This is a genomic window from Pseudomonas lurida, assembly GCF_013522705.1.
GTDB classification, from domain to species: Bacteria; Pseudomonadota; Gammaproteobacteria; order Pseudomonadales; family Pseudomonadaceae; genus Aquipseudomonas; species Aquipseudomonas quebecensis.
Genome location: NZ_JAAMRE010000019.1, coordinates 1 through 57,149, shown reverse-complemented (window position 1 = coordinate 57,149; position 57,149 = coordinate 1). Strand labels below are relative to the sequence as shown.

General features: G+C 61.8%; 54 protein-coding genes (1 of these 54 running past the window's edge). 27 read left to right on the top strand and 27 right to left on the bottom strand.

Translation table 11 applies throughout. The features are described 5' to 3' along the window. The 6 genes from pqqF to pqqE form a co-directional block, all read left to right on the top strand. Positions 1-347, top strand: the end of a protein-coding gene (gene pqqF, locus G7025_RS16520; protein ID WP_181080256.1) for a pyrroloquinoline quinone biosynthesis protein PqqF. Its footprint begins 2,026 nt before the window's first position; only the last 347 of its 2,373 coding nucleotides appear in the window; the start codon falls outside the window, past its left edge; the stop codon is at positions 345-347. Positions 348-506: 159 nt separating this feature from the next. After that, positions 507-581, top strand: a complete 75-nt coding sequence (pqqA, locus tag G7025_RS16515; RefSeq protein WP_003194766.1) for a pyrroloquinoline quinone precursor peptide PqqA — start codon at positions 507-509, stop codon at positions 579-581. A 71-nt stretch (positions 582-652) separates the two neighbouring features. Then, complete coding sequence (gene pqqB, locus G7025_RS16510; RefSeq protein ID WP_181080217.1) at positions 653-1,564, top strand: pyrroloquinoline quinone biosynthesis protein PqqB; 912 nt, start codon at positions 653-655, stop codon at positions 1,562-1,564. Between the two features lie 11 nt (positions 1,565-1,575). After that, positions 1,576-2,328, top strand: a complete 753-nt coding sequence (pqqC, locus tag G7025_RS16505; protein WP_181080216.1) for a pyrroloquinoline-quinone synthase PqqC — start codon at positions 1,576-1,578, stop codon at positions 2,326-2,328. Further along, complete coding sequence (gene pqqD / locus G7025_RS16500) at positions 2,325-2,600, top strand: pyrroloquinoline quinone biosynthesis peptide chaperone PqqD (RefSeq protein ID WP_027605935.1); 276 nt, start codon at positions 2,325-2,327, stop codon at positions 2,598-2,600. Before pqqC ends, pqqD begins: the two co-directional genes overlap by 4 nt. Beyond that, on the top strand, positions 2,593-3,723 hold the full coding sequence (gene pqqE, locus G7025_RS16495) for a pyrroloquinoline quinone biosynthesis protein PqqE (protein ID WP_181080215.1): 1,131 nt from the start codon (positions 2,593-2,595) through the stop codon (positions 3,721-3,723). The genes pqqD and pqqE overlap by 8 nt, the downstream gene beginning before the upstream one ends. 5 nt (positions 3,724-3,728) lie before the next feature. On the opposite strand, the gene G7025_RS16490 is transcribed toward pqqE, so the two are convergent. Together G7025_RS16490 and G7025_RS16485 are read right to left on the bottom strand one after the other, a co-directional pair. Then, complete coding sequence (locus G7025_RS16490; RefSeq protein WP_007904205.1) at positions 3,729-3,887, bottom strand: YqaE/Pmp3 family membrane protein; 159 nt, start codon at positions 3,885-3,887, stop codon at positions 3,729-3,731. A gap of 181 nt (positions 3,888-4,068) precedes the next feature. After that, positions 4,069-5,334: an aspartate aminotransferase family protein gene (locus G7025_RS16485; protein ID WP_181080214.1), complete on the bottom strand. Its 1,266-nt coding sequence runs from the start codon at positions 5,332-5,334 to the stop codon at positions 4,069-4,071. Between the two features lie 197 nt (positions 5,335-5,531). On the opposite strand from G7025_RS16485, the gene G7025_RS16480 reads away from it, so the two are divergent. Continuing rightward, positions 5,532-6,431, top strand: a complete 900-nt coding sequence (locus G7025_RS16480) for a LysR family transcriptional regulator (RefSeq protein WP_181080213.1) — start codon at positions 5,532-5,534, stop codon at positions 6,429-6,431. A 226-nt stretch (positions 6,432-6,657) separates the two neighbouring features. Here the strand turns inward: G7025_RS16480 and G7025_RS16475 are convergent, their stop codons facing one another. From G7025_RS16475 to bioB, 10 genes are all read right to left on the bottom strand, one after another. Then, on the bottom strand, positions 6,658-8,436 hold the full coding sequence (locus G7025_RS16475) for an acyl-CoA dehydrogenase C-terminal domain-containing protein (RefSeq protein ID WP_181080212.1): 1,779 nt from the start codon (positions 8,434-8,436) through the stop codon (positions 6,658-6,660). Between the two features lie 119 nt (positions 8,437-8,555). Next, a complete protein-coding gene (locus tag G7025_RS16470) occupies positions 8,556-10,328 on the bottom strand; it encodes an acyl-CoA dehydrogenase C-terminal domain-containing protein (protein WP_181080211.1) in 1,773 nt (590 codons plus the stop codon). Positions 10,329-10,418: 90 nt separating this feature from the next. Further along, complete coding sequence (locus G7025_RS16465) at positions 10,419-11,708, bottom strand: GGDEF domain-containing protein (protein ID WP_181080210.1); 1,290 nt, start codon at positions 11,706-11,708, stop codon at positions 10,419-10,421. Between the two features lie 205 nt (positions 11,709-11,913). Beyond that, complete coding sequence (locus tag G7025_RS16460) at positions 11,914-13,719, bottom strand: phenylacyl-CoA dehydrogenase (protein WP_181080209.1); 1,806 nt, start codon at positions 13,717-13,719, stop codon at positions 11,914-11,916. A gap of 315 nt (positions 13,720-14,034) precedes the next feature. Continuing rightward, positions 14,035-14,316 carry a pyrroloquinoline quinone biosynthesis protein PqqE gene (locus tag G7025_RS16455; RefSeq protein WP_181080208.1) on the bottom strand — a complete coding sequence of 94 codons (282 nt, stop codon included), beginning with the start codon at positions 14,314-14,316 and terminating at the stop codon, positions 14,035-14,037. Positions 14,317-14,422: 106 nt separating this feature from the next. Beyond that, positions 14,423-15,103 (bottom strand): dethiobiotin synthase, encoded by a 681-nt coding sequence (gene bioD / locus G7025_RS16450; RefSeq protein ID WP_181080207.1) that lies wholly within the window; start codon positions 15,101-15,103, stop codon positions 14,423-14,425. Further along, entirely contained in the window at positions 15,100-15,912 is an 813-nt protein-coding gene (gene bioC / locus G7025_RS16445; protein ID WP_181080206.1) for a malonyl-ACP O-methyltransferase BioC, read from the bottom strand. The genes bioD and bioC overlap by 4 nt, the downstream gene beginning before the upstream one ends. After that, positions 15,905-16,636, bottom strand: coding sequence for an alpha/beta fold hydrolase (locus tag G7025_RS16440; protein WP_181080205.1), 732 nt, complete (start codon positions 16,634-16,636; stop codon positions 15,905-15,907). Before G7025_RS16440 ends, bioC begins: the two co-directional genes overlap by 8 nt. Continuing rightward, positions 16,629-17,792: an 8-amino-7-oxononanoate synthase gene (gene bioF / locus G7025_RS16435; RefSeq protein ID WP_181080204.1), complete on the bottom strand. Its 1,164-nt coding sequence runs from the start codon at positions 17,790-17,792 to the stop codon at positions 16,629-16,631. Before bioF ends, G7025_RS16440 begins: the two co-directional genes overlap by 8 nt. Positions 17,793-17,932: 140 nt before the next feature. After that, positions 17,933-18,988, bottom strand: coding sequence for a biotin synthase BioB (gene bioB, locus G7025_RS16430; RefSeq protein WP_181080203.1), 1,056 nt, complete (start codon positions 18,986-18,988; stop codon positions 17,933-17,935). 91 nt (positions 18,989-19,079) lie between these two features. Between bioB and G7025_RS16425 the strand changes: the two genes are divergently transcribed. From G7025_RS16425 to rarD, 5 genes are all read left to right on the top strand, one after another. Continuing rightward, complete coding sequence (locus tag G7025_RS16425; RefSeq protein ID WP_181080202.1) at positions 19,080-19,817, top strand: ComF family protein; 738 nt, start codon at positions 19,080-19,082, stop codon at positions 19,815-19,817. A gap of 58 nt (positions 19,818-19,875) precedes the next feature. After that, on the top strand, positions 19,876-20,640 hold the full coding sequence (locus G7025_RS16420) for a TOBE domain-containing protein (protein WP_181080201.1): 765 nt from the start codon (positions 19,876-19,878) through the stop codon (positions 20,638-20,640). Positions 20,641-20,721: 81 nt separating this feature from the next. After that, positions 20,722-22,620 carry a PhoX family protein gene (locus G7025_RS16415; protein WP_181080200.1) on the top strand — a complete coding sequence of 633 codons (1,899 nt, stop codon included), beginning with the start codon at positions 20,722-20,724 and terminating at the stop codon, positions 22,618-22,620. A 167-nt stretch (positions 22,621-22,787) separates the two neighbouring features. Next, the gene (locus G7025_RS16410) at positions 22,788-23,762 is read left to right on the top strand and encodes a serine/threonine protein kinase (protein ID WP_057702225.1); all 975 of its coding nucleotides are present in this window, start codon (positions 22,788-22,790) and stop codon (positions 23,760-23,762) included. A 124-nt stretch (positions 23,763-23,886) separates the two neighbouring features. Beyond that, complete coding sequence (gene rarD, locus G7025_RS16405) at positions 23,887-24,771, top strand: EamA family transporter RarD (RefSeq protein ID WP_181080199.1); 885 nt, start codon at positions 23,887-23,889, stop codon at positions 24,769-24,771. A 218-nt stretch (positions 24,772-24,989) separates the two neighbouring features. On the opposite strand, the gene G7025_RS16400 is transcribed toward rarD, so the two are convergent. Continuing rightward, positions 24,990-25,502 carry a glycine cleavage system protein R gene (locus G7025_RS16400; protein ID WP_181080198.1) on the bottom strand — a complete coding sequence of 171 codons (513 nt, stop codon included), beginning with the start codon at positions 25,500-25,502 and terminating at the stop codon, positions 24,990-24,992. A 267-nt stretch (positions 25,503-25,769) separates the two neighbouring features. Between G7025_RS16400 and G7025_RS16395 the strand changes: the two genes are divergently transcribed. Beyond that, on the top strand, positions 25,770-27,947 hold the full coding sequence (locus tag G7025_RS16395; RefSeq protein ID WP_181080197.1) for a malate synthase G: 2,178 nt from the start codon (positions 25,770-25,772) through the stop codon (positions 27,945-27,947). Positions 27,948-28,086: 139 nt separating this feature from the next. On the opposite strand, the gene G7025_RS16390 is transcribed toward G7025_RS16395, so the two are convergent. Next, the gene (locus G7025_RS16390) at positions 28,087-28,533 is read right to left on the bottom strand and encodes a response regulator (protein ID WP_181080196.1); all 447 of its coding nucleotides are present in this window, start codon (positions 28,531-28,533) and stop codon (positions 28,087-28,089) included. A 243-nt stretch (positions 28,534-28,776) separates the two neighbouring features. On the opposite strand from G7025_RS16390, the gene G7025_RS16385 reads away from it, so the two are divergent. The 8 genes from G7025_RS16385 (at position 28,777) to G7025_RS16350 (ending at position 37,728) form a co-directional block, all read left to right on the top strand. Beyond that, positions 28,777-30,699: a putative nucleotidyltransferase substrate binding domain-containing protein gene (locus G7025_RS16385; protein WP_181080195.1), complete on the top strand. Its 1,923-nt coding sequence runs from the start codon at positions 28,777-28,779 to the stop codon at positions 30,697-30,699. Then, positions 30,696-31,403 (top strand): 3'-5' exonuclease, encoded by a 708-nt coding sequence (locus G7025_RS16380; RefSeq protein ID WP_181080194.1) that lies wholly within the window; start codon positions 30,696-30,698, stop codon positions 31,401-31,403. Before G7025_RS16385 ends, G7025_RS16380 begins: the two co-directional genes overlap by 4 nt. Before the next feature lie 100 nt (positions 31,404-31,503). After that, on the top strand, positions 31,504-32,022 hold the full coding sequence (locus tag G7025_RS16375) for an RNA polymerase sigma factor (RefSeq protein WP_181080193.1): 519 nt from the start codon (positions 31,504-31,506) through the stop codon (positions 32,020-32,022). After that, positions 32,019-32,987 (top strand): FecR domain-containing protein, encoded by a 969-nt coding sequence (locus tag G7025_RS16370; RefSeq protein WP_181080192.1) that lies wholly within the window; start codon positions 32,019-32,021, stop codon positions 32,985-32,987. Before G7025_RS16375 ends, G7025_RS16370 begins: the two co-directional genes overlap by 4 nt. 217 nt (positions 32,988-33,204) lie before the next feature. Beyond that, entirely contained in the window at positions 33,205-35,634 is a 2,430-nt protein-coding gene (locus G7025_RS16365; RefSeq protein WP_181080191.1) for a TonB-dependent siderophore receptor, read from the top strand. Between the two features lie 26 nt (positions 35,635-35,660). Then, positions 35,661-36,764 carry a PepSY-associated TM helix domain-containing protein gene (locus tag G7025_RS16360; RefSeq protein ID WP_181080190.1) on the top strand — a complete coding sequence of 368 codons (1,104 nt, stop codon included), beginning with the start codon at positions 35,661-35,663 and terminating at the stop codon, positions 36,762-36,764. Continuing rightward, the gene (locus G7025_RS16355) at positions 36,761-36,943 is read left to right on the top strand and encodes a hypothetical protein (RefSeq protein WP_181080189.1); all 183 of its coding nucleotides are present in this window, start codon (positions 36,761-36,763) and stop codon (positions 36,941-36,943) included. The genes G7025_RS16360 and G7025_RS16355 overlap by 4 nt, the downstream gene beginning before the upstream one ends. A 155-nt stretch (positions 36,944-37,098) precedes the next feature. After that, positions 37,099-37,728 (top strand): glutathione S-transferase N-terminal domain-containing protein, encoded by a 630-nt coding sequence (locus G7025_RS16350; RefSeq protein WP_181080188.1) that lies wholly within the window; start codon positions 37,099-37,101, stop codon positions 37,726-37,728. Positions 37,729-37,914: 186 nt separating this feature from the next. Here the strand turns inward: G7025_RS16350 and creD are convergent, their stop codons facing one another. Genes creD through rloA2 form a run of 4 tightly spaced genes read right to left on the bottom strand, consistent with a single transcriptional unit; the run spans position 37,915 to position 41,957 of the window. Continuing rightward, complete coding sequence (creD, locus tag G7025_RS16345) at positions 37,915-39,288, bottom strand: cell envelope integrity protein CreD (RefSeq protein WP_181080187.1); 1,374 nt, start codon at positions 39,286-39,288, stop codon at positions 37,915-37,917. Positions 39,289-39,339: 51 nt separating this feature from the next. Continuing rightward, complete coding sequence (gene creC, locus G7025_RS16340; protein ID WP_181080186.1) at positions 39,340-40,779, bottom strand: two-component system sensor histidine kinase CreC; 1,440 nt, start codon at positions 40,777-40,779, stop codon at positions 39,340-39,342. Further along, on the bottom strand, positions 40,779-41,447 hold the full coding sequence (gene creB / locus G7025_RS16335) for a two-component system response regulator CreB (protein ID WP_181080185.1): 669 nt from the start codon (positions 41,445-41,447) through the stop codon (positions 40,779-40,781). Before creB ends, creC begins: the two co-directional genes overlap by 1 nt. Before the next feature lie 9 nt (positions 41,448-41,456). Then, a complete protein-coding gene (gene rloA2 / locus G7025_RS16330; protein WP_181080184.1) occupies positions 41,457-41,957 on the bottom strand; it encodes a retropepsin-like aspartic peptidase RloA2 in 501 nt (166 codons plus the stop codon). A 140-nt stretch (positions 41,958-42,097) separates the two neighbouring features. Between rloA2 and G7025_RS16325 the strand changes: the two genes are divergently transcribed. Then, positions 42,098-42,982 (top strand): acyltransferase, encoded by an 885-nt coding sequence (locus G7025_RS16325; RefSeq protein WP_181080183.1) that lies wholly within the window; start codon positions 42,098-42,100, stop codon positions 42,980-42,982. Here the strand turns inward: G7025_RS16325 and G7025_RS16320 are convergent, their stop codons facing one another. Beyond that, positions 42,983-43,555, bottom strand: coding sequence for a DUF2780 domain-containing protein (locus G7025_RS16320; RefSeq protein ID WP_181080182.1), 573 nt, complete (start codon positions 43,553-43,555; stop codon positions 42,983-42,985). 136 nt (positions 43,556-43,691) lie between these two features. Here G7025_RS16320 and G7025_RS16315 point away from each other — a divergent pair, with 136 nt between their 5' ends. Together G7025_RS16315 and G7025_RS16310 are read left to right on the top strand one after the other, a co-directional pair. Continuing rightward, positions 43,692-44,150, top strand: coding sequence for an anti-sigma factor domain-containing protein (locus G7025_RS16315; protein ID WP_181080181.1), 459 nt, complete (start codon positions 43,692-43,694; stop codon positions 44,148-44,150). Positions 44,151-44,479: 329 nt separating this feature from the next. Beyond that, a complete protein-coding gene (locus G7025_RS16310; RefSeq protein ID WP_181080180.1) occupies positions 44,480-44,836 on the top strand; it encodes a hypothetical protein in 357 nt (118 codons plus the stop codon). A gap of 45 nt (positions 44,837-44,881) precedes the next feature. Here G7025_RS16310 and fdhA read toward each other — a convergent pair whose 3' ends face one another. The 8 genes from fdhA to G7025_RS16270 all read right to left on the bottom strand — a co-directional run bounded on the left by fdhA (position 44,882) and on the right by G7025_RS16270 (position 54,694). After that, on the bottom strand, positions 44,882-46,081 hold the full coding sequence (fdhA, locus tag G7025_RS16305) for a formaldehyde dehydrogenase, glutathione-independent (protein WP_005792122.1): 1,200 nt from the start codon (positions 46,079-46,081) through the stop codon (positions 44,882-44,884). 121 nt (positions 46,082-46,202) lie between these two features. Further along, a complete protein-coding gene (gene purU / locus G7025_RS16300) occupies positions 46,203-47,060 on the bottom strand; it encodes a formyltetrahydrofolate deformylase (RefSeq protein ID WP_181080179.1) in 858 nt (285 codons plus the stop codon). A gap of 126 nt (positions 47,061-47,186) precedes the next feature. After that, positions 47,187-47,819: a sarcosine oxidase subunit gamma gene (locus tag G7025_RS16295; protein WP_181080178.1), complete on the bottom strand. Its 633-nt coding sequence runs from the start codon at positions 47,817-47,819 to the stop codon at positions 47,187-47,189. 133 nt (positions 47,820-47,952) lie between these two features. After that, positions 47,953-50,970, bottom strand: coding sequence for a sarcosine oxidase subunit alpha (locus G7025_RS16290; RefSeq protein ID WP_181080177.1), 3,018 nt, complete (start codon positions 50,968-50,970; stop codon positions 47,953-47,955). Continuing rightward, positions 50,967-51,269: a sarcosine oxidase subunit delta gene (locus G7025_RS16285; RefSeq protein ID WP_065885450.1), complete on the bottom strand. Its 303-nt coding sequence runs from the start codon at positions 51,267-51,269 to the stop codon at positions 50,967-50,969. The genes G7025_RS16290 and G7025_RS16285 overlap by 4 nt, the downstream gene beginning before the upstream one ends. Before the next feature lie 15 nt (positions 51,270-51,284). Beyond that, positions 51,285-52,535 carry a sarcosine oxidase subunit beta gene (locus G7025_RS16280; RefSeq protein ID WP_010207084.1) on the bottom strand — a complete coding sequence of 417 codons (1,251 nt, stop codon included), beginning with the start codon at positions 52,533-52,535 and terminating at the stop codon, positions 51,285-51,287. A gap of 22 nt (positions 52,536-52,557) precedes the next feature. Further along, a complete protein-coding gene (gene glyA / locus G7025_RS16275; protein WP_181080176.1) occupies positions 52,558-53,811 on the bottom strand; it encodes a serine hydroxymethyltransferase in 1,254 nt (417 codons plus the stop codon). A gap of 154 nt (positions 53,812-53,965) precedes the next feature. Beyond that, positions 53,966-54,694 carry a TraX family protein gene (locus tag G7025_RS16270; protein ID WP_181080175.1) on the bottom strand — a complete coding sequence of 243 codons (729 nt, stop codon included), beginning with the start codon at positions 54,692-54,694 and terminating at the stop codon, positions 53,966-53,968. Between the two features lie 90 nt (positions 54,695-54,784). On the opposite strand from G7025_RS16270, the gene G7025_RS16265 reads away from it, so the two are divergent. The 3 genes from G7025_RS16265 to G7025_RS16255 all read left to right on the top strand — a co-directional run bounded on the left by G7025_RS16265 (position 54,785) and on the right by G7025_RS16255 (position 56,827). Continuing rightward, positions 54,785-55,825, top strand: coding sequence for a threonine aldolase family protein (locus G7025_RS16265; protein ID WP_181080174.1), 1,041 nt, complete (start codon positions 54,785-54,787; stop codon positions 55,823-55,825). Between the two features lie 182 nt (positions 55,826-56,007). After that, entirely contained in the window at positions 56,008-56,208 is a 201-nt protein-coding gene (locus G7025_RS16260; protein WP_181080173.1) for a hypothetical protein, read from the top strand. A gap of 85 nt (positions 56,209-56,293) precedes the next feature. Further along, positions 56,294-56,827, top strand: a complete 534-nt coding sequence (locus G7025_RS16255) for an REP-associated tyrosine transposase (RefSeq protein ID WP_181080172.1) — start codon at positions 56,294-56,296, stop codon at positions 56,825-56,827. Positions 56,828-57,149: the final 322 nt, after the last annotated feature.

Here is a 57,149-nt window from a genome sequence, read left to right as displayed (position 1 = left end):
GCGTGCAATCTCCGCACCTGTCTCTGGATGAAATTGTGCAGCACCTGCACCGCTTCCTGGCGCAAGTGCCTACGCTGATCGAGCGCGATACAGACTTGGGCAACACGGCCCTGGCGCAGCAATTCAACGTCGACACGCTGCCGACATCGCAAGCAGCCGAACTGCTGTGGCATGCGCACCTGGCGGGCCATCCGTCGGATTACCTGGAGCGCCTCCAGCAACATCTATATGCCTGCACCTACGCTAATTTGCAGCATGCCGCCCAGCACCTGAAGGACGCCGTCGGCGGCTGGCTCTGGGTCGCCAACGGCGCGCCTTCGACGGACCTCTGGAAGGTTAAAGGTTGATCATTGCCAACCCTGCAATAGCCTTTTTCCACCAAGACAGCGCTAACTTGAAAAGAATTGCGTAACATTCCCACGCACACATCTGAACATCTCCGACTGGAGGTGGACTATATGTATTACTTGGTAGTAAACGTCCCATCCCTTCGTAGGAGTAAGAATATGACCTGGTCCAAACCTGCTTACACTGATCTGCGCATCGGTTTCGAAGTCACCATGTACTTCGCCAGCCGTTAATCGGCTGGGTATGACAACGCCTCGGTTCGCCCGGGGCGTTTTTGTTTTGAGCTTTGCTTGATGGAGCGGCCATGTTTGTCCAGATTCTAGGTTCCGCCGCCGGCGGTGGTTTCCCGCAGTGGAACTGCAATTGCGTGAACTGCGCAGGTTTTCGTGATGGCAGCCTACGAGCCCACGCGCGCACCCAGTCGTCCATCGCAATCTCCGACGATGGCGTGAATTGGGTGCTGTGCAATGCCTCGCCGGATATTCGCGCGCAACTGCAAAGCTTCGCGCCGATGCAACCGGGCCGCGCCCTGCGTGACACCGGCATCAGCGCAATCATCCTGATGGACAGCCAGATCGACCACACCACCGGCCTGCTGAGCCTGCGCGAAGGCTGCCCGCATCAAGTCTGGTGCACCGACATGGTCCATGAAGACCTGAGCACCGGTTTTCCGCTGTTCACGATGCTGACCCATTGGAACGGCGGCCTGGCCTGGAACCGCATCGAACTGGACGCCGGCTTCACCATCCCGTCCTGCCCCAACCTGCGTTTCACCCCGCTGCCGTTGCGCAGCGCGGCACCGCCCTACTCGCCGCACCGCTTCGACCCGCACCCGGGCGACAACATCGGCCTGATCGTCGAAGACCTGCGCACCGGCGGCAAACTGTTCTACGCCCCAGGCCTGGGCAAGGTCGATGCGCCGTTGCTGGACATCATGGCCGGCAGCGATTGCCTGCTGGTGGACGGCACGATGTGGGACGACGACGAAATGCAGCGCCGGGGCGTCGGCACCCGCACCGGGCGCGAGATGGGCCACCTGGCACAGAACGGCCCCGGCGGTATGCTGGAAGTGCTTGAGCAGTTGCCAACGCAGCGCAAGGTACTTATCCACATCAACAACACCAACCCGATCCTCGACGAAGACTCCCCCGAGCGCGCCGAGCTGGTGCGACGCAATGTGGAAGTGGCTTACGACGGCATGAGCATTGAATTGTAGGAGCTAGCCAAATGACTGACATACCAATGACGCGCGACGCCTTCGAACAGGCCCTGCGGGCCAAGGGCGCCTTCTACCATATTCATCACCCCTACCATGTGGCGATGTATGAAGGCCGCGCCACCCGCGAGCAGATCCAGGGCTGGGTTGCCAACCGCTTCTATTACCAAGTGAATATTCCGCTGAAGGACGCCGCCATCCTGGCCAATTGCCCGGACCGTGAGATACGTCGCGAGTGGATCCAGCGCCTGCTCGACCACGACGGCGCACCAGGTGAAGACGGCGGCATCGAGGCCTGGCTGCGCCTGGGCCAGGCGGTGGGTCTGGACCCCGAGCAACTGCGCTCCCAGGAACTGGTCTTGCCCGGCGTGCGGTTTGCGGTAGACGCTTACGTCAACTTCGCCCGTCGCGCCAGTTGGCAGGAAGCCGCCAGCAGCTCGTTGACCGAACTGTTCGCGCCGCAGATCCACCAGTCACGCCTCGACAGTTGGCCGCAGCATTATCCGTGGATCGATCCGGCCGGTTACGAGTACTTTCGCACTCGCCTGGGCCAGGCCCGCCGCGATGTGGAACACGGCCTGGCAATCACCCTGCAGCACTACACCACCCGCGCAGGCCAGGAGCGCATGCTGGAAGTTCTCCAGTTCAAACTGGATATCCTATGGAGCATGCTGGACGCCATGAGCATGGCCTACGAACTGAACCGCCCGCCGTACCACAGCGTGACCGACCAGCGGGTGTGGCATAAAGGGATCACCCTATGAGCTTTGATCGCAGCAGAAAACCGACCTGGCGCCAGGGCTACCGCTACCAGTACGAGCCCGCGCAGAAAGGCCATGTGTTGCTCTACCCCGAAGGCATGATCAAGCTCAATGACAGCGCCGCGCTGATTGGTGGCTTGATCGACGGTGAGCGCGACGTGGCGGCGATCATTGCCGCGCTCGAAGAACAGTTCCCCGGCGTGCCTGAGCTGGGCGACGACATCGAGCAATTCATGGAGGTCGCCCGTGCAGAGCACTGGATTACCCTTGCCTGAAAAACCGCCGATTGGCCTGCCGCTTTGGCTATTGGCCGAACTGACCTACCGCTGCCCGCTGCAATGCCCGTACTGCTCCAACCCGCTGGACTTCGCCGAGCAGGGCAAAGAGCTGAGCACCGAGCAATGGTTCAAGGTGTTTCGCGAAGCCCGCGAGATGGGCGCCGCGCAACTGGGGTTTTCCGGCGGTGAACCGCTGGTGCGACAAGACCTTGCCGAGCTGATCGGCGAGGCGCGCAGGCTAGGCTTCTATACCAACCTGATCACCTCCGGCATCGGCCTGACCGAGCAGAAGATCAGCGACTTCAAGAAAGCCGGCCTGGACCATATCCAGATCAGCTTCCAGGCCAGCGACGAACAGGTGAACAACCTGCTGGCCGGCTCGAAAAAGGCCTTCACGCAAAAGCTGGAAATGGCCCGCGCGGTGAAAGCACACGGCTACCCGATGGTGCTCAACTTCGTCACCCATCGGCACAATATCGACAAGATCGACCGCATCATCGAGCTGTGCATCGCCCTGGAAGCGGACTTCGTCGAACTCGCCACCTGCCAGTTCTATGGCTGGGCGCAGCTCAATCGTGTGGGTCTGTTACCGACTCAGGAGCAACTGGTACGCGCCGAGCGCATCACCAATGAATACCGCGCCAGGCTCGAAGCCGAAGGCCACCCGTGCAAACTGATCTTCGTGACGCCGGATTACTACGAGGAACGCCCGAAGGCCTGCATGAATGGCTGGGGCAGTATCTTTCTGACGGTGACGCCGGACGGCACTGCCCTGCCGTGTCACGGCGCCCGACAAATGCCGGTGCAATTTCCCAATGTGCGCGACCACAGCATGCAGCACATCTGGTACGACTCGTTTGGCTTCAATCGCTTTCGCGGCTACGACTGGATGCCCGAGCCGTGCCGTTCATGTGACGAAAAAGAGAAGGACTTCGGCGGCTGCCGTTGCCAGGCCTTCATGCTCACGGGAGATGCCAGCAATGCCGACCCGGTGTGCAGCAAGTCCGAGCATCACGGCCTCATCCTCAAGGCGCGGGAAGAAGCCGAACACGCCACCCAGACCATCGAGCAACTGGCCTTTCGCAATGAGCGCAACTCACGCCTGATCGCGAAAGGCTGAGGGCCTTAACGCTTGGCGATGATGTACACCGCGTGGACGATGCCTGGGATGTAACCGCACAGGGTCAGCAGAATATTCAGCCAGAACGCGCCGGCGAAGCCCACTTGCAGAAACACCCCCAGTGGCGGCAGCAGAATGGCGATGATGATGCGAATGAAATCCATGGGTCAGCTCCAATCAATCGGCTCGTGTGAGCCGTGTAGCTAATCGACCTTGGGTGTTCGTGAGGGTTCAGTGGGATCTGGCACGGAGCTATGCGTTAACAATCAGGCAAAAAAACACCCCCAGCCAAAAAAATCAGGCTGGGGGTGCTGCGTATACCGCGAGACGGTTCAGGAAATCGGGTTAAACAGCGATGCCTTTGCGGCATTGCAATTGCGCGGTGCGCACGCGGGAGAAAGCGCGGGCCAGGCGCAGGAGCATTTCGTCGATGTTGCTTTTGCTCACGGTCAGCGCGGGGGTGAAGCGCAGGCAGTCGGGCTGCGGGGCGCTGAGGATCAGGCCTTCATGTAAAGCCGCATTGACCACCGCATCCGCGGATTCTTCCGACAACGTCAGCCCCCATAGAAGGCCCTGGCCGCGCGGTGCGCCATGGTCATAACGGTAAGCCAGGCGCGCCAGGCCCTCGCCCAGATAGAGGCCGGACTCACGCACGTGCTCAAGAAAACCATGCTCCAGCACGTTGTTGAGCACCGCGGCACCGGCCGACGCCATCAGCGCATTGCCATGATGGGTGCCTTCCAGCTCGCCCAGATCGAAGCAACAGGCGTTGCCCCGCGCCAGCAGCGCCGCCAACGGCACACCGCCGCCCAAGCCTTTGCCCAGGGTGATGATGTCGGCGCGCACCCCATAGTGCTGCTCGGCCAGTAACGTCCCGCAACGCCCCATGCCGGTTTGCACCTCGTCGAGGATCAGCAGAATCCCCAATTCCCGGCACAGCCGTTCGACGCCCTCAAGATAGTGCTCGGTCGCCGGCACCACCCCGGCACCCTGGATCGGCTCAAGCATGATGGCCACTGTCTGGGCGTCCACGGCGGCGTGCAGTGCTGGCAAGTCGTTGAAGGGTACGTGGCTGAAGCCGGGCAACTGCGGCTCGAAACGGTTTTCCTGGGCGCCGGTGGAGGCCGCGAGCGCCGCGAAGCTGCGACCGTGTCGCGCGTTGCTCGCACTGATGATGCGGTAAGCCCCACCGCGATGCAGTTGGCCCCATTTACGCGCCAGCTTGATCGCCGCCTCGCACGCCTCCGCGCCGCTGTTAAGCAGGTAAGCCTGGTCGCTGCCGGTGCGATGGCACAAGCGTTCGACCAGACTGAGTTGCGTACGGTTGTGCAGGGCCATGCCGGGGTTGATCAATGCCTGGGTCTGGTCGGCAAGCGCCTTGATCAGCACCTGTGGGCTGTGGCCGAGGCTATTGGCGGCATTGCCCTGGCTGAAATCGAGATAGGCGCGGTCGTCACTGTCCCATAACCAGGAACCCTGTCCGCGCACGAATACTTGCGGGGGCTTGGCGACGGTGGGCATCAGCGCATCACCGGACGGTTCACCGGGTGACACTTCGAGCACCAGGTCATCCAGGCTCGGCGCGGGACGGCGCAAGGTGAACAGATTCACACTTCACCTCCAGCGGCAAGTGAACCTTGCCCACCCACGGGCTGGAGGTTTTTTGAGTTGCCTATATAAACGCTATCAACGTGAACGCTGTTCATTGCTCGATTCGGCCCTGTAAGCCCTGCGAATAGGCGCTAGACTAGGCGTCTCGAGGGCCCTGGGCCATTTCGTTTTTCCAGCTTTTTCGATAAGCAAACCTTATGGATTTTAAGCAACTGCGTTATTTCGTCGCGGTGTATGAAGAAGGCCATGTGGGCCGGGCTGCAGAACGCCTGTCGATTTCCCAACCGGCGTTGTCACAGCAGATCCGTCATTTGGAGCAGCACCTGGACGTCAGCCTGTTCGAGCGCAGCAGCAAACGCCTGCTGCCAACCCTGGCTGCGCACACGCTCTACAACCATGCACTGCCGTTGATCGATGGCATGCAGCACGCCGTCGAAGCGTTGCGTCACTTCAAAGGCCAGGCGTTGCGCACGTTGGCCATCGGTGTGCTGCAGACCGTGCACACCAGCCTGGTGCCGCAGATGCTCGAACGGGTGCGCAAAGCCCAACCGCACCTGGTGGTGCAGATCTATGAATTGACCGGGCTGGAGATTGAACGGCGCCTGCTCAACGGCTCGCTGGACATCGGCATCAGCTACCTGCCGCCACGTCAGCCTGGGTTGCAAGGCGTGTTGCTGTACGAAGATGAGCTGAAAGTGGTCATCCCCGAGGACCATCCTTTGCGGGAATTCAAAAAGGTCTCGTTGAAGCAGGCGGCTGAGTTGCCGATGTTGCTGCTGGGGGAGGAGTTTCAGATTCGGCAGATCTGGCAAGGCCAGCTCGCCAACCTCGGACGGCGTCCGCAGGTGCAGGCCGAGCTCAATACCATGGTGGGGATTCTCGACAGCTTGCCTCATACGCGGCTGGCGACGGTGCTGCCGGGACGCTCCCAGGATGAGCACAACAGTCAGTCACTGCTATGGAAACCCTTGAGCGAACCACGGGTGCCGCTCAAAGTCGGGTTGGTGTGCCGTGATGTGCAGCGCCAGCAGGCAACGATGGCCTTGCTGCGCACCTTGCTCGAAGACGTGATGAACGCCCCGCAGACGCCGGCCTGACTTTTTCGCGGGCAAAAGAAAACCCCGCCGAAGCGGGGCTTTGCAGACTGTTTCCCTGACATCCATTTCACTCCGCCGTCCTGGCAGAATCCTACGTGTCCGTGTTGTTGCTTTGCGCTTCCTGCGCGACGTCCATGTGAAGTAGATTATCGATGGATCCAATGTGGCGATAGAGGACGATTAGCAGCACGTCATGTAAGAGATTGCTTACACGCCCTCCACGCCTTTAGAACTGGGCTTCATCCAGCAAAAACAGCGATTCGCTCCCGGCTTTTACCGACGCACTCAACGAGTGGATACGCGGCAACAGGCGCGCAAAGTAGAAGCGCGCGGTGCCCAATTTGCTGGCGTAGAAATCGTCTTCGCCCTCCTTGCCCCACGCGGCCTTGGCCATGCGCGCCCACATGTAGGCATACGCCATGTAACCAAACGCATGCAAATACTCCACCGACGCCGCGCCGATTTCGTTGGGGTTGGTCTTGGCGCGATCAAGCACCCAGGCGGTCAACTCATCCAGGTTATCCACCGCCGCATTCAGCGGGCGGATGAATTCGCCCAGCTCAGGCCCGGCGTTGGCGGTGAACTGGCGGATTTCGTCGGCAAACAAGCGATAGAACGCGCCGCCACTGCCGACGATCTTGCGTCCCATCAAGTCCAGGGCCTGGATGCCATTGGTGCCTTCGTAGATCTGCGTAATACGCACATCGCGCACCAGTTGCTCCTGGCCCCATTCGCGGATGTAACCGTGGCCACCAAACACCTGCTGGCCAAGCACGGTGGTTTCCAGGCCCAGGTCGCTGAGAAACGCCTTGGCCACCGGCGTGAGCAAAGCCACCAGGTTGTCGGCGCGCTCGCGGGCTGCGGCGTCGTCGCTGAACTTGGCGATATCCAGTTGAGTCGCCACGTAGGTGGAGAACGCACGACCACCTTCGTTCGACGCTTTCATGGTCAGCAGCATGCGACGCACGTCGGGGTGGACGATAATCGGATCAGCCACTTTGTCCTTGGCCTGGGCGCCGGTCGGCGCGCGGCTCTGCAAGCGGTCACGCGCGTACTCGATGGCGTTCTGGTAGGAACGCTCACCGGATGCCAGGCCTTGGATACCAACGCCCAGGCGCTCGTAGTTCATCATCGTGAACATCGCCGCCAAACCACGGTTAGGCTCGCCCACCAGGTAACCCACGGCTTCGTCGAAATTCATCACGCAGGTGGCGGAGGCCTGGATACCCATCTTGTGCTCGATGGAACCGCAGCTCACCGGGTTACGCGCACCCAGGCTGCCATCGGCATTGACCATGAACTTGGGCACCAGGAACAGCGAGATGCCCTTGGGCCCGGCCGGGGCGTCAGGCAACTTGGCCAGCACCAGGTGGATGATATTTTCGGTCAGATCGTGTTCACCGCCGGTGATAAAGATCTTGGTTCCGCTGACCTTGTAGGAACCGTCCGCCTGCGGCTCGGCTTTGGTACGAATAATCCCCAGGTCGGTGCCGGCGTGGGCTTCGGTGAGGCACATGGAACCGGCCCACTCGCCCGAATACATTTTCGGCAGGTAAGTGGCCTTGAGCGTTTCGGTGGCGTGAGTCGCAATCGACACGCAGGCGCCGGAGGTCAGCATCGGGTACAGGCCGAAGGCCAGGCTCGACGAGTTGATCATCTCTTCAACCTGGGCCGACACTGCCTTGGGCATGCCCATCCCGCCAAACGCAGGATCGCCGCCCACCCCCACCCAACCGCCTTCGGCGTAGGTTTTGTAGGCCTGTGGAAAACCATCCGGGGTGGACACCGCCGTGTCCGCCCAGCGGCAGCCCTGCTCATCGCCGCCGCGACTGAGCGGGGCGATGGATTTGGCAGTGACTTTGCCGGCTTCTTCGAGGATCGCCTCAACGGTTTCGGCGTCCACGCTGTCCGCCAATGCCGGCAGTTGGGCCCACGTGTCGGCAACCTCGAACACTTCGTTGAGGACGAAGCGCATATCCCGCAGCGGCGCTTTGTAATCAGCCATGGCAAACCTCGTTAGAACGTAAAAAGTGATTCGGTAGGATCGGTTTTACAGGCCCCGAGTGTAACCGAACAACTTTTGAGACACATAGGGTCCACTTGTGACTGATTGGTATTTTTAAGTCATCCAGGCAGAAATGCCTCCGCAGGCAGACTCATCAGGCAGTCACTGCCTGCTTCCACGGCCGCGCGATGGGTGGAGGTACGCGGCAACAGGCGTTTAAAGTAGAACTCGCAGGTGGCCAGCTTGGCCGTGGCGAACTCACCGTCGCTGTGGGCCTGCGCGGCAATGGCCATGCGCAACCACAGATAGGCGAGGATGATGTAGCCGCTGTACATCAAGTAATCCACAGCCGCCGCGCCCACTTCGTCCGGGTTCTTCATCGCGGCCATACCCACCTTGGTGGTCAGCTCGCCCCAGTCCTGGTTCAGGTGATTGAGCTGCGCCACATACGCGTTGAATTGCGGGTGCTCGGCATTCGCGGCGCAAAATTTATGCACCACTTTGGTAAACCCGCGCAGCAGCCTGCCTTGGCTGCCAAGCACCTTGCGGCCCAGCAGGTCGAGGGCCTGGATGCCGTTGGTGCCCTCATAGATCGGCGCGATGCGTGCATCCCGTGCCAGTTGCTCCATGCCCCATTCGCGAATGTAGCCGTGGCCGCCGAAGGTCTGCATGCCGAGGTTGGTCACCTCCAATCCGGTATCGGTCATGAAGGCCTTGCAGATCGGTGTCAGAAAGGCCAGCAGGTCTTCAGCTTCCTGGCGCTGGGCGGCATCGTCGCTCAGATGGGCGGTGTCCAGCAGCTGCGCGGTGAAATAGGCCAGTGCGCGATTGCCTTCGTTGAAGGCTTTCATGGTCAGCAGCATGCGTCGCACGTCGGCGTGCACGATGATCGGGTCGGCGGCTTTGTCCGGGGCTTTGGCGCCGGTCAGCGAGCGCATCTGCAGGCGGTCATTGGCGTACTTGATGGCGCCCTGGAAACTCGCCTCGCCGTTGCACAGGCCTTGCATGCCGGTGCCCAGTCGCGCGTGGTTCATCATGGTGAACATGCAGTTAAGGCCTTTGTTGGCCTCACCGATCAGGAAGCCTTTGGCGCCATCGAAGTTGAGCACGCACGTGGCCGATGCCTTGATGCCCATTTTGTGTTCGATGGAGCCGCAGTGCACCGCGTTGCGCTCGCCGGAATCGGCGTGGAACTTGGGCACGATAAACAACGAAATACCTTTGGTGCCCGCCGGCGCGTCCGGCAGCTTGGCCAGCACCAGATGGATGATATTGGCGCTCAGGTCGTGCTCGCCGGCCGAGATGAAGATTTTGCTGCCGGTGACGGCATAGCTGCCATCGGCCTGGGGCACGGCGCGGGTCTTGATCAGGCCCAGGTCGGTGCCGCAATGGGCCTCGGTCAGGCACATGGTGCCGGTCCATTCGCCGGCGGTGAGCTTGCTCAGGTAGGTGTCCTTCTGCTCGGCCGTGCCGTGGGCGTGAATCGCCGACATGGCGCCGTGGGTCAGGCCTGGGTACATGCCCCACGAGGTATTGCTGGAGCCGATCATCTCGCTGAGCACCAGGCCCAGGGACTGCGGCAAGCCCTGGCCGCCGTAGGCCGGGTCGGCCGCTACTCCGTGCCAGCCGCCTTCCACGTACTGGGCGAAGGCTTCCTTGAAGCCTTTGGGTGTGGTCACCACACCATTGTCGAAGTGGCAGCCCTCTTCATCGCCGCTGCGGTTGAGGGGCGACAGCACGTTCTCACAGAATTTCGCACCCTCTTCAAGGATTGCACTGACCATATCCGGGCTCGCGTCCGTCGCGCCCAATGCGGCGTAGTGGCCGTGGAAATCAAATACGTTGTCGATCAGAAAGCGCATGTCGCGCAGGGGAGCTTTGTACTCAGGCATGGCGATGTCTCCGGCGGCAGATGGCTCCAACCTACTGCCGGCCCGCGCGTCGTTCAATCACTGTAGGGCCGCTGAATACACCGCCATCAGTCAACCGGCAGCGCTCTGCATGCGCACCGCGCCACGACGGTTCTGCCCGGCCGCGACCACGCAGTTACGCCCCGCGCCCTTCGCTGCGTACAGTGCCTGGTCGGCGGATTTGAGCACCTCTTCGGGCGTACGCTGCTCCACCTGGCGCTCGGCGACGCCGATACTGACCGTCACCGAAACACTCGACGCCCCACTGCCCGCCCGGCGTTGGCGACCCTGCTGGTCATCCTGCGGGCGGTCCGAGTTGCGCAGCTTGATATCGTAGTTGGCGACGATCTCGCGGATCTCCTCCAGATGCGGCATGCATTCGTCCAGGGTTTTTCCGGCGAACACCACGGCAAACTCTTCGCCGCCGTAACGGTAAGCGCGCCCGCCACCATTGACCTTGGACAGCTTGCTCGCCACCAGGCGCAGCACCTGGTCGCCGACATCATGGCCGTGGGTGTCGTTGAACCGCTTGAAGTGATCGACATCGGTCATCGCCAGCACATAGTTGCGCCCCAGGCGCTGCATGCGCTCATTGAGGGCGCGTCGCCCCGGCAGACCGGTCAGTTCGTCACGGAATGCCATTTGATAGGCCTCATGGGCCACGCCGGCCGCAATCATCAGCATGACCTGGCTGCACATGATGTTCAGGGTGAACGGCAGGATGAAGGTTTGCGGCAGCATCCAGAACAACCCCATCACGCCTACCAGTTGCGCCGCATGCAAGGGACGTGGCTGGTACCAGTACTGCGCCGCGAGGGTGACAAAACCGATCAGGAACATCGGATACGACAGTTGAATCAGGCTCATCCAGTTGCCATGCAGCGCCGGCCAGCGAATTTCCGCCAACCAGTTCAACAGCGCCTGGGGATAACTTTGCTCCAGCGCCAACGCGACACTGCCGACAGCCAGCAGCACCGCGCAACGTGCGACAAAGTCGCGGAACAAGTGGGTTTTTTCCTGCCACAGCGCGTAGATGCTGAACAGTAACGGCAATAGCAGGCAGCACAGATGAAACACCACTGCCGCGTCTTCGCGCACGCGGCCGTTGTCGCGATAAAAATCAGTCTGGGTGTCGAGCAGGAAGTAAGCGACGTACACCGTGATCATCAAAAACAGTTCGCGCTGGCGGCGGTACACCGCGCAGTACGAACCACCGAGCAACAGCACCAGGGTCGGCAATACGTTGAACAGCGAGGTGAAGAAGACGTTGAGGTCCTTGACGTACGCAGCCGAGAGCCCGGCCAGCAACAGCAGCAATGACGGAAGGAAATGGCTGAAACGGACAGCGGACACGCGTGACAAGGGTAAAGCTCCGACCCGCAGAAAAGTAATGGCACTTCGCCTTAGCGCGAACAGTTAAGCACACCCTGTTCGACATGTATCACATTGCCATCACTTTAACGGCAGGCCTGCGCATTCCCTGAGCGATAAGCTGCGTTTTTTATCAGGCAAAAAAAACCGCCGCTCCCCAGGGGAAGCGGCGGCATTGGAAGTAACCCGGTAAGGCTTAGTAAGCCAGGCCGAAGTTTTCTTCTTTCATGTCCATCAGGTTGCTGGCGCCCGACAGCATGGTCGCCACGTGGGTACGGGTGCGTGGCAGGATACGCTGGAAGTAGAAGCGCGCGGTCTGCAGCTTGGCGGTGTAGAACGCCTCTTCGGTGGTGCCGGCAGCCAGTTTCTCGGCGGCCAGGCGTGCCATGTCGGCCCAGAAGTACGCCAGGCAGGCGTAGCCGGAGTACATCAGGTAGTCCACCGACGCGGCACCGACTTCTTCACGATCTTTCATCGCCGCCATGCCGACCTTCATGGTCAATTCGCCCCACTCTTTGTTCAACGCCGCCAACGGCGCGACGAACTCGCTGACCGCTTCGTTGCCTTCGTTGGCCTGGCAGAACTTGTGCACGATCTTGGTGAAGCCCTTGAGCGCTTCGCCTTGGGTCATCAGCACTTTGCGGCCGAGCAGGTCCAGGGCCTGGATGCCGGTGGTGCCTTCGTACAGCATCGAAATGCGGCTGTCGCGCACGTTCTGCTCCATGCCCCACTCGGCGATGAAACCGTGACCGCCGTAGATCTGCACGCCGTGGTTGGCCGCTTCAAAACCGACTTCGGTCATGAAGGCCTTGGCGATCGGGGTCATGAAGGCCAGCAGGCCGTCGGCCTGTTTCTTGGCTTCGTCGTCGGTGCCGTACTTGACGATGTCCACTTGCTTGGCCGTGAAGTACACCATCGCACGGTTGCCTTCGGCGAAGGCTTTCATGGTCAGCAGCATGCGGCGCACATCAGGGTGCACGATGATTGGGTCGGCGGCCTTGTCCGGGGCTTTCGGGCCGGTCAGGGAACGCATTTGCAGGCGATCGCGGGCGTATTTCAGGCCGCCCTGGAAGCCGATTTCAGCGTGAGCCAGGCCTTGCAGCGCAGTGCCCAGGCGAGCGGTGTTCATAAAGGTGAACATGCAGTTCAAGCCTTTGTTGGCCGGGCCGATCAGGTAACCGGTGGCCGCATCGAAGTTCATCACGCAGGTGGCGTTGCCGTGGATGCCCATCTTATGTTCCAGGGAACCACAGCTCACCGCATTGCGCTGGCCGATCGAGCCATCGGCGTTGGGCAGGAACTTGGGCACGATGAACAGCGAGATGCCTTTGGTGCCGGCCGGTGCGTCCGGCAGGCGAGCCAGCACGATGTGCACGATGTTATCGGCCATGTCGTGTTCACCGGCCGAGATGAAGATTTTGGTGCCGGTGACTTTGTAGGAACCGTCGGCCTGAGGCTCCGCCTTGGTGCGCAGCATGCCCAGGTCGGTGCCGCAGTGCGGCTCGGTCAGGCACATGGTGCCGGTCCATTCGCCCGACACCAGCTTGGTCAGGTACGCCTCTTGCTGCTCGGGCGTGCCGTGCTCGGAAATGGTGTTCATCGCGCCGTGAGACAGGCCTGGGTACATGCCCCACGACCAGTTGGCCTCGCCGACCATCTCGCTGACCGCCAGGCCCAGGGATTCCGGCAGGCCTTGGCCGCCGTGCTCCACATCATGGGCCAGGCTTGGCCAGCCGCCTTCGACGAATTGCTTGTAGGCTTCCTTGAAACCGGTTGGCGTTTTAACGCCCGACTCACTCCAGGTGCACCCTTCCAGGTCGCCCACGCGGTTCAGCGGTGCCAGCACTTGCTCACAAAACTTGGCGCCTTCTTCGAGGATGGCGTCGACCATGTCCGGGGTAGCGTCCTGGCAAGCCGGCAGGCTCTGATAGTGCGCTTCATAGCCAAGCAGTTCGTCACGAACGAAGCGAATATCACGCAAGGGGGCCTTGTAGTCAGGCATAGCGATAAACCTCTGCTGATGTATCTGGAATGAACAACCGCGTGGATGTGCTGTGGCGGTCAAACAGGTGTTTGAAACATACGTTTACGACCTGGGGATGTCAAGCGCCGTCCAGATGCCGTTTGTCATGACGCACATCAATGCCGCCCACGACTACGCTTGCGGCGCAATGCCACATGAGGTGAGTGTAGAGAATCAAAACAAACACGCCGGGCCGAGGTCAGGACCAGCGCGTTGGATCGGGGGAGTGGATAGGAGCGTCCGGGCTGCCAAGCAGCCCGCGCGGGGCAGGCCCGCTGCGCAATAAAGCGCGGGCTAAGCGTAGGTGTCGATCAGCGTACCGAGCATTTCATCCGAAGCCTTGGCGACTTTGACGCCCAGCTCCACCTGAAACTTGCCCTCGGCCATTTCGACCATATTGCTGGCGGAGTTGGAAGGTTGGGCACGGTCGTTGGCGCGCAGGCGGTCGATCTGCGCATCCGACGGCTGGCTCGTGGCGGCGCTGGCAATTCTGCCGGCGGCCTGGTCGACACGGCTCTGCCCGGCCTGAATGCTGCTCAGGCCCGAATAAAACGCGCTGCTTCCAGAGATTTCCATGGCGTCAACCTGCCTTTAGAGAATCATGAGCTGTGATTGAAGCAGAGTTGGTGGCAAAACGCCCGTTAAAAACACTAATGGCACAATGCCCAAGCGATAGCCAAAATCAGTCAAGCAGGTCCAGTTGCAGGTACTCAGCGACCGCCTCGGCGCTGGCGTGCTTGAGCTTGGGTACGCGCCCCAGGCATGGCGCGGGCAAGCGCTCGGCCAGGGTGGCGAGGTTTTCTTCCAGACGAGAGGTCTTGGGGTCGACGATATTGGCCACCCACCCCGCCAGCGACAAACCATCCCGCGCAATCGCTTCTGCAGTCAACAAGGCATGGCTGATGCAACCCAGGCGTACACCCACGACCAGGATCACCGGCAGCTTGAGCGCCATCGCCAGGTCCGAGAGGTTGGCCTGATCGGCCAATGGCACGCGCCAGCCGCCGGCTCCTTCGATCAGGGTGAAATCGGCCTGCCGCGCCAGGACCTGTTGCATCGGCTTGAGCAGCGACTGCACCGTCAGTGCAACACCCGCCTCACGCGCGGCCAAATGCGGAGCGATGGCGGGTTCGAAGGCCACGGGGTTGACTTCGGGATAGGTCAGCGGCACCGAACACTCAGCCAGCAGCGCCAGTGCATCGGCGTTGCGCAGGCCCTTGGGCGTCACCGCGCAACCGGACGCCACCGGTTTACCGGCCGCCGTGCTTTTGCCCGCCTGCCGAGCTGCGTACAACAGGCCCGCGGCGATGGTGGTCTTGCCCACATCGGTGTCGGTGCCGGTGATGAAATAGGCGGCGCTCATAGAGGCTTCTCCAGTACGGCATAGACCACTTGGTAAGTCGCCGGCAGACCCTGGGCCTGGCGGAACTGCTCATAGGCCTGCACCAGTGCAGCAATCCGCGCGCGCCCCGTCAAGCCACCCGGCCGGCCGGGGTTCAGGTTGTGCGCACCAAGTGCCTTGAGTTCATGGGTCAGGCTGCGTACATCCCGGTAGTGCAGCACATGGGCCTGACGCGTCAGGCTCAATGTACGCAGGCCACTGGCGGCGCACAGTTGCTGGTACGTGCCGAAGGTGCGGAAGCGGTTGACGTGCACCAGGCCATCGGCCGCGCGCCAACTTTCACGCAGTTCCTCCAGCGTGCCCACGCACAGGCTGGCGAACGCCAGCACACCGCCCGGCTGCAGCACGCGACGGGCTTCGCTGAGCACCGACTCGAAATGGGCACACCACTGCACCGCCAGGCTGGAGAAAATCAGCCCGCAGCTGTCGTCTTTGAGCGGCAGACGCTCCGCGTCCCCGGCAATAAAGTGCGCCGCGCCGCCCAACGGCCGCGCGTGATTGAGCATGCCTTCGGCGATATCCAGCGCCACGCCGTGGCTGTGGGGCAGCCGCTCGCGCAACGCCCGACTGAAATAACCGGTACCGCAGCCCATATCCAGCCAGCGCGCGGGTGCGATGCCCGCCGGCAAACGCGCCAGCAATTCACCACCCACTGCCCGTTGCAACTCGGCAACGCTGTCATAGCTGGCCGCCGCGCGGGAGAACGACGCCGCGACCTGGCGTTTATCCGGCAAGGCGCCGGGCAGCGGGGGATGGGATAAGTCAGTCATCAACGCACTCATGCAAAAAAGCCTGGATGGCCGCCGCAACACCGTGGGGATCTTCCAGAAGAAAAGCGTGACCGGCCTGCTCAATCAGGCCGATTTCAACCTCGGGCAGCAGGGCCAGCAATTCACTGGCGGCTTCGGCGGGCACCAGCTCATCCATGCCGCCAAACAGGTGCAATTGCGGCCCGCGATAGGCCAGCAACGCATCGCGAGTGTCCAGTTGCGCGAGCAGTTCGAGGCCGTTCATCAACCCCTCAGAAGGCGTATTCGGTGCGCCGCCGACCAACAAACGCGCCAGACCGCGCGGGTCGGCAGCGCCCTTGGCACACAGCAGGCCGAAGCGCTTGAGCGTGACTAGGGAATCGGCGTGGCAACCGGCGAGGAAGGCATCGAACGTCTCGGCGGGCATCGCGTTGGGCCAGCCGTCATGGCCGACAAAACACGGGTTGCTTGCCAGTGTCACCAGGCCGCAGCAGCGTGCGCCGCGGCGTGCCGCCAGCTCGCTGGCCAGCATCCCGCCGAGGGACCAGCCGCCCAGCCAGACGTTGTCCGGCAGGGTGGCGTCGAGTTCTTCGAGCCATTCATTCAGGTCGCTGGAGTCCAGCGCGGGCAGCGGCTCGATGTGCACCTGCAGGTGTTCATCCACGCCACGCAAGGCCGCCGCCAACGGTTCCAGCGGTGAGATACCCAGGCCCCAGCCCGGCAACAGAATCAGTCGATCACGCATGGTCGCGCTCCCAACACACTTGCAACGCGTCTAACAACAACTGCACCTGTGCTTCGGTATGGGCGGCCGTCAGCGTCACACGCAAGCGCGCACTGCCGGCGGGCACGGTCGGCGGGCGGATTGCGCTGACCATCAGGCCACGCTCGCGCAGCATCCGGGACAGGCGCATAGCCCGGGCACTGTCGCCCACCAGGATCGGTTGGATCGGCGTAAAGCTGGGCATCAAGTCCAGACCGATCTGTTCGGCGCCGTGGCGGAACTGGCGAATGAGCGCATTGAGGTGTTCGCGGCGCCAGTGTTCGGTGCGCAGCAGCTCCAGGCTTTTCAAAGTGGCACAGGCCAGCGCGGGCGGTTGGCTGGTGGTGTAGATGTACGGCCGGGCGAACTGGATCAGGCTCTCGATCAGGTCTTCACTGCCCGCCACAAACGCACCGGCGGTGCCGAACGCCTTTCCTAAGGTCCCGACCAGCACCGGCACGTCCTCCTGGCTAAGGCCGAAATGCTCGACAATCCCGCCGCCGTTGGCGCCCAGGGGGCCGAAGCCGTGGGCGTCATCCACCATCAGCCAGGCGCCTTTTGCGCGGGCTTCCCGAGCCAGCGCGGGCAGGTCCGCGAGATCGCCGTCCATGCTGAACACGCCGTCGGTGACCACCAGGGTGTTGCCGGTGGCCTTCTCCAGGCGCCTGGCCAGGCTGGCGGCGTCGTTATGCAGGTAGCGATTGAAACGCGCCCCGGACAGCAGCCCCGCGTCCAGCAATGACGCATGGTTGAGGCGGTCTTCGAGCACGGTATCGCCCTGGCCTACCAGCGCCGTGACCGCACCGAGGTTGGCCATGTAGCCAGTGGTGAACAGCAGAGCGCGTGGGCGACCGGTGAGGTCTGCCAAGGCTTCTTCCAGTTCATGGTGTGGCGTCGAATGGCCGACCACCAGGTGCGAAGCGCCGCCGCCCACGCCCCAGCGGGACGCACCGGCGCGCCAGGCTTCGATCACCTGTGGATGATTGGCCAGGCCCAGGTAATCGTTGTTGCAGAATGCGAGCAATGACTGGCCGTCGACGACTACCTGCGGGCCTTGAGGACTGGCAAGCAACGGCCGTTGGCGATAAAGGTGTTCGGCACGACGGGCAGCGAGGCGCGCGGCGAGATCGAAAGACATGCAGGCCTCGGATTGGCAGGTTTAACTCGGTCAACCATAGGGGAGGGAGCTTGCTCCCGATGAGGGTGTGCCAGCGCATGTGTTGACTGACCCACCGCTATCGGGGGCAAGCCCCCTCCCACATTGGGATCGCACTTCAATTAAACGACGGCGTTGTAGAACTGCTCGCTGCTTTTCTGCTCCACCAAGGCCTGTTCGATCGCCGCCTGGTGCACCTCATCGGCGTGCTCTTCGCGCGCCTCCGGCTGGATGCCCAGACGGGCGAACAGCTGCATGTCCTTGTCCGCCTGCGGGTTGGCGGTGGTCAGCAGTTTGTCGCCGTAGAAGATCGAGTTGGCGCCGGCAAAAAAGGCCAGTGCCTGCATCTGCTCGTTCATGGCTTCGCGACCGGCCGACAGGCGCACATGGGAGGTGGGCATCAGGATGCGCGCCACCGCCAGCATGCGAATAAAGTCGAACGGGTCGATGTCATCGGCATTTTCCAGCGGCGTACCGGCCACCTTCACCAGCATGTTGATCGGCACCGACTCGGGATGCTCCGGCAGATTGGCTAGTTGGATCAGCAGGTTGGCGCGGTCGTCGAGGGACTCGCCCATGCCGAGGATGCCGCCGGAACAGATCTTCATTCCCGACTCACGCACATAGGCCAGGGTCTGCAGGCGCTCGCTATAGGTGCGGGTGGTGATGATCGAGCCGTAGAACTCCGGCGAGGTGTCGAGGTTGTGGTTGTAATAGTCAAGGCCAGCCTCGGCCAGGGCTGCGGTCTGGTCCTGATCGAGGCGACCGAGGGTCATGCAGGTCTCCAGGCCCATGGCCTTGACGCCTTTGACCATCTGCAGCACGTAGGGCATGTCTTTGGCCGACGGGTGTTTCCACGCGGCGCCCATGCAGAAACGGGTCGAACCGATGGCCTTGGCGCGCGCGGCCTCTTCGAGCACCTTCTGCACTTCCATCAGCTTTTCTTTTTCCAGGCCGGTGTTGTAGTGACCCGACTGCGGACAATATTTGCAATCTTCCGGGCAAGCACCGGTTTTGATCGACAGCAGGGTCGACACCTGTACGCGGTTGGCGTCGAAATGCGCGCGGTGCACGGTCTGCGCCTGGAACAACAGGTCATTGAACGGTTGCACGAACAACGCTTTGACTTCGGCTAACGACCAATCGTGACGCAAGGTGGCGGTGGTGCTGGCGCTCATGGGCGATTCCTTAATTATGCTTCGGCAGGCGCTACGGGCAGGCAATACCCACAGGCACGACACGGATGCTCGGCATATTTAAGGAAGATTCATGCACTGTCAACCTGGACACAAACACCAAGTTTACAACTGGTTAAAAAACGAACAAATCTGTTTAATCTGCGATGAAACCACCGAATCGGCGCAGTGTGTGTGCAACGTCTGCGAAACCGAGCTGCCGTGGCTGCTGGACCAGTGCGACGTGTGCGCACTGCCCTTGCCGATGGACGGACTGACCTGCGGCCAATGCCAGAAAAAGCCGCCTGCGTTTAAACAGGTGATCGCGCCCTGGTCCTACAGCTTTCCGGTCGACAGTCTGATCAGCCGCTTCAAGCATCAGGCGCGCTGGCCGTTGGGGCAGATGCTTGCGCGACTGCTCGCGCAGCACGTGCAGCATCGCTTCGACAACACCGACCTGGCGCGTCCCGACTGCCTGCTGCCGGTGCCTCTGGCCCGCAAGCGCCTGCGCGAGCGCGGCTACAACCAGGCGCTGATGGTTGCGCGCTGGCTCAGCCAGGACCTGAACATTGCTTGCGATGCACAGCTGCTGCTGCGTCCCCACGAAACCGTCGCGCAACAGGCCCTCGACGCCCGGACACGCCGACGCAACCTGCTCAACGCCTTTGCCCTGGCGCCCGATGCGCAGGTGCAAGGCCGCCACTTTGCGCTGGTGGACGATGTGCTCACCACGGGCGCCACCGCCCACAGCCTGAGCCACCTGCTGATCAGTGCCGGCGCGCGCCAGGTCGATGTGTATTGCCTGGCCCGCACGCCCAGGCCCGGCGCCTGACTTGACGGCGGTGCGTCTTGCCCGCAACGTTCGGTCGAGCCCATTCAAGCGTATTGCCATGCCTCTGCCGACGCCCCTCAGCCAACACATCATCCGCCGCCCGCAGCGTATTGCGCTGCTGGCCCATATTGCCGAACAAGGCTCGATCACCCGCGCGGCCAAGAGCGCGGGCCTGAGTTACAAAGCCGCGTGGGACGCCATCGATGAGCTTAACAACCTCGCGCAACAGCCCTTGGTCGAGCGCAGTGTGGGCGGCAAAGGCGGCGGCGGTGCACGGCTGACCCACGAGGGCGAGCGGGTGTTGCGCCTGTATCAGCGCCTGCAACTACTGCAGGCCGAGGTGCTGGCGTCGGACGAAGCGGCCAGTGATTTCAACCTGCTCGGCCGCCTGATGCTGCGCACCAGCGCCCGCAACCAGTTGCATGGCCGGGTCCACGCCATCGAGTCTCAGGGCCGCAATGACCTGATCCATCTGCAGCTGGCCGGCGGCCTGACGCTCAAGGCGCAGATCACCCACGACAGCACGCAACGGCTGGAGCTGGAACCGGGCGTGGAAACCGTGGCGCTGATCAAGGCCGGGTGGCTGGAGCTGCTGGGCCCAGAGCAAACCGCAACACCTGGAAACAATTGCCTGGACGGCGTAATCGAGACAATTCTCCACGCCGACGATGGCCCCGCCGAAGTGCGCATCATCTTGCCAAATGGCCTGGTCCTCTGCGCTTTGGCCCAGGCCAATGCATTTGAAGCACTGGGCGCGGCAACCGGCCAGCCGATCCAGGTGCAATTCGCGCCGAGCCAGGTATTGCTGGGAACGCCGGTATAAGGGAGGCGTTTCTTCAAACTGCAACAATTTCGTCACGGCCGCTGCTTAAGGTGTTGGCAAAAAGCACTCAAGGAGCCTGAGATGAGCCTGTTAGAAGAGAACCAAGCCACCGACCTCGAACAGATGGTCGGCCTGACCCGTCGCCGCTTTATCGGTGCCGGCGCCCTGTGCGGTGCCGCGATGTTCCTGGGCGGCAACCTGCTCAGCCGCAGCGCCCTGGCGGTCAATGCCGCTAACGCCAGCCCGTTGCTGGGGTTCGACAGCATCGCCGCCGCCACCAGCGACACCATCAGCCTGCCACCAGGCTACAGCGCCTCGGTGCTGATCAGCTGGGGCCAGCCGCTGCACAAGAATGCGCCGGCCTTCGACCCGTCCGGCAACGGCACAGCGGTGGCACAGGAGCAGCAGTTCGGCGACCACAACGACGGCATGAGCCTGTTCCCCTTCCCCGGCGACAACAACCGCGCGCTGATGGCGATCAATAACGAATACACCAACTACCGTTATCTCTATGCCCACGGCGGTACGCCGCAATCGGCCGAAGAGGTGCGCAAGGCCCAGGCCAGCGAAGGCGTATCGGTCATCGAAATTCGGCGTAAGGGTGACACCTGGCACTTCGTTCAGGACTCACGCTACAACCGTCGCATTCACGGCAACACGCCGATCCGCCTCAGTGGCCCCGCGGCCGGCCATGAGTGGTTGAAGACCAGCGCCGACAAGTCCGGCAAGAAAGCCCTCGGCACCTTCCAGAACTGCGCCAACGGCATGACCCCCTGGGGCACCTACCTGACCTGCGAAGAAAACTTCACCGACTGCTTCGGCAGCAGCAACCCGCAGCAAGCCTTCGACGCCGGGCAGAAACGCTACGGCGTGGTGGCGGCCAGCAAAGAGATCAACTGGCACCTGCACGACCCGCGTTTCGACATGGCCAAGAACCCCAACGAACTCAACCGCCATGGCTGGGTAGTGGAAATCGACCCGTTCGATCCGCAGTCCACCCCGGCCAAACGCACGGCCCTGGGCCGTTTCAAACACGAGAACGCGGCACTGGCGCAAACCCGTGATGGCCGCGCCGTGGTGTACATGGGCGATGACGAGCGCGGTGAGTTCATTTACAAGTTCGTCAGCCGCGACAAGATCAACCACAAGAACCCCAAAGCCAACAAAGACCTGCTCGACCACGGCACCTTGTACGTGGCGATCTTCGATGCCGGCGACGGCAACGCCGACCATCCGCGTGGCAAGGGTCAGTGGGTGGAGTTGACCCATGGCAAAAACGGCATCGACGCCGGCAGCGGTTTCGCCAGCCAGGCCGAAGTGCTCATTCACGCGCGCCTGGCCGCCAGCGTGGTCAAGGCCACGCGCATGGACCGCCCGGAATGGATCGTGGTCAGCCCCACCGACGGCCAGGTCTATTGCACCCTGACCAACAACGCCAAGCGCGGCGAGGACGGCCAGCCAGTGGGCGGGCCCAACCCACGCGAGAAGAACGTCTACGGCCAGATCCTGCGCTGGAAGGCCAACGCCGACGACCATGGTGCCGACGATTTCAGCTGGGACCTGTTCGTGGTGGCCGGCAACCCGCAGGTGCATGCCGGCGCCCCCAAGGGCGGCTCGTCGAACATCAACCCGCAGAACATGTTCAACAGCCCCGACGGCCTGGGCTTCGATAAGGCCGGGCGTCTGTGGATTCTCACCGACGGCGACTACAGCAACAGCGGCGACTTCGCCGGCATGGGCAACAATCAAATGCTCTGCGCCGACCCGAGCACCGGCGAAATCCGCCGTTTCATGGTCGGACCGGTGGCGTGCGAGGTGACCGGCATCAGCTTCGCGCCGGATCAGAAGACGCTGTTCGTGGGCATCCAGCACCCGGGCGAAACCGGCGGTTCGACATGGCCGGAGCACTTGCCCAACGGCAAACCGCGCTCGTCGGTGCTGGCCATTCGGCGGGATGACGGCGGGATCGTCGGCGCCTGACACGGCCTTATCGGGGGCAAGCCCCCTCCCACATTTTGACTGGTGATGACCTTCAAAGGTGGGGGGAGTTTGCCCCCGATGACAATGGCACAGTCGCCCCCTATCTCAAGCCGTGTGCGTTACCATACTCGGCCGGACGCGGCGCCCTGCTGCGCGCAGGAGTTCGCATGGCCCACCCGTTTGAAACACTCACCCCCGACCTGGTACTCGACGCCGTCGAAAGCATCGGTTTTTTAAGCGATGCCCGCGTATTGGCGCTCAACAGCTACGAAAACCGCGTGTACCAAGTGGGCATCGAAGACGCCGAGCCGCTGATCGCCAAGTTCTACCGGCCGCAGCGCTGGACCAACGAAGCAATTCTGGAAGAACACCGTTTCACCTTTGAACTGGCCGAATGCGATGTACCGGTGGTGGCGCCGCTTATCCACAACGGCGAAAGCCTGTTCGAGCATGCGGGGTTCCGCTTTACCCTGTTCCCTCGGCGCGGCGGCCGTGCGCCGGAACCGGGCAATCTGGACCAACTCTATCGCCTGGGGCAACTGCTGGGGCGCTTGCACGCCGTGGGCTCCACGCGGCCGTTCGAACACCGCGAAGCATTGGGAGTGAAGAACTTCGGGCACGATTCGCTGACCACGCTGCTGGAGGGCAATTTCATTCCCAAAAGCCTGCTGCCGGCCTACGAATCGGTGGCGCGCGACCTGCTCAAACGCGTGGAGGAGGTGTACAAGGCCACCCCGCACAAGAACATCCGCATGCACGGCGATTGCCACCCCGGCAACATGATGTGCCGCGACGAGATGTTCCATATCGTTGACCTGGACGACTGCCGCATGGGCCCGGCCGTGCAGGACCTGTGGATGATGCTCGCCGGTGATCGCCAGGAATGCCTGGGCCAGCTGTCGGAATTAATGGACGGCTACCAGGAGTTTCACGATTTTGACCCGCGAGAACTGGCGCTGATCGAACCGCTGCGCGCCTTGCGTTTGATGCACTACAGCGCCTGGCTGGCGCGGCGTTGGGATGATCCGGCGTTCCCCCACAGCTTCCCGTGGTTCGGCACGGAGCGGTATTGGGGCGATCAGGTCCTGGCGTTGCGTGAGCAACTCTCAGCCCTCAACGAAGAGCCGCTGAAACTCTTCTGATTGCTTTTAAGGTGGGAGGGCCTTGCCCCTCCCACACAAAGCACAACTCATTACCAAGCAGTCCCATTGGTTGAGAAATATCCTTACAATCGCGCTTTGTTAGCTGCCTAAGCAAGGATTCCGCATGCACGCCGCCAACCCCCGCAAGGGGTACATCCTGGGCCTGAGCGCCTACGTCATCTGGGGCCTGTTCCCGCTCTACTTCAAAGCCATCGCCAGCGTACCCGCCGCCGAGATCATCGTGCATCGGGTGCTGTGGTCGGCGCTGTTCGGGGGCTTGCTGCTGATGGTGTGGAAACATCCCGGCTGGTTTCGCGAGCTGCGCGACAACCCCAAGCGACTGGCGATTTTGGCACTGAGCGGTTCGCTGATTGCGGCCAACTGGCTGACCTATGTGTGGTCGGTCAACAGCGGGCGCATGCTCGAAGCGAGCCTGGGTTACTACATCAACCCGCTGGTGAACGTGCTGCTGGGCATGCTGCTGTTGGGCGAGCGTCTGCGCCGCTTGCAATGGGTGGCGGTGATATTGGCCGCCGTGGGCGTGGCGCAACAGGTGTGGCAGGTCGGCAGCTTGCCATGGGTGTCGCTGGCGCTGGCGTTGACCTTCGGTTTCTACGGATTGATCCGCAAGCAGGCACCGGTCAAGGCGTTGCCGGGGCTGGTGGTAGAGACGTGGATGCTGGTGCCAATTGCAGTCGCGTGGCTGCTGTTCAACCCCAGCGCACACAGTGCGCAACTGGCGTTCTGGAGCACCTCCGAAGCCTGGTGGCTGGTGGCCGCCGGCCCGGTGACGCTGATCCCGCTGGTGTGTTTCAACGCCGCCGCGCGGCATTTGCCTTACACCGCATTGGGCTTTTTGCAGTACGTGGCGCCCACGTTGGTGTTGCTGGAGGCGGTGCTGCTGTTCGGCGAACATTTGGCGCCGAGCACGCTGCTGGCCTTCGCGTTCATCTGGGCCGGGCTGCTGGTGTACAGCGTGGACGCCTGGCTGAGCGTACGTAAACGCTGATCAAATAATGTACAAAACTCTGCAAGCCACGGTCTGTGTGGCTTGCAGACATTCACCCCAAGGTTATCCACAACCTGGTCCCCGCCATTTGTGCACAAGCCATTGAAACTGCTCGTTTTTCGCTCAGTTTACGAAGAGCCTCGGCCCACGTGGCCTGCCGAGCAGTCTCTACAGGTTATCCACAGGCCCATGCAAGATTTCCATGCATAACCCTGTGATTACTCTTCGTGGTGCAGTTCCACCATCAGATCATCGGCCAGTTTTTCCAGCGAGGCTTGCAACGCATCCAGGGGCAACGTCGACGGCACCTGCAACAGCGCCTCGGCCTTGAACAGCAGGTCCCCACTCATCGGCGCCGGGCTTACGCCCGTACTCAGGCTCTCGAGGTTGACGCCCTGCCGGCTCAACAGCGCCGTGATCTCACGCACGATGCCCGCGCGATCATTGCCCACCAACGTCATCACGATGGGCTTGGAAGCCGGTGCCTGCCCGGTGCTGCCCTCGCCCACCAGCACGCGAATGCCGTGGGTGGATAAGTCCTCCAACGCCCCCACCAGGGCCTGACGATTCTCCGTCGGCACACTCACCCGCAGGATGCCGGCAAACTGCCCCGCCATGTGGGCCATGCGGCTGTCCAGCCAGTTGCCGCTGTGGGCAGCGATGTTCTGCGCGATGCGTTCCACCAGGCCGGGTTTGTCGGCGGCAATAATAGTGAGTACAAGATGGTCCATAGCGAAGCCCTCTGGAAGTCAATCTACAAGGTGGACCCGAGGGCCCTCGAAAACAAATCGTGTACCATTTTTATATTTATCTGGAACAATCCAATAGGTTTTTGAGAACATACCGTTCTCCGCTGTGACCGTACGACCAAAGTGGGTCGCTAAACGACGTATTTAGTCTAATTTTCACAACCGCAAGTCATCATGTAGTATGCCCAACCGTGCACTACATAATGAAAATCTGAAACAGCGCATAAGCTCCGCAGAGTGAGGCAAGCAATGACTGAACACGTTCAAGTCGGTGGCCTGCAGGTCGCCAAAGTCCTGTTCGACTTCGTGAACCACGAAGCCATTCCCGGTACCGGCATCAGTGCCGACCAGTTCTGGGCCGGTGCCGACAAGGTCATCCACGACCTGGCGCCGAAGAACAAAGCCCTACTCGCCAAACGCGATGATTTCCAAGCGCGGATCGATACCTGGCACCAGACCCATGCCGGCCAGGCCCACGACCCGGTGGCCTACAAAGCCTTCCTGCAAGACATTGGATACCTGCTGCCAGAAGCCGCGGATTTCCAGGCCTCGACCCAAAACGTCGATGACGAAATCGCGCGCATGGCCGGCCCGCAGTTGGTGGTGCCGGTAATGAATGCGCGCTTCGCCCTCAACGCATCCAACGCCCGCTGGGGTTCGCTGTACGACGCGCTCTACGGCACCGACGCCATCAGCGAAGCCGATGGCGCCGAGAAGGGCAAAGGCTACAACAAGGTGCGCGGCGACAAGGTCATCGCCTTCGCCCGCGCCTTCCTCGACGAAGCCGCACCGCTCAGCGCCGGCAGCCATGTCGATTCCACCGGCTACAAGATTGCCGACGGCAAACTGATCGTCAGCCTCAAAGGCGGCAGCAACAGCGGCCTGCGCGACGACAGTCAATTGATCGGCTTCCAGGGCGACAGCGCCCAACCGATCGCGATCCTGCTCAAGCACAACGGCCTGCACTTCGAAATCCAGATCGATGCCAGCACCCCGGTCGGCCAGACCGACGCCGCCGGCGTCAAAGACGTGCTGATGGAAGCCGCGCTGACCACCATCATGGACTGCGAGGATTCCGTCGCCGCCGTGGATGCCGACGACAAAGTGGTGATCTACCGCAACTGGCTCGGCCTGATGAAGGGCGACCTGGCCGAAGACGTGGCCAAGGGTGGCAAGACCTTCACCCGCACCATGAACCCCGACCGTGTCTACACCGGCGTGGATGGCCAGGACGTGACGCTGCATGGCCGCTCGCTGCTGTTCGTGCGCAACGTTGGCCACCTGATGACCATCGACGCGATCCTGGATAAAGACGGCAACGAAGTGCCCGAAGGTATTCTCGACGGCCTGATCACCAGCCTGGCGGCGATCCATAGCCTCAACGGCAATACCAGTCGCAAGAACAGCCGTACCGGTTCGGTGTACATCGTGAAACCGAAGATGCACGGCCCGGAAGAAGTCGCGTTCACCAACGAGCTGTTCGGCCGCATCGAAGACGTGCTGAACCTGCCGCGCAATGCCCTCAAAGTCGGGATCATGGACGAGGAGCGCCGCACCACGGTCAACCTCAAAGCCTGCATCAAGGCCGCCAGCGAGCGTGTGGTGTTTATCAACACCGGCTTCCTCGACCGCACCGGCGATGAAATCCACACCTCCATGGAAGCCGGCGCGATGGTGCGCAAGGCAGCGATGAAGTCGGAAAAGTGGATCGCGGCGTATGAAAACTGGAACGTCGATATCGGCTTGAGCACCGGCCTGCAAGGGCGTGCACAGATCGGTAAAGGCATGTGGGCAATGCCCGACCTGATGGCGGCGATGCTCGAACAGAAAATCGCCCACCCCCTGGCCGGCGCCAACACCGCCTGGGTGCCTTCACCCACGGCGGCCGCATTGCACGCGCTGCACTACCACAAGGTCGACGTGTTCGCGCGCCAGGCCGAGCTGGCCAAGCGCGAGCGCGCCTCGGTGGACGATATCCTGACCATCCCGCTGGCGCAGAACACCGCTTGGACCGAGGAAGAAATCCGCAACGAGCTGGACAACAACGCGCAGGGCATCCTCGGTTATGTGGTGCGCTGGATCGACCAGGGCGTCGGCTGCTCGAAAGTGCCGGACATCAACGACGTCGGCCTGATGGAAGACCGTGCCACCCTGCGTATTTCCAGCCAGCACATCGCCAACTGGCTGCGCCATGGCATCGTCAATCACGCGCAAGTGATGGAAAGCCTCAAGCGCATGGCGCCGGTGGTGGACCGCCAGAACGCCGGGGACGCGCTGTATCGCCCTTTGGCACCGGATTTCGACAGCAACATCGCGTTCCAGGCGGCGGTGGAACTGGTGATTGAAGGGACCAAGCAGCCAAATGGGTATACCGAGCCGGTGTTGCACCGTCGGCGTCGGGAATTCAAGGCTAAAAACGGCCTGTAAATGAAAAAGCCCTGATCGAAAGATCAGGGCTTTTTCTTTGAGGGTGAACGAGCAAACGGTGAACGCATTCCTACAGGAAGTACGCGGTCAACAGTGTGAGAAGCCTGCCGCCGTTGAGCCCCGCACATTCACTGCAAAATCAGGAAGCCATCCCCAGCTCCCGCTTCACCAACTTCGCCAGTTTCACGCTATCAATCGGCTTGAGCAGAAAATCCACCACACTCAAATGCATGGCATCAATGACATCGGGCGCTTCGGCATCCCCCGACATGATGATGATCGGCAGCGCCGCGCGGGTGGATTCGCGCACCTGTTTGATCAGCTCCAACCCGTTGCTGGGTTGCATGCGCAGGTCGGTAATCAACAAGCCGATGGAGCTGCTGGATTTCAACAAGTCCCACGCCCGCTCACCACTGTCGGCGGTCATGCAGCGAATGCCGTCCAGGCCCAGGATCTCCGCCAGCAGTTCGCGCGCGTCCTTGTCGTCGTCGACAATCAACACGCGTTGTGGCGGTAGATCGGGTTCCAGCATCACGGCGTTGAGCGCCTCGCGCTCGGCATCACTCAAAATATCGTGGTCGGACATACGGTTCTCAGCGGTTCTAATCAATCTCCCAGCACTCGTCAGACATCTGCGGAAGGTCGAACAATGTGCACTTCGTCGGAAAGTTTGCCTAGTGGGCGTTCTACGGGGTTTGGACGATAACCATGTAAGGTTTTTCCCTAGTCCCGCTGCGTTTTCATAGACCTAGACTTACGTCCAATGGGCACCCGTGGCGCAGGAGCCGACCATGCACCTCGATAACGACAAAAAAACGCGGTCACTGTAATGAGTAAAGCTGATGCCTTCGCCCAGGCGGGGAAAACTGCCGTGTTGCAAAATATCCAGGGCACGCTGCAGTTCCTGCAACGCTTCCCGCCGTTCAACCAGATGGAAAACGCGCACCTGGCGTACCTGGTGGAACAATGCCAATTACGCTTTTATGCTCCCGGTGACAGCATCCTCAAACCCTCCGGCGGGCCGGTCGAACATTTCTACATCGTCAAACAAGGCCGCGTGATCGGCGAACGGCCGGACACCACCGAGACCACCTTCGAAATCACCACCGGTGAATGCTTCCCCCTGGCCGCGCTGTTGGGCGAACGCGCCACGCGCACCGAGCACAAGGCCGCCGAAGACACCTTTTGCCTGCAACTGAACAAGCCAGCCTTTATCAAGTTGTTCGCCCTCTCCAGCCCATTTCGCGACTTTGCCCTGCGCGGCGTCAGCAGCCTGCTGGATCAGGTTAACCAGCAAGTGCAGCAAAAAGCGGTGGAAACCCTCGGCACCCAATACTCGCTCAATACCCGCCTGGGCGATTTGGCCATGCGCCATCCGGTCACCTGCAGCCCGCACACGCCATTGCGCGAAGCAGTGACACTGATGCACGAGCAACAAGTGGGCAGCATTGTCATCGTCGACGACAACAAGGCGCCCCTGGGGATTTTTACCCTGCGCGACCTACGCCATGTGGTGGCCGACGGCGTCAGCGATTTCAGCCAGGCCATCGACGCGCACATGACCCAGGCACCGTTCTTCCTGACGCCGGACCACAGCGCCTTCGACGCCGCCATCGCCATGACCGAACGGCATATTGCCCATGTGTGCCTGGTCAAGGACCAGCGCCTGTGCGGCGTGGTGTCCGAGCGCGATCTGTTTTCCCTGCAACGCGTGGATCTCGTCCACCTGGCGCGCACCATCCGCAACGCCCCGCGTATCGACAACCTGGTGGCGATTCGCGGCGAGATCGGCCAATTGGTCGAGCGCATGCTGGCCCACGGCGCGTCATCCACCCAGATCACCCATATCATTACCCTGCTCAACGATCACACCGTTTGCCGGGTGATCGAGCTGACCCTCGCTGAAAAGGGCGACCCGGGCGTGCCTTTCAGCTGGCTGTGCTTCGGCAGCGAAGGCCGTCGCGAGCAGACGCTGTACACCGACCAGGACAACGGCATTCTGTTCGAGGCCAGGGACGCCGCCGACGCGGTTGCGATCCGTGCTCGCCTGCTGCCGCTGGCCCAGCAGATCAACCAGAGCCTGGCGCTATGCGGTTTCAGCCTGTGCAAGGGCAATATCATGGCCGGCAACCCGGAGTTGTGCCTGTCGCGGGTCGAATGGGCACGGCGCTTTGCGGCGTTCATTCGCGAGGCGACGCCAGAAAACCTGCTGGGTTCGAGTATCTATTTTGACTTGCGCGTGGTGTGGGGCGACGAGCAAGGCTGCGAGCTGTTGCGCCAGGGCGTTCTCGATCAGGTCGCGGATAACCGCCTGTTCCAACGCATGCTGGCCGAGAACGCGCTGCGCCAGCGCCCTCCGGTCGGGCGTTTCCGTGACTTTGTGCTGAGCCGCAAAGCCGGCGAAAAAGCCACCCTGGATCTCAAGGTGCAGGGCCTCACCCCGTTCGTGGATGGCGCGCGTCTGCTGGCCCTGGCCAATGGCATTCACGCCAACAACACGCTGGAGCGGTTGCGCCAATTGGTGGTCAGGGAGGTCATCGAAGCGTTGGACGGCGCCGCGTACGAAGAGGCCTACCACTTTATCCAGCAAACCCGCATGCAGCAGCATCAACGGCAAAGTCGCGAAAACCAGCCCTATTCGAACCGCGTCGACCCCGACAGTCTCAACCACCTGGACCGGCGCATCCTGCGCGAATCCCTGCGCCAGGCCCAGCGCCTGCAAAGCAGCCTGACCTTGCGGTATCAGCTGTGAGCCTGTTCGGCTGGCTGCGCACGGCCAAACCCCAGCTCGATGCGACGCAACAACGACGCTTGGCGCAACTGCGCAAACCCGCGCCGCTGAGTGAAGACGCCTTGCGCAGCCAACGCTGGGTGGTGCTGGACCTGGAAACCAGCGGCCTGAACCTCAACCGTGACCAGGTGCTGTCCATTGGCGCAGTGGTGATCGAGGATGGCGCGGTGGATTTTTCCCAGTTGTTCGAACGCACCCTGCACCGCGCCCACACCCGACTCAGCCCCAGTGTGCTGATCCACGGCCTGGGGCCCAGTGCGATTGCCGCCGGCAGCGACCCGGTGGAGGCCCTGCTGGACTTCATGGAGTTCCTCGGTGACAGCCCGTTGCTGGCGTTCCATGCGCCGTTCGATCAACACATGCTGGGCCGTGCGCTCAAGGACAGCCTGGGGTATCGCCTGGTTCACTCGTTTCTGGATGTGGCCGACATCGCCCCGCTGCTATGCCCCGAAGCACCTATTCGCGAGGCTGGGCTGGACGATTGGGTCAAGTATTTCCACCTCGAGGTCGGCGAACGCCACCACGCCAGCGCTGACGCCCTGGCCACGGCGGAATTGATGCTGATCCTGTTCAGCCGTGCGCGTCGGCAGCTCATCGACACGCCGCACGCATTGCACGCGCGCGTAAGCCAATGGAAACGGCGCCAACAGGCGCCATCGTTTTAATCTCATCTCCCGACAGACGCCAATTGCGCCCACCCATCGCCTCTGACACAATCGCGAATAATTCTCGTTAGTTTAAACCTCTTGTTTATTCGGTGATGCCTTGTCGTCGATCCAGACCCCACACAGTGAGCGGGTTGGTGCGTTATATCGCGACCATCGCGGCTGGCTGCTGGCCTGGTTGCGGCGCAACGTGGCCTGCCCGAGCCGCGCCGAAGACCTGAGCCAGGACACGTTCATGCGCCTGCTGGGTCGCGACACGTTGCCGGAACCGCGCGAGCCAAGGGCATTTCTGGTGGCCATCGCCAAGGGCCTGCTGTTCGACTATTTCCGGCGCGCGGCGCTGGAGCAGGCTTACCTGGCCGAGTTGATGCTGATCCCGGAAAGCGAACACCCCTCACCCGAAGCCCAGCACCTGATCCTCGAAGACCTCAAGGCCATCGACCGTCTGCTTGGCACACTGTCGAGCAAGGCTCGCGCGGCGTTTCTCTACAGCCGCCTCGACGGCCTCGGCCATGCGCAGATCGCCCAGCGCCTCGGCGTGTCGGTGCCGCGCGTGCGCCAGTACCTGGCCCAGGGCATTCGCCAGTGCTACATCGCGCTGTATGGCGAGCCGACATGAGTGCGATCGGCACCCGACCGGTCTCGGCCCGCGTGCTCGATGCCGCCATTGCCTGGCAGTTGTCCCTGGATTCGGGCGATGACAGTGCCCTGGAACGGGAAGAGTTCAGCAAATGGCTGGCCAGCGATGAAGAGCACGCCCGCGCCTGGCGGCAGCTGGGCATGCTCGACCAACGTTTCAGCGTCGCCTCGGGCCCGGCGCGGGCGGCGCTGTTGCAGTCGCGCCAGGCCATTCGCCAACGGGTGCGCAAGCTCGGCAGCGGCCTGGCGAGCATCGCGCTCATCTGCGGCCTGGCTTTGTTTGCGGGCGAGCGCTATGTGCCGATCCACTACTGGCTGGCCGATCAACGCACCGCCACCGGCGAGCAGCGCACCCTGAAACTGTCGGACGGCACGCAGATCAACCTCAACACGCACAGCGCCATCGACGTGCGCTTCGATGAAAAGCGCCGATTGATCGTGTTGCAGGACGGTGAAATCCTCGTCGAAACCGGCCACAACGACGCTCGCCCGTTCTACGTGCAAACCCGCGACGGCCGCCTGCGGGCGCTGGGCACGCGGTTTATCGTCAAGCGCGAAGACGACGCCACGCGCCTGAGCGTGCTGCAGTCAGCCGTGGCGGCGCAGCCGCAGGCACTGCATCAGGAACAGATCTTCAAAGAAGGCCAGCAGGTGCTGATGCGCAGCGACGGCCTCGGCCCACTGCTGGCGGTGAGCCCTGCCACCGATGCGTGGACACGCGGCATGCTGGTGGTGGACAACGCGCGCCTGGGCGACGTGATCGAGGAATTGAGCCGCTACCGGCCCGGTTACCTGGGTGTGGATAAAACCGTGGCCGACCTGCGCATCACCGGCAGCTTCCCGCTGCACGACACCACACTGGCGCTCAATGCGCTGTTGCCGACATTACCGGTGCAGATCAGGCAGCGCACGCCGTGGTGGGTGACGGTGGGTGCCAGGCCTTAGGCATCAGTAATGCCTGGGCTGAGGCTATCGAGGGCAAGCCCCTCCCACATTTACCTGAACAAAACCCGATTAACTGTGGGAGGGGGTTTGCCCCCGATAGGCCTTCAAACACACCGAGAAATCCCCGGCAAAAAATATTTTCATCTCGCCCTATCACTTTTCGAATCTCGCTCGGCACATAGGCAATTGCGAATTACTTCCATTCAGGAGCCGCCTTATGTCCCGCACGCTAGATACCCTGCTGCGCCCCAGTCTGTTGGCCGTGGCCATTGCCCTCAGCACACCGCTGATCACGCCTCAGCTGTTGGCCGCCGAACAGGCCTCCAGCGTGCGTGCCTACAACCTGCCGGCGGCGCCTTTGGCCAGCACGCTCAACCAGATCGCCAGCCAGGCCGGCCTGGCGTTGACCCTCGACCCGGCCCTGGCCGCCGGTAAAACCTCCGCCCCCGTAAACGGCCAGTTCGATGCCCAGAGCGCACTGCGCCAGGCCCTGCGCGGCACGGGATTGCAGTTGGAACAGAGCAGCGCCGGGACGTTTACCCTGGTGGCGATTCCGGACGGCGTGGTGGCATTGCCGGAAACCAACATCACCGGGCAAGGCAGCTATGAAAGTGCCTGGGGCCCGGCCCAAGGCTACCTGGCGACACGCACCGCCGCCGGCACCAAGACCGACACCGCCCTGGTGGAAGCGCCACGCTCGATCTCCGTCGCCACCCGCCAGCAAATGCAGGACCGCAGCGTTCACACCCTCGATGATGCGGTCAAATACATGCCCGGCATCGTGTCCGCCAGCTACGGCAGCGACACACGCTACGACTGGATGCGGGTACGCGGCTTCGAACCCACCCAATTCCTCGACGGCCTGCCCCTGCCACGCGGCGTGTATGCCAACCCAAAAGCCGAGACCTGGAACCTCGACCGCCTGGCCCTGCTGCGCGGGCCGGCCTCGTCGGTGTACGGCCAGACCCCGCCGGGTGGCCTGCTGGACATGGTCAGCAGCCGTCCCAGCGAGCAGACCAGCCATGCGGTGCAAGTGCAGTACGGCAGCGACAACCACCGCCAGATCAACTTCTCCAGCACCGGCAAGATCGACGACGATGGCCAGTTTCTCTACGGCCTGAGCGGCGTGGTGCGCGACTCCGGCACCCAGGTCGATCACATCGACAACAAGCGCTACAACATCGCACCCAGCCTGACCTGGAACATCGACCCCGACACCCGGCTGACCTTGCTGTCGCAGTTCACCCGCGACGATACCGGCGCCACCAGCCAGTTCCTACCGATACAGGGCACCAAGATCAAATCGCCGCTGGGGGAGGTGTCTCACCACAAGAACCTCGGCGATCCGGACTATGAGTTCTACGACCGCACCTATTACGCGCTGGGCTATGCCTTCGAGCATCGCTTTAACGATACGTGGCAGTTCAAGCAGAACCTGCGTTACACCAAGTCCGAGCTGTCGTTCCAGCAACTGACCGTGGGCTCCTACGCCTTCTCGCCGGCCGATGCGGCGGGCAATATCAGCCGGTCCACCACCAATGTGGACGAGAACATCGGCCAGTTCGCCGTGGACAACAACTTCCAGGCCGACATTGCCACGGGCGACATCACCCACACCCTGCTGCTGGGCCTGGATCATCAGCGTACCGACACGTCCTATCTGTCGATCTTCGGCGTGGCCTCGGGCACCAATATTTTCAACCCGACCTACGGGGGCCCGACCGTACGTCCTGCACGCTCCACAGCGTTCTATGACTACAACCAGAAAACCGTGCAAACCGGGCTCTACGTCCAGGACCAAATGGCGTTGGACAACTGGCGCCTGACCTTGGGTGGCCGTGAGGACTGGGTGCACCAGGGCACCACCTACTTCAACAAGAACGACGCCACCAACACTGACCGCAGCAAGAACTTCAGCGGCAACGCGGCCTTGAGCTACGTGTTCGACTCCGGTTTCGTGCCGTACTTGTCCTACGCCGAGTCGTTCCAGCCGGCGAGCAACGCCAGCGTCGACCCCGTGAAGTCGTATAAACCCACCGAAGGCAAGCAATGGGAACTGGGGGTCAAATACCAGCCGCCCGGCTCCAACACCCTGCTGAGCGCGGCGGTCTATGACCTGACCCAAAAGAACGTGCTGGTGACCAGCTTCCAGGCCGGCGGCGTTTCCGTCACCGACCAGACCGGCGAAGTGAAGGTCAAGGGCCTGGAATTGGAAGCGGTGTCTGACGTGACCGATAACCTCAAGGTGATCGCCGCCTACACCCTGGCCAAATCCGAGGTGCAAAAAGGCCAATACAAAGGCAACCGCCTGCAACTGATGCCCAATCAGCAAGCGTCGCTGTGGACCGACTACACCTGGCACACCGGCGTGCTCGATGGCTTCGGCATTGGCTTTGGCGCGCGTTACACCGGCAACACCTACGGCGACCAGGCCAACACCTGGCTGGGTAAGGCCAACGCCTACACCGTGTTCGATGGCGCTGTGCATTACGACCTCGGTCGCCTGGACAACAGCCTCAAAGGCGCGTCGCTGAAGGTGAACGCCACCAACCTGTTCAACAAGGACTACCTGTCCACCTGCGATGGCAACTACTGCTACTTCGGCGACCAGCGCAGCGTCGTCGCCAGCGCCACGTACCAATGGTGATCGGCGCACAGGCAGCAGGCTGAAGCATGAAAAGCACAACCATCCGACGCTGGTCCTTCGTCCACACCTGGACCAGCCTGATCTGCACGGTGTTCCTGCTGCTGCTCGCCCTCACCGGCCTGCCGCTGGTGTTTCACCATGAGATCGACCATCTGCTGGGCAACGAACCCCAGCTCCAGCAGATGCCGGCCGATACGCCGCGATTGAACCTGGAACAACTGGCGAACAAGGCCCTGGCCCATCGCCCCGCAGAGGCCCTGCAATACCTGGCCTGGGATGAAGACGACCCGAACGGTGTGATCGCGATTATGGCCGCCACCGCCGGCACGGAGCCGAACGCGTCCCACACCTTCATGCTCGATGCACGCACCGGCGAAGCGCTGGAGATGCCCTCGGCCAATGGCGGTTTCACCTTGTTTTTGCTGCGCCTGCATGTGGATATGTTCGCCGGTCTGCCGGGCAAGCTGCTGCTGGCGTTCATGGGCGTGCTGTTTGTGCTGGCGATCATTTCCGGCACGGTGATGTACCTGCCGTTCATGCGCCGTCTGAAATTCGCCAGCGTGCGCCGGGACAAAACCACTCGCCTGCGCTGGCTCGACCTGCATAACCTGATCGGCGTGGTCACGTTGACCTGGGCGCTGGTGGTGGGCGTGACCGGCGTGATCAGCGCCTGCGCCGACCTGATCATCGCCGCCTGGCGCCAGGACAGCCTGACGGCCCTGATCGAACCGTACAAGGACGCGCCGCCGCTGACCTCACGCGCCCCGGCCAGCGAGTTGCTGAACATCGCCGCACGCGCCGCACCCGGCATGCAGCCGGACTTTATCGCCTTCCCCGGTACGCGCTTTTCCAGCGAGCATCACTACGCAGTGTTCATGAAAGGCAGCACCCACCTGACCTCGCACCTGCTCACCCCGGTGCTGATCGACGCCAGCACCCTGCAGGTCACGGCCATCGCCGAGCGGCCCTGGTACATGGACGCCATGGGCCTGTCCCAGCCGCTGCACTTTGGCGACTATGGCGGCATGCCGATGAAAGTCCTGTGGGCGCTGTTGGACGGGCTGACCATCGTCGTGCTGATCAGCGGGATCTACTTGTGGATCGCCAAGCGCAGGGCGGGCAAGGCATGAGGCCACGCCAGTCGAGTTTCTGGAAGGTATTTGGCATTCCGCTGGGGATTGGCGTGCTCAGCGCCGCAGGGTTGTTTGCGGCGTTGCTGGGGGATGGGCTATGGGATTCGTTGAGCTGGGTGGGGTTGGGCATACCGGCGGCCATTGGTAGTTGGGGGTTGTTCAAGCGTCGTGGCTGAGGGCCTCATCGGGGGCAAGCCCCCTCCCACATTTTTGATTTGTGAACACATTCAAAGTGTGGGAGGGGGCTTGCCCCCGATGAGCCCTCAACCTGCCCCTCGCCAGCCACCGCGCGACCCTCTAGGCTAGCCACAGTCAATCCAGAGGAATGCCCATGTCCACGCCCAACATGACCTTGTTCCACAACCCTGCATCGCCGTTCGTACGCAAAGTCCGCGTGCTGCTGCTCGAAACCGGCCAGCAGGACCGCGTGGCCCTGCACGCCTGCATGCCGACGCCGGTCAACCCCGATGCGCAGTTGGTCGACGGCAATCCCGTGGGCAAGATCCCGGCCCTGCGCCTGGCCGATGGCAGCGTGCTGCACGACAGCCGGGTGATCCTCGATTACTTCGACCACCAGCACGTCGGCAACCCGCTGATCCCCCGCGACGGCTCGGCGCGCTGGCGTCGCCTGACCCTGGCCTCGATGGCCGACGGCATCCTGGATGCCGCCGTGCTGGTGCGCTATGAAACCGCCCTGCGCCCGGTGGAGAAACACTGGGATCAGTGGCTCGACGAACAGCGCAACAAAATCCGCCGCACCCTCGCCGAGCTGGAACAGAATGCCATCGCCGAATTGGCCAGCCATTTCGACATCGCCGCGATCAGCGTGGCCTGTGCCTTGGGCTATCTGGATTTTCGCCATCCGGATATGCAATGGCGCGTGGACAACCCGCAGCTTGCCGCCTGGTACGCCGACGTCAGCCAGCGGCCTTCGATGCTGGAAACCCAGCCGCCGGCCTGACCTGCACACCGACCCAATGTGGGAGCGGGCTTGCCCGCGACTGCGGTATGTCATTCAGTACATCTGTTTGTGAACCACCGCTATCGCGGGCAAGCCCACCCCCACCTTGGACGGTGGTGACAGCAAGGAATGTGGCGATCCTTGTGGCTAACTGCGCCCCTACTTGTCGATCCTCGCGCAAGCCGATCATTGCACCGCCTCCAGATCAAACTGCAGCGGCTCGGTCGCCTTGCGCTTGCCCACGCCGTACCAGTCCAGGTTGCGCGTCAGCACCATCACCGTCCCGAGCAGGCCGAACAGCAGCAGCGAGCCCATCAGCAGTGCGTAATCCTCCGCACTCAGCAGCCCATACAACAAGCCATACAACGCCGCGAGCCCCGCTGAGAACCCCAGGCCATGGGCGACGCTGCGCAGCACATGGCACACATAGAAACCGATCAACATCACGCATGCGCTTGCGGAAATCAGGTACGCCAGGGCAAACCCCAGGTGCTCGGACAGCGACAACAGCAGCAGATAAAAGAACGCCAGCGCCACGCCCACCAAGGCATATTGAATCGGGTGCACCGCCAGGCTCTTGAGCACTTCGAACAGGAAGAAGCCGGCAAAGGTCAGGGCGATGAACAGCAGCGCATATTTGATCGCACGGTCGCTCTTGAGGTACTGGTCCACCGGATCGATGAAGTTCACGCCGAAGCTGCGGTTGTTGAAGTCCTCACAGCCCTGTCGATCCAGGCAGGCTTGCAGGGCCTGTTCGAGGTTGGTGGAGAAGAACGAGGTTTGCCAGCTGGCGGTGAAGCCTTTGTCGGTGATGTCACGCTGGGCCGGCAGGAAGTTGCCGATAAAGCTGGGGTGCGGCCAGTTGGACGCGAGGGAAACCTGACTGGTCTTGCCCACCGGCACCACTTGCAGTTGTTCGGTGCCTTGCAGGCGCAGGTCGAAGGCGAAGTCCACCATCGCCGGCTTTTTGCTGTCCTGTTCCGGTAGCGCCACATGCACGCCCTCCCCCAGCCAGTCCACTTGTGAGCCTGGTTCGAATTCCAGGCGCTGGCTGCCCAGTTCCAGCTTCAGCGCATTTTCGATGCCGCGAATATCGCTGATACCCACCGCCAGAAAAGCCGGCTCAAAACGGTAATCCTCAAAGTGTTCGGTGATGCCCAACTGCGCAGGCAGCTCAAAACGCCCGCTGATACGGGTGTCGGCATGGAACAGCCGCGCCTGGTAAATACCCCGCGCGCGCAACTCGGTCTGCACCTTGCCATCGAGTTCAAAACGGTCCGGCAGGAAATACAAGCGGCCACGCTCTTCACGGGTTTCCTCGTAGCGCTTGTTGAGCTTCTCGTTGAGCTTCCACTCACGCACGGTCTTGCGATACGGCACCACCATCACCGGCCCGGTCAGGCGCTGGGCGTAGCTGGAGCTGCGGGCGATGTCCATCACGACACCGTCGCGCAGTTGCTGGCGGTCACTGATGATGCCGTTGATCATCAACAACGGAATCAGCAACAGCAGGATCAGTAGCGCAATGGCGCCAAGTTTGAAAAGCAGGCTGCGGTTCATGGGGCTCTCCCTGTTTTGATGGGCAGAGCGTGAGCCGCGTGCGTGGGTGTTTTATGTGGGCATTGTGGAGACTGTGTGGAGATGCAGCACCACCTGCACGCCGCCCGACGTGTTGCCGATCTGCAGGGCGCCGCCGTGCAGCTTCATCACCTCCTCGACGAAGTTCAAACCCAGGCCGGTGCTCTTGCGCCCACTGACCGGACGCGGCAATGAATAAAACCGCTCACTCAAGCGGGGCAAGGCATAGTCGGGAATCGGCGCGGCCTGGTTGAACAGGCTCACCTGCACATCGTTGTGCCGGCTGCTCGCACTGAAGCGCAACGTGCCACCCGGCGGGGTGAAATCCAGGGCGTTGTCCAGCAGATTGCCCAACGCCTGACGCAACAGGAAGGGTTCGCCAAACACTTTCACATCCGCCGCAATCGCTTGTTCGACGTGTAACCCGGCGCCTTCGATGCGCGCACATTGGGCATTGAGCACATCGTCTACCAGGGCCGCCAGCGGGATACTCACTTGTTCTTCCAATCCCTGGCGCTGCTCCACCTGCGCCAGGTTGAGCAGGCGTTCGATCAACTGTTGCAAGCGCGCGCTTTCGCTGTCGATATTGCCGACAAAGCGCTGCTGCTGCTCACGGCTCATATCGCCCTGCAACAGCTCCGCCGCGCCGCGAATGGCCGCCAGCGGGCTTTTCAGCTCATGGGTCAGGGTGTGCACATAATGTTCGACGTAGGCCTTGCCCTCCAACTGCGTGCGCATGTGCTCCACCGCGGTGGATAACTGCTTCAACTCGCCGCCGCGGTAATGCGGCAACTCGGCCCGCCGGCCCTCGCTGACCGCTTCGGCATAGGCGGTCAGCCGTCTTAACGCAACGCTTAACCACCACGACAACAAGGCGCCCAACAGCAAACCAAGGGTCACCAGGCCGGCGCCGTACCACAGCAGGCGCCGCTCGGTACGGTCGACGTAAGGCTGCAACGAGCTGTTCGGCTTGGCCACAGTGACCACGCCGATGATCTGGCCGTTATCGCGGATCGGCGCGCCCACGTGCATCACCGACGAGGTGGCGTCCTCCGGGGTGCTGCGGGTGGAGCGCGCGCCGTATTCGCCACGCAGGGTCAGGTAAACGTCGTTCCATTTCGAATAGTCCTGGCCCACCGCCACGCCGCTGGAATCGAGCAGCACGGTGCCGTTGGCGTCGGTCACGTAGATACGGTGATTGACCTGGTTTTTCGGCAGCCCCCAAATGGTCGCGCCCGGCTGGCGGTTGCCGTAGGCCTTGAGCAATTCGGGCCAGTGGCTTTGGCCGAGGGTGCCGTTTTTCACATCATCGCGCAGGATCTCGGCCAACAGGTTGGCAGTGTCCACCAGGGTTTCTTCGGTGGACTGGCGCACGCCGGGGCGGATTTCCTTCATTACGGTGCTGAGCACGAAATAGCCGGTCAGGCCGATAAACAGCGCGTACACCAGGAAAATCCTCAGCCCCAGGCGCATCAGCCGTGGCTCGGACTGTAGCTGTAGCCGAGGCCGCGATGGGTCTGGATCGGTTCGGCTTCGGCGGCAACGCCGCGCAGTTTGCTGCGCAGGCTTTTGATATGGCTGTCGATGTTGCGCTCGTAGCCGGCATCGGCGGGCACGCCCACGGCGTCCAGCAGCTGTTCGCGGCTGAACACCCGCTCAGGTTGTTCCAGCAGGCTCTGCAGCAGACGAAATTCATGGCGCGTCAGACTCAAGGGCTGACCGCGATAGGCGATCTGCATGCGCTCCAGGTCCACCTGGAACAACGCCGGCGCCACGCCGGGGCCGACGCGCTTGAGGATCGCCTTGACCCGCGCCGCCACCTCCCTTGGGCTGAACGGCTTGACCACGTAATCGTCGGCGCCGATCTCCAGCCCCACCACCCGGTCGATCTCGCCGTCGCGGGCACTGAGGAACATGACAGGCACTTCGCTGAAACGGCGCAACTGCTTGCAGGTCTCAAAGCCACTGATATCCGGCAGACCGATGTCGAGAATGATCAGGTCGGCCGGCGTCTTGCGTTGATGCTCCAGCGCCGCCTGGCCCAGGCTCAGCCAAGTAGTGCCGAAGCCCTCGCCTTGCAGGGCGAATATCAACGTGTCGGCAATCGCGGCTTCGTCTTCGACAATCAGGATGTGGGGCATGGCGGTCCGTCAGCAGTCCGGTTTGTCAGCAGTGTACCGACGGGCCGGGTTTACCGCAGCGCCGAATTCACGCAGGGCCTTGGCACCGATCAGCAGCGGGTAATTGAAACTGCTGCGGTCGGTGAGGTTGACCTCGACGGTGCGCTTGACGTTGCCCAGGCACATTTCCAGGTCGATGACCGGGCGTTTGGCCACGGTGGCTTCGTCCTTGTCATCATCTTCGTCGGCACGGCTCTTGATCTTGCTGATGCGCGAGACTTTGTGTTCGTAGACCTTGTCGGATGCGCCCGTGCCGCCGAGGCGGAAGCGCACCCAGTCGTCGCCATCGCGGGTGAAGGTCTGGATGTCACGGGCCGACAGCGAGGCGGTCAGCGCGCCGGTGTCCATCTTGGCCTTGAAGGTTTCGCCGATCTCCGGCAACTGGATGTATTCGTAGCGACCGTAAAGGGTCGGTTCGGCGGCCATGACCGGCAGGGCAACCAGGGCGAGGGAGGCAAGGAGCAGTTTCACGAAGTGATTCCTTGGAAAAGAAGTAGGCGGATTCTAGACCGCATAAGCGCTACTTAGTTAGATCCCCCGGCGTTTTGTGATTTGGCCTCTAGACTCAAGCTGCTTATCATGGCCCGCCCACACCCTGCCAAGAGTTGCTTATGCGCCGCCTGCTCACCGGCTGTCTGGTTACATTGCTGCTGTTACTCAATACGTTGGTCCTGATCGGGCCGCTGATGGTGTTTGCCCTGCTCAAGCTGGTGGCGCCCGGTCGTTATCGGGACTACATGTCCTGGGCGGTGATGTGGATCGCCGAGACCTGGGCCGAGATCGACAAGCTGATCTTCGCCCTGTGCATTCCAACGCAGTGGGACATTCGTGGCGGGGAGGATTTGCGCAGCGACACGTCGTACCTGGTCATCGGCAACCACCAGTCCTGGGTGGACATCCCGGCGCTGGTCCAGGCCCTCAACCGGCGTACGCCGTTCTTCAAGTTCTTCCTGAAAAAAGAGCTGATCTGGGTGCCCTTCCTGGGGCTGGCCTGGTGGGCGCTGGATTACCCGTTCATGAAGCGCTACACCAAGGCGTTCCTGGCCAGGCACCCGGAGCTGGCGGGCCAGGACTTGAAGATCACCAAACAGGCCTGTGAGCTGTTCAAGCGCCAGCCGGTAACGGTGGTCAATTACCTGGAAGGCACGCGCTTCAGCCAGGCCAAGCACGCGCAGCAGGCGTCACCGTTCAAGCGGTTGCTCAAGCCCAAGGCGGGCGGTGTGGCGTTTGTGCTGGCGGCGATGGGTGAACAGCTGGATGCGGTTCTCGACGTCACCGTGGTCTACCCGTCGCAGCACACTCCGGGGTTCTGGGACTTGATCAGCGGCGCGGTGCCGAAGGTGATCATCGATATCCAGACCCGCGAGCTGGACCCGGCGTTGTGGCAGGGAGATTACGAGAACGATCCGGCGTTTCGCCAGACCGTACAGAGCTGGGTCAACCAGCTCTGGGAAGAGAAAGACGCGCGCATCGAACACCTGCGCGCGCAGGGGTAATCAGCTGCCGGTGCCCCAGGCCTGAGCCAGTTTGCCCAGCACCGAGCTGTTGGCGCCCTGGCTGCCCAGGAACTGCAGGATCACCGGGGCAAACTGACCGACCATGCCGCTGTCCATGCCCAGGGCGCTGAACGCGGTGTTGAGGTCGTTGGTGTTCTTCACGTTACCCAGCAGGCCGTCGAGGCCGCTGGTCTTGCTGCCGCCGGTCTGGCCGAGCATCCCGCTCAAGGCTCCGAGGCTGCCCAGAGCATTGTTGCCCGACAACTGGTCAAGCCCGGGCACGCTCTGGCCCAACTGTGAGTAGTCTTTGCCGCTCAACTGGTTACGCGCCAGGCCAAGCATGGCGCCGGTGCCGCCGATGGCTTGCTCCGGCGTGACGTTCAGTTGCGAGGTCAACGCGCTCAGCAGGTCGGCCGTCTCGGACGACGGTGCGGCAGCGGCGGCTTTGTTGTTGCCACCCTGCATACCGGAAATCGCATTGGCCGCGTCGCCCAGGCTGAAGCCTGCGGCGAATGCGGGCCCGGCAGCCAGCGTCATCAGGCAGGAAAGGGCGAAACCGCGTGAAATCTTCATTGGACCAACCTCGGGATATAAGGGCAAAAGCAGGCGTTGGACTGGGTAACCGGTCGGTTGTTCCAAGCCCTGGGAGGAACCGATCCAGCCAAAGCGGGTCCATGAACTGACTACAAAATTTGTCAGGAAGAGACTTATGACTGCGATCCAACCCCCAGTGATTGAGCACAAGCCTGCATTCTGGAGCCGCCCTCGCCTGTTCGTCGGCGCCTGTGTCGTGGTGGTTGCCGGCATCGGCGGCGCGATCTACACCCACGACAGCGTCAAATCCGCCGCCACCCTGGTGACCACCACCCAGCAGCCGGCCGCGCAGATCATGGCGCACAAGGATTACCTCGAAGTGCAACCCATCGCCGCCGCCGCGGCGGAGCCGGATAAGAGCCTGGAACTGTGGGCGATCCCCAAAGACGGCACCCCGATCTCCCTGGGCCTGTTGCCGGAGGACGGCAAAGGCATCATTGGCCTGAACCCACGTCAGCAAGCGTCCATCAGCAAACCGGTGGAGTTGATGGTGAGTTCGGAGACCAAAGGCGGTTCGGTGAGCAAGCAACCCACCGGCCCCACCGTCTATCAGGGCGCCCTGGCCAACCGCTGATATCCCAAATACCACAACCCCCTTTCCCACATTTTGGCTCTCATCGCATCACCGGATTGCTCACGCCAAAGCCCATATGCCCGAGGTCGTCTACATGGCGACACGGGTTTGATGAGCAGGTGAATGTGTGCAGCTTCGGCTTTTTGCAGGTTCTTTTAGCCGACCACAAACTTAATCACAACAAACGAAAGTCATCTCTTTGAGGTATTCGAAATAACGCACGCCTTCAATAATCACTAATCAATATATAAAACTGTCATTTATTACAGTATCCCACGCTAGAAGCCAAACTTATCATCAGACTTCAATTCACGTATAAGGGATGCGCCATGACTTACAAAATTGCTATGGGAACTTTGGCCGTTTTGGTATTCGCGGGAAGTGTTCACGCTGCAGATATCAAAGATTGCCCTGAAAAAAACTCTATTAAGTCTGAAAAGTTCCACGACGCTAGCCTTCCGGGGGCTTACGGTGACGGCTTCAAGTACACAGCTACCAGCAACGGCAAGACATGGACAGGGCAAACATCCGGAACTGAAGATGATTATCTAGCAGATAAATACGCACTCAAGGTAGAAACTTTCGGCGTAGTGGACGGAAAACTACGCTGCGACTACGGTGGAAAGCGGTTAGTAGAAAACGGTAAAGTTTCAGACCCCCACCTAAGACTCTCAACACCTCAATAAGTAATAAGGGCGGCCTTGAAGGTCGCCCTTATCATTTTCTACCACTCAGGCCGCGCTGAACAACTTATGCGGATCAATCACAAACTTCTTCGGCACGCCCGCATCGAACTCGCCGTACCCACGTGGCGCGTCGTCCAGGCTGATCACCTGCACGCCGACGATTTCGGCGATGTTGATGCGGTCCCACATGATCGCCTGCATCAGCTGCCGGTTGTACTTCATCACCGGGGTCTGGCCGGTGTGGAAGCTGTGAGACTTGGCCCAGCCCAGGCCGAAACGAATGCTCAGGCTGCCCATTTTCGCGGCGGCATCCACGGCACCTGGATCTTCGGTGACGTACAGGCCAGGGATACCGATTTTGCCGGCCACGCGCACCACGCCCATCAGTGAGTTGAGCACCGTGGCCGGGGCTTCGGCCTTGACGCCGTCATGGCCGTGGCCGCGTGCTTCAAAACCCACGCAGTCGACGGCGCAGTCCACTTCCGGCTCGCCGAGCAGCGCGGCGATCTGTTCATGCAACGGCGTATCGGTGGACAGGTCGACGATTTCAAAACCCTGGGCCTTGGCGTGGGCCAAGCGGATGGAGTTCACATCGCCGATGATCACCACCGCCGCGCCCAACAGCCGCGCAGAGGCAGCAGCGGCCAGGCCGACCGGGCCGGCACCGGCGATGTAGACGGTGCTGCCTGGGCCAACACCGGCGGTAACAGCGCCGTGGTAGCCGGTAGGCAGAATGTCGGAGAGGCAGGTTAAGTCACGGATTTTCTCCATGGCCTTGTCGCGATCCGGCAGTTTGAGCAGGTTGAAGTCGGCATACGGCACCAGCACGTATTCGGCCTGGCCGCCGGTCCAGTCGCCCATGTCGACATAGCCGTAGGCGCCACCGGCACGGGCCGGGTTAACGGTGAGGCACACCCCGGTGTGTTGCTCTTTGCACGAACGGCAGCGGCCGCACGCTACGTTGAAAGGTACGGAAACCAGGTCGCCGATCTTCAGGTTTTCGACGTCGCTGCCCTTCTCGATCACTTCACCGGTGATTTCGTGACCGAGCACCAGGCCGGTCTGGGCAGTGGTACGGCCGCGCACCATGTGTTGGTCGGAGCCGCAGATGTTGGTGGAGACCACGCGCAGGATGACGCCGTGCTCAATCTTCCTGCCACGGGGGTCCTGCATTTTGGGATAGTCGATTTTCTGTACTTCGACCTTGCCGTTGCCGAGATACACGACACCACGATTACCAGACATGTCAGTCACCTCTATATTTATCGTTGTTGAGAGAGTGGAGCGAGCTTCAAGCGGCAAGCTACCCGCCGCAAGAAGTGTGCAGTGCCGCTTTTTCCTGCGGCTTGAAGCTTGCAACTTGCCACTAAAGAACGACCGTCCTGTTAGCGTTCAAGAACACACGTTTTTCGATGTGATACCCAACGGCCCGGGCCAGCGTCAGCCCTTCAATATCGCGCCCCTTGGCAATCAAGTCCTCGGGATAGTGGCTGTGATCCACCACCTCCACGCCCTGGGCGATGATCGGGCCTTCGTCCAGGTCGTTGTTGATGTAATGCGCCGTGGCGCCCACCAGTTTGACGCCCTTGTTGTACGCCTGGTGATACGGCTTGGCACCCTTGAACCCCGGCAACAACGAGTGGTGAATGTTGATGGCCTTGCCATCGAGCTTGCGGCACAGCTCCGGCGACAGCACTTGCATATAACGCGCAAGAATCACCAGTTCAGCGCCGGTGTCTTCCACCACTTGCCACACCTGACGCTCCTGGGACGGTTTGTCGTTGGGGTCGAGGGGGAAATGGTAGTAGGGAATCTGATGCCAGTCGGCCAACGGCTTGAGATCGGGGTGGTTGGACACCACCGCCACCACGTCCATCGACAGTTGGCCGATGCGCTGGCGGTACAGCAGGTCGTTGAGGCAGTGATCGGCCTTGGAGACCATAATCACCACTTTTGGCCGGTAGTTCGGCGCCGTCAGCTCGAAGATCATGCCAAAGGCTTCACCGCGCGTGGCCAGGCCATCGCGGAAAGCCTGCTCGTCGAAGCCGTCGGGCTGACGGAATTCCACGCGAATGAAAAACCGGCCCGAGAGGCGGTCATCGAACGAGTGGTGTTCGGTGACGTAGCAACCCTGCTCGAACAGGTAGCGGGTAACCGCGTCCACCGTGCCGAGCACGCTGGGGCAGTCGGCAGTCAAAATCCATGTATCGGGTGCGCGGCTCATTGTGCGTGACTCCTTGATCGTTCCTACGCTCTGCGTGGGAATGCCGCCATGGACGCTCGGCGTCCGCTCTTGGGACGCGGAGCGTCCCGGGATGCATGCCCACGCAGAGCGTGGGAACGATCATCCTCAGGCTTGAACGCTCAGACCGAACTCGGCCGAGGCATCCTGCAACCACAACCACCAGTAATCCGAAAAACTGCGACGAATCACCAGTTCCCAGGTGTCTTCAGCGGTATGGCGGATCACCAGTTGGGACTTGGCGAACACCGTGCCCACCGCCTTGCCCACCGGGAAGTTGTTGGGGTGGACGTCGTAGCTGGTGGACTTCATCAGCACGTCGCGTACGTTCGGGCCGCTCAGTTCAAGGATCTGCTGGCCGCCGCTGACATTGACGATCTGGATATGCAAATCAGCCAGAGCGGCACGCAGGTTCTGCTCGGCGGCGAACTCTTCACCGCTCGGCACGATCAGCAACCATTCATCCGGGCCGAGCCATTGCAGGCTGGTTTCGCCTTTGACGATCACCTGCAGGGCGCCCGGCAACTCGATGCCCAGAGCCTTGTGCACGCCGGCGGCAAAGGCCGCGTCATGGCCGTCACCACGGATCGTGAGATGGCCGAGCAGTTTCTTTTCACGCACGGTCACGCCGGCGTTCTTGCGACCCTTGCCGACCAGGCTGGCGAGGTCGGCATGGTGCAGCGACGACTCGGCCTTGGCGCCGGAGGTGGGGCGTTGTTGGTAAACATTGGCTGCTGTCATAAAGCACCTGTGTCTTAAATTGATCGTTCCCAGGCTCTGCGTGGGAATGCCGCTTTGGACGCTCTGCGTCCGCTCTTGGGACGCAGAGCGTCCCGGGATGCATTCCCACGCGGAGCGTGGGAACGATCAGGTGTCAAATGTTCTGGCGATCGCCTTTCGGGTCAAAGAACACCGAAGACACAATCTCCGCTTCGATCACGCTGCCATCGGCCTGAGGCGAGAACACCCGTTCGCCGATGCGCTTCAAGCCGCCTTTCACCACGCCCATGGCAAACGAATAACCCAGGGAGTTGTGCGCATAACTTGAGGTGACGTGACCGACCATCTTCATCGGGATCGTCTGCTTCGGATCGAGCACCAGTTGCGCGCCTTCCGGCAGCCATACCTTCGGATCGATCGGCTTGAGGCCCACCAGTTGCTTGCGCTCTTCACGCACGCAGTCTTCACGGTTCATCCCGCGCCAGCCGATCCACGAGAACGGCTTGGTACGGCCAACGCACCAGCCCATGTTCAGGTCGTCGGGGGTCATCGAGCCGTCGGTGTCCTGGCCGACGATGATGAAGCCCTTCTCGGCCCGCAGTACGTGCATGGTCTCGGTGCCGTACGGGGTCAGGTTGTACTTCTTGCCAGCGGCGACGATCTGTTCCAGCACGCCCATGGCGTAGTCGGCCTGCACGTTCACTTCGTACGACAGCTCACCGGTAAACGAGATACGGAACACCCGCGCCGGTACACCGCCCACCAACCCTTCTTTCCAGGTCATGAACGGGAAGCCGTCCTTGTCCAGGTCGATGTCGGTGACTTCCGCCAGCAGCTTGCGGCTGTTGGGGCCGGACAGGGTCATGGTTGCCCAATGGTCAGTGACCGAGGTGAAGTACACCTTGAGGTCCGGCCATTCGGTCTGTTGGTAGATTTCCAGCCACTGCAGTACGCGGGCGGCGCCGCCGGTGGTGGTGGTCATCAGGAAGTGGTTGTCAGCCAGGCACGCGGTCACACCGTCGTCGAAGACCATGCCGTCTTCCTTGCACATCAGGCCGTAGCGCGCCTTGCCCACGTCAAGCTTGGTCCAGGCGTTGGTGTAGATGCGGTTGAGGAACTCACGGGCATCCGGGCCTTGAATGTCGATCTTGCCGAGGGTGGACGCATCCAGCAGGCCGACGCTGTCGCGCACGGCCAGGCATTCGCGTTTCACCGCAGCGTGCAGGTCTTCACCGTTGCGTGGGAAGTACCACGGGCGTTTCCACTGGCCGACGTCTTCAAACTCGGCGCCGTTCTTCACGTGCCAGGCGTGCAGCGCGGTGTAGCGCACCGGTTCGAAGATATGCCCACAGTGCCGGCCCGCTACGGCGCCGAAGGTGACCGGCGTGTAGTTGGGACGGAACATGGTGGTGCCCATCTGCGGGATGGTCACGTTCAGCGAGCGCGCGGCAATCGCCAGGCCGTTGACGTTACCCAGCTTGCCCTGGTCGGTGCCGAAGCCCAGCGCGGTGTAGCGCTTGACGTGCTCGACCGACTCGAAGCCTTCGCGGGTCGCCAGTTCGATGGCGGCAGCGGTGACGTCGTTCTGCAGGTCGACGAATTGCTTCGGCGCCCGTGCGGTCGGCTTGTCGTGCGGCACTTGGTAAACGGCCAGTGTTGGCTCTTCCAGACGGCTCAAGGCCTTTGGCAGGGTGCCTTCCACCGGGGCAAAACCGGCTTCGCTGGCGGCGCGCACGCCGCCTTCAAAACCATCGGCCAGGGAATCGCCGAGGCCGTAGACGCCGTTGATACCACCGACGCACACGCGTTTCTGCGGCGCTTCACCCGGTACAAAACCGAGGATGTCTTCACGCCAGGTCGGCTTGCCGCCCAGGTGCGAGGCCAAGTGGACCACCGGGCTGTAGCCGCCGGAGCTGGCCACCAGGTCGCAGTCCAGCCACTCGCCGGGGCTGGTGACTTTATGCGCCTTGACGTCAATCGCGGCGACACGCGCAGCGGTCACGCGCTTGGTGCCACGGGCTTCGACCACAGCGCTGCCGGTGAGGATGCGAATACCTTTGGCGCGGGCTTCCTCCACCAGCGCGCCGCGTGGGTTGTGGCGCACATCAGCGACCGCCACCACTTGCAGGCCCGCATCCAGCCAGTCCAATGCAACGCGGTAGGCGTGGTCGTTGTTGGTCGACAGCACCAGTTTTTTACCTGGCGCTACACCGTAGCGGCGCACGTAGGTGGAAACCGCACCAGCGAGCATGTTGCCCGGCACGTCGTTGTTGCCGTACACCAGCGGACGCTCGCACGCACCGGTGGCCAGCACCACGCGCTTGGCACGTACACGGTGGATACGCTGACGCACCACGCCGATGGGCGCGCGGTCACCGAGGTGGTCGGTCAGGCGCTCGTGAATGGTCAGAAAGTTATGGTCGTGGTAGCCGTTGACGGTGGCGCGGGGCAGCAGCACCACGTCCGGCAGGGCTTTCAATTCGGCGATAACGCTGGCCACCCATTCAGTGGCCGGTTTGCCGTCCAGGCTTTCGCGCGAATCGAGCAGCGAACCACCGAACTCTTCCTGCTCATCGGCAAGGATCACGCGGGCACCGCTGCGCGCGGCGGCCAGTGCGGCGGCGAGACCCGCAGGGCCGGCGCCGACCACCAGCACGTCGCAGTGTCGGTTGAAGTTGTCGTAGGTGTCCGGATCGTTCTCGGTCGGCGAGCGACCAAGGCCGGCAGCCTTGCGGATGTACTTCTCGTAGGTCATCCAGAACGATTGCGGGTACATGAAGGTTTTGTAGTAGAAGCCCGGTGGCATCAGCTTGCCGCCGACCTTGCCGAGGATGCCCATCATGTCGTTGTTGACGCTCGGCCAGCCGTTGGTGCTGGTGGCAACCAACCCTTGGTACAGCGCCTGTTGCGTAGCGCGCACGTTAGGGATTTGCGTGGCCTCGGTAGCGCCGATCTGCAGCACGGCGTTCGGCTCTTCGGCGCCGGCGGCGTAGATGCCCCGTGGGCGCGAATATTTGAAGCTGCGGCCGATGATATCGACGCCGTTGGCCAGCAAAGCAGCGGCCAGGGTGTCGCCCTCGAAGCCTTTGTAGCTCTGGCCGTTGAAGCTGAAGGTCAGGACTTTATTACGGTCGATCCGGCCACCGTTGGACAGGCGATTGATCTGGCTCATACCTTCTCTCCAGAGGCCTTGGCGGTGAACTGAGGCTTCTCACCGATCTTGTAGGTTTCAAGAATTTCGTAGGTCACGGTGTCGCGGGTCGCGTTGAAGTACTGGCGGCAACCGGCGGCGTGAATCCACAGTTCGTGGTGCAGGCCACGGGGGTTGTCGCGGAAGAACATGTAGTCGCCCCACTCTGCGTCGGTGCAGGCATTCGGGTCCAGCGGGCGCGGGATGTGCGCTTGGCCGGATGCATGGAATTCCTCTTCGGAGCGCAGTTCGCCACAGTGAGGACAGAAGATATGCAACATAGGGAATTTCTCCTGTTAGTGGGCGACGGCCGCGGCGCCGTGTTCGTCGATCAACGCACCGTTGTGGAAACGGTCGATGGAGAAAGGTGCGGCCAATGGGTGCATTTCACCCTTGGCGAGGCTCGCGGCAAATACGTTGCCTGAGCCCGGCGTGGCCTTGAAGCCACCGGTGCCCCAACCGCAGTTGAAGAACATGTTCGGTACCGGGGTCTTGGAGATGATCGGGCACGCATCCGGCGTGGTGTCGACGATGCCGCCCCACTGGCGGTTCATGCGCACGCGCGACAGCACCGGGAACATCTCGACGATGGCCTGGATGGTGTGTTCGATCACCGGGTACGAGCCGCGCTGGCCGTAGCCGTTGTAGCCGTCGATACCGGCGCCGATCACCAGGTCGCCCTTGTCGGACTGGCTGATGTAACCGTGCACGGCGTTGGACATGATCACACTGTCGATAATCGGCTTGATCGGCTCCGACACCAGTGCTTGCAGTGGGTGGGATTCGATCGGCAGGCGGAAACCGGCGAGCGAAGCCATGTGACCGGAGTTACCGGCAGTCACTACACCGACGCGCTTGGCGCCGATAAAGCCCTTGTTGGTTTCCACACCGATGCACACGCCATTTTCCTTACGGAAGCCGATCACTTCGGTCTGCTGGATCAAGTCCACGCCAAGTGCGTCGGCGGCGCGGGCAAAGCCCCAGGCCACGGCATCGTGACGGGCCACGCCGCCGCGCCGTTGCACGGTGGCGCCGAGCACCGGGTAGCGGGTGTTTTTCGAGCAATCCAGGTACGGAATTTCGTCCGCAACCTGCTTGGCGTTGAGCAGTTCGCCGTCCACACCGTTGAGACGGTTGGCGCTGACGCGACGCTCGGAGTCACGGATGTCCTGCAGGGTGTGGCACAGGTTGTAGACGCCACGCTGGGAGAACATCACGTTGTAGTTCAGGTCCTGAGACAGGCCTTCCCACAGTTTCATCGCGTGTTCGTACAGATGCGCCGACTCGTCCCACAGGTAGTTGGAACGCACGATGGTGGTGTTGCGCGCGGTGTTACCGCCGCCCAGCCAGCCTTTTTCAACCACGGCCACGTTGGTGATGCCGTGCTCTTTGGCCAGGTAGTAGGCAGTCGCCAGACCATGCCCGCCGCCGCCGACGATGACCACGTCGTAGACCTTTTTCGGGGTCGGCGTGCGCCACATCTTCTGCCAGTTTTCGTGGTGGCTGAGTGAGTGCTTGAAGAGGCCGAAGCCCGAGTAGCGTTGCATAGTCATTACTCCAAAACCGCGCTCAGCGATAAACCGGGAAATCAGCGCACAGGGCAGACACGTGCTTGGCCACGTTGGCCTCGACATCGGCGTCGCCGAGGTTGTCGAGGATGTCGCAGATCCAGCCGGCCAGCTCGATGCACTGCGGCACTTTGAAACCACGCGTGGTCACCGCCGGGGTGCCGATGCGCAGGCCCGAGGTCACGAACGGCGACTGCGGGTCATTCGGTACCGCGTTCTTGTTGACGGTGATGTGGGCGCGACCGAGAGCGGCATCCGCCTCTTTGCCGGTCAGGCCCTGACGGATCAGGCTGACCAGGAACAGGTGGTTGTCGGTGCCGCCGGACACTACATCGTAGCCGCGCTTGATAAACACGCTGGCCATGGCCTGGGCGTTGTCGATCACTTGCTGCTGATAGGCCTTGAAGCCGGGCTCCAGCGCTTCCTTGAAGCACACGGCTTTGCCGGCGATGACGTGCATCAGCGGGCCGCCCTGGGCACCGGGGAAGACGGCGGCGTTGAGTTTCTTCTCGATCTCTTCGTTGGCCTTGGCCAGGATCAGGCCGCCACGCGGACCGCGCAGGGTCTTGTGGGTGGTGGTGGTGACCACATCGGCGTACGGCAGCGGGTTCGGGTACAACCCGGCGGCGACCAGGCCGGCGACGTGGGCCATGTCGACGAACAGCAGTGCGCCTACTTTGTCGGCGATCTGACGGAAGCGTGGGAAATCCAGGGTCTTGGAGTAGGCGGAGAAACCGGCCACCACCATCTTCGGCTTGTGTTCCACCGCCAGGCGCTCGACTTCGTCGTAGTCGATCAGGCCGGTGTCGGTATTGATGCCGTACTGCACCGCGTTGTACAGCTTGCCCGAGGACGACACCTTGGCGCCGTGGGTCAAGTGACCGCCGTGGGCCAGGCTCATGCCGAGGATGGTGTCGCCGGCATTGATCAGCGCCAGGTACACCGCGCTGTTGGCGGACGAACCGGAGTGCGGCTGCACGTTGGCGTAATCGGCGCCGAACAGTTGCTTGGCGCGTTCGATGGCCAGGGCCTCGACTTTATCCACATGCTCGCAGCCGCCGTAGTAGCGCTTGCCTGGGTAGCCTTCGGCGTACTTGTTGGTGAGGCCGCTGCCTTGCGCTTGCATCACACGCTTGCTGGTGTAGTTCTCTGACGCGATCAGCTCGATATGATCTTCCTGGCGCTGCTCCTCGGCATTCATCGCCGCCAGCAGTGCGTCGTCATATCCCTGGATCTGGTCTTGTTTGCTGAACATCGCGTCTCTCCCAGCCTTTCGTCTTGTTAAGGCCCTCGCAGGGCCCTTTGATGCGATGGTAGGGCTGGTGCAGACAGGTCAAATGCCTGCGCACGCCACGCAAAGGTGCGTTTACGACATTGTTCAAACAACACGGAATAAATGTGGGAGGGGGTTAGGCAATGATGTGGCGCAGGAGCAGCAGCAGGAGGAAGTGCATGGGATACAGGGCGTAGGCCCAGCGGCGCATTGCTGGCGGCGAGGTGCTGTGGGCATGTCGCAATAAGACTAAGCCCGCCCATGGCGCAATCAGGCACGCGACCAACCCCAACAGCGCCACCGCCGTGCCGCTATTGAGCAGGATCTGCCATTGATTGGCGGCCACGCAGACCAATCCTGGCAACACACTGAAATACCAGGGCAGGCGAAACACCAGCAACATCGCCAGCGGCAGCAATACGCCAAAAAAACCGAACATCAGCTGACTGGAGAACACCGCCGCCAAGGCAAGGGCAATCAGCGCCAATCCTCGATCAATGGTGGTTTTCTGCTGCCATCCTCGTGCAACCAGCAGGCCCAGTGCGAGGGTGGGTAGCACGTTCAACGTATCGGCATCCTCGATAAACAAGCGATACGGCACTTCGCTGATCACACTGAACAGCAGCAACCACCCCAGGTAGCGCCATTGACCGCTTACCGGCGCGTTTCGGACCCGGTGCAGGTTCGCCGCAATCGCCAGGCAAAACCACGGAAACGCCAGACGCCCCGGCACATACAGGCCATCCAGGCTCAAACCGACATAACGCAGGTGGTCGAGCACCATGCTCAGCAGCGCCAGCCACTTGAGCAGGTCCAGGGCGCCGTCTCGGACGGGTCCGACAGGCAAGGCGTGAGCGCTGTGCATAAATCCCCAATGACTTTGCATTTACAGAGCGTGCGCGCGCCCAACAATCTTGGTTACAGTGCGCACCAACATCGACCACAGGAACGGGCCATGACCGACAAGAGCCAACAATTCGCCAGTGACAACTATTCCGGCATCTGCCCGGAAGCCTGGGCCGCCATGGAACAAGCCAACCACGGCCACCAGCGCGCCTATGGCGATGATGAATGGACCCACCGCGCCGCCGACGGTTTCCGCAACCTGTTCGAAACCGACTGCGAAGTGTTCTTCGCCTTCAACGGCACCGCCGCCAACTCGCTGGCGCTGTCGTCTTTGTGCCAGAGCTACCATAGCGTGATTTGCTCGGAAACCGCCCACGTCGAAACCGATGAATGCGGCGCGCCGGAGTTTTTCTCCAACGGCTCCAAGCTGCTCACCGCACGTACCGAAAACGGCAAGCTGACCCCGGAATCGATCCGCGAGATCGCCCTCAAGCGACAGGACATCCACTACCCCAAACCGCGTGTGGTCACCCTGACCCAGGCCACTGAAGTCGGCAGCGTGTACACCCCCGAAGAAATCCACGCCATCAGCGCCACCTGCAAGGAACTGGGTCTGAACCTGCACATGGATGGCGCGCGCTTCGCCAACGCCTGTGCGTTCCTCGGCTGCTCGCCGGCCGATCTGACCTGGAAAGCCGGGGTGGACGTGTTGTGCTTTGGCGGCACCAAGAACGGCATGGCCGTGGGTGAAGCGATCCTGTTCTTCAACCACAAGCTCGCCGAAGACTTCGATTACCGCTGCAAACAGGCGGGTCAGTTGGCCTCGAAAATGCGCTTCTTGTCCGCCCCCTGGGTGGGCCTGCTGGAAAACGACGCCTGGCTCAAGCACGCACGCCACGCCAACCATTGCGCGCAACTGCTGAGCAGCCTGGTGGCCGATATTCCCGGCGTCGAACTGATGTTCCCCGTGCAGGCCAATGGCGTGTTCCTGCAGCTCTCGGAACCCGCCATCGCCGCACTGACGGGAAAAGGCTGGCGCTTCTACACCTTCATCGGCAAAGGTGGGGCGCGCTTCATGTGTGCGTGGGATACCGAAGAGGAACGCGTAAGAGAACTGGCTGCGGATATCAGGGAAGTGATGAACGCCTGAGCCTGGCGAATACTGGCGCAATGCCGAGTCTGTTATCTGGTATTTCCGACAGCAGCGCGCTGGGTTTTCATTGGCTAGCCTCTTGGAACCCGCAAGGAAACGGTCGCTGCAGCGGCTGACCTTTCGGGCACAACCGCCCGCCGACAATCGGCTGGAAACGGAAATCCAGAAGAGGTTTGATCATGGAATATCAAAGCAACGGCAATATGCTCAAAAGCGACGGCAGTGTCAGCACCACGGTGATCGACTGGGATGAGTTCAGAAAGACCGCCCAAATCGGCGACACCATCCGCGAGCCGTCGAGGACGTTGAGGATCTATGACAAAGTCTATGAATTGACAGCTTCAGGCCAGCACTTCGTAGTCCACCTCTACGCCCAGTAACCTTCTGACCATTCCCACGCTCAGCGTGGGAATGCCTCCACGGACGCTCCGCGTCCGGGCCACACGCCTGTCCAAGGATGATTCCATGGGTAGAAGCCGCTATGTCATCACCGAACCCGAGAAGCCGCATTTCCTGACCTGTACCGTCATGGAGTGGCTACCGCTGTTTACCCGCAACTACATCGTCGGCCATCTCCTGGATTGCTGGCGATATCAACAACGCCATGAGGCGCTCAACCTTTACGCCTACGTCGTCCTCGAAAACCACCTGCATTTCGTCGCTCAAGCGCCTGACTTGGGCAAGTGCGTCAGCCAATTCAAATCCTTCACTGCCCGTACCATCATCGATGACCTGCAGAGTAAAGGCGCTGAGCGCGTATTGCGGCGCCTGCGCTTCAGCAAACGTGCGCATAAAGCCGATCGGGTTTATCAACTGTGGCAGGAAGGCTCACATGCCGAGCTGGTGTATAGCGACGCCGTGATGCGCCAGAAGCTGGATTACATCCACCACAACCCGGTGAAGCGAGGATATGTGGATCAGGCAGAACACTGGCGGTATTCCAGCGCTCGCGACTACTCAGGGATGCAAGGATTGATCGACATCCAGCACTGGCACTGAACATCAAGTTCTATGCACCTTGTGACGCGGAGCGTCACGGGCTGCACTCCCACGCGGAGCATGGGAACGATCTACGCTCAGAAGCCGATTAACCTCGTTCCCACGCTCTGCGTGGGAATGCCTCCCCGGACGCTCCGCGTCCCGCCAAGCACGCAAGATTTGAACCTTGTGCATCTTGTGACGCGGAGCGTCACGGGCTGCATTCCCACGCGGAGCGTGGGAACGATCGACGCTCAGAACCCAGTGAACCTCGTTCCCACGCTCTGCGTGGGAATGCCTCCCCGGACGCTCCGCGTCCCGGCAAGCACGCAAGATTCGAACC

What these genes read in the sequence shown, in the direction of transcription:
- pqqB (WP_181080217.1), top strand. Translation starts at nt 653, where the DNA reads ATGTTTGTCCAGATTCTAGGTTCCGCCGCCGGCGGTGGTTTCCCGCAG.
- pqqC (WP_181080216.1), top strand. Translation starts at nt 1,576, where the DNA reads ATGACTGACATACCAATGACGCGCGACGCCTTCGAACAGGCCCTGCGG.
- pqqD (WP_027605935.1), top strand. Translation starts at nt 2,325, where the DNA reads ATGAGCTTTGATCGCAGCAGAAAACCGACCTGGCGCCAGGGCTACCGC.
- G7025_RS16490 (WP_007904205.1), bottom strand. Translation starts at nt 3,887, where the DNA reads ATGGATTTCATTCGCATCATCATCGCCATTCTGCTGCCGCCACTGGGG.
- G7025_RS16480 (WP_181080213.1), top strand. Translation starts at nt 5,532, where the DNA reads ATGGATTTTAAGCAACTGCGTTATTTCGTCGCGGTGTATGAAGAAGGC.
- G7025_RS16475 (WP_181080212.1), bottom strand. Translation starts at nt 8,436, where the DNA reads ATGGCTGATTACAAAGCGCCGCTGCGGGATATGCGCTTCGTCCTCAAC.
- G7025_RS16470 (WP_181080211.1), bottom strand. Translation starts at nt 10,328, where the DNA reads ATGCCTGAGTACAAAGCTCCCCTGCGCGACATGCGCTTTCTGATCGAC.
- G7025_RS16460 (WP_181080209.1), bottom strand. Translation starts at nt 13,719, where the DNA reads ATGCCTGACTACAAGGCCCCCTTGCGTGATATTCGCTTCGTTCGTGAC.
- G7025_RS16455 (WP_181080208.1), bottom strand. Translation starts at nt 14,316, where the DNA reads ATGGAAATCTCTGGAAGCAGCGCGTTTTATTCGGGCCTGAGCAGCATT.
- bioD (WP_181080207.1), bottom strand. Translation starts at nt 15,103, where the DNA reads ATGAGCGCCGCCTATTTCATCACCGGCACCGACACCGATGTGGGCAAG.
- bioC (WP_181080206.1), bottom strand. Translation starts at nt 15,912, where the DNA reads ATGACTGACTTATCCCATCCCCCGCTGCCCGGCGCCTTGCCGGATAAA.
- G7025_RS16440 (WP_181080205.1), bottom strand. Translation starts at nt 16,636, where the DNA reads ATGCGTGATCGACTGATTCTGTTGCCGGGCTGGGGCCTGGGTATCTCA.
- bioF (WP_181080204.1), bottom strand. Translation starts at nt 17,792, where the DNA reads ATGTCTTTCGATCTCGCCGCGCGCCTCGCTGCCCGTCGTGCCGAACAC.
- bioB (WP_181080203.1), bottom strand. Translation starts at nt 18,988, where the DNA reads ATGAGCGCCAGCACCACCGCCACCTTGCGTCACGATTGGTCGTTAGCC.
- G7025_RS16425 (WP_181080202.1), top strand. Translation starts at nt 19,080, where the DNA reads ATGCACTGTCAACCTGGACACAAACACCAAGTTTACAACTGGTTAAAA.
- G7025_RS16420 (WP_181080201.1), top strand. Translation starts at nt 19,876, where the DNA reads ATGCCTCTGCCGACGCCCCTCAGCCAACACATCATCCGCCGCCCGCAG.
- G7025_RS16415 (WP_181080200.1), top strand. Translation starts at nt 20,722, where the DNA reads ATGAGCCTGTTAGAAGAGAACCAAGCCACCGACCTCGAACAGATGGTC.
- G7025_RS16410 (WP_057702225.1), top strand. Translation starts at nt 22,788, where the DNA reads ATGGCCCACCCGTTTGAAACACTCACCCCCGACCTGGTACTCGACGCC.
- rarD (WP_181080199.1), top strand. Translation starts at nt 23,887, where the DNA reads ATGCACGCCGCCAACCCCCGCAAGGGGTACATCCTGGGCCTGAGCGCC.
- G7025_RS16400 (WP_181080198.1), bottom strand. Translation starts at nt 25,502, where the DNA reads ATGGACCATCTTGTACTCACTATTATTGCCGCCGACAAACCCGGCCTG.
- G7025_RS16395 (WP_181080197.1), top strand. Translation starts at nt 25,770, where the DNA reads ATGACTGAACACGTTCAAGTCGGTGGCCTGCAGGTCGCCAAAGTCCTG.
- G7025_RS16390 (WP_181080196.1), bottom strand. Translation starts at nt 28,533, where the DNA reads ATGTCCGACCACGATATTTTGAGTGATGCCGAGCGCGAGGCGCTCAAC.
- G7025_RS16385 (WP_181080195.1), top strand. Translation starts at nt 28,777, where the DNA reads ATGAGTAAAGCTGATGCCTTCGCCCAGGCGGGGAAAACTGCCGTGTTG.
- G7025_RS16370 (WP_181080192.1), top strand. Translation starts at nt 32,019, where the DNA reads ATGAGTGCGATCGGCACCCGACCGGTCTCGGCCCGCGTGCTCGATGCC.
- G7025_RS16365 (WP_181080191.1), top strand. Translation starts at nt 33,205, where the DNA reads ATGTCCCGCACGCTAGATACCCTGCTGCGCCCCAGTCTGTTGGCCGTG.
- G7025_RS16360 (WP_181080190.1), top strand. Translation starts at nt 35,661, where the DNA reads ATGAAAAGCACAACCATCCGACGCTGGTCCTTCGTCCACACCTGGACC.
- G7025_RS16355 (WP_181080189.1), top strand. Translation starts at nt 36,761, where the DNA reads ATGAGGCCACGCCAGTCGAGTTTCTGGAAGGTATTTGGCATTCCGCTG.
- G7025_RS16350 (WP_181080188.1), top strand. Translation starts at nt 37,099, where the DNA reads ATGTCCACGCCCAACATGACCTTGTTCCACAACCCTGCATCGCCGTTC.
- creD (WP_181080187.1), bottom strand. Translation starts at nt 39,288, where the DNA reads ATGAACCGCAGCCTGCTTTTCAAACTTGGCGCCATTGCGCTACTGATC.
- creC (WP_181080186.1), bottom strand. Translation starts at nt 40,779, where the DNA reads ATGCGCCTGGGGCTGAGGATTTTCCTGGTGTACGCGCTGTTTATCGGC.
- creB (WP_181080185.1), bottom strand. Translation starts at nt 41,447, where the DNA reads ATGCCCCACATCCTGATTGTCGAAGACGAAGCCGCGATTGCCGACACG.
- G7025_RS16325 (WP_181080183.1), top strand. Translation starts at nt 42,098, where the DNA reads ATGCGCCGCCTGCTCACCGGCTGTCTGGTTACATTGCTGCTGTTACTC.
- G7025_RS16320 (WP_181080182.1), bottom strand. Translation starts at nt 43,555, where the DNA reads ATGAAGATTTCACGCGGTTTCGCCCTTTCCTGCCTGATGACGCTGGCT.
- G7025_RS16315 (WP_181080181.1), top strand. Translation starts at nt 43,692, where the DNA reads ATGACTGCGATCCAACCCCCAGTGATTGAGCACAAGCCTGCATTCTGG.
- G7025_RS16310 (WP_181080180.1), top strand. Translation starts at nt 44,480, where the DNA reads ATGACTTACAAAATTGCTATGGGAACTTTGGCCGTTTTGGTATTCGCG.
- fdhA (WP_005792122.1), bottom strand. Translation starts at nt 46,081, where the DNA reads ATGTCTGGTAATCGTGGTGTCGTGTATCTCGGCAACGGCAAGGTCGAA.
- purU (WP_181080179.1), bottom strand. Translation starts at nt 47,060, where the DNA reads ATGAGCCGCGCACCCGATACATGGATTTTGACTGCCGACTGCCCCAGC.
- G7025_RS16295 (WP_181080178.1), bottom strand. Translation starts at nt 47,819, where the DNA reads ATGACAGCAGCCAATGTTTACCAACAACGCCCCACCTCCGGCGCCAAG.
- G7025_RS16290 (WP_181080177.1), bottom strand. Translation starts at nt 50,970, where the DNA reads ATGAGCCAGATCAATCGCCTGTCCAACGGTGGCCGGATCGACCGTAAT.
- G7025_RS16285 (WP_065885450.1), bottom strand. Translation starts at nt 51,269, where the DNA reads ATGTTGCATATCTTCTGTCCTCACTGTGGCGAACTGCGCTCCGAAGAG.
- G7025_RS16280 (WP_010207084.1), bottom strand. Translation starts at nt 52,535, where the DNA reads ATGCAACGCTACTCGGGCTTCGGCCTCTTCAAGCACTCACTCAGCCAC.
- glyA (WP_181080176.1), bottom strand. Translation starts at nt 53,811, where the DNA reads ATGTTCAGCAAACAAGACCAGATCCAGGGATATGACGACGCACTGCTG.
- G7025_RS16270 (WP_181080175.1), bottom strand. Translation starts at nt 54,694, where the DNA reads ATGCACAGCGCTCACGCCTTGCCTGTCGGACCCGTCCGAGACGGCGCC.
- G7025_RS16265 (WP_181080174.1), top strand. Translation starts at nt 54,785, where the DNA reads ATGACCGACAAGAGCCAACAATTCGCCAGTGACAACTATTCCGGCATC.
- G7025_RS16260 (WP_181080173.1), top strand. Translation starts at nt 56,008, where the DNA reads ATGGAATATCAAAGCAACGGCAATATGCTCAAAAGCGACGGCAGTGTC.
- G7025_RS16255 (WP_181080172.1), top strand. Translation starts at nt 56,294, where the DNA reads ATGGGTAGAAGCCGCTATGTCATCACCGAACCCGAGAAGCCGCATTTC.